Origin of the sequence: Novimethylophilus kurashikiensis (genome assembly GCF_003112435.1) — a bacterium.
Lineage (GTDB): Bacteria > Pseudomonadota > Gammaproteobacteria > Burkholderiales > Methylophilaceae > Novimethylophilus > Novimethylophilus kurashikiensis.
Window position 1 is genome coordinate 1 of record NZ_BDOQ01000013.1, and the last position, 57,123, is coordinate 57,123.

A 57,123-nucleotide genomic window follows, 5' to 3' on the forward strand; every position below is an offset into this window, starting at 1 on the left:
GCTGGGCTCGAACACGCGCGTTTCGGTCAGGACGGATTTCATGGAACTCATCTAACTCAACTCCTCGGTATTTATAAGTTTAATAAACGTCTCAAGCCCCGTTGTCACAACTTACCGGCTTCACATGCCAGATTTTTTCTGCGTATTCTTTAATCGTTCGATCGCTGGAAAACTTGCCCATCCCGGCGACATTCAAAATCGCACGTCGCGCCCACTGCTGCGGGTCGCCGTAGAGCGCATCGACGCGCTCCTGGCACTTCACGTAATCCGCGTAATCCGCCAGCAGTAAATAGCGATCGCCCTGTTGCAGCAGGGCGTCGATGATCGGCTGATAGCGCTGCGGTTCGCCGGGTGAGAAAAACCCTGAGGCTATCATATCCAGCACCACTTTGAGTTCATGATTTTGCTCGTAATAGTCATGCGGGCGATAGCCCTGGCGACGCAAGTCGTCGGCCTCTTGTGCAGTGAGGCCGAAAATGAACATATTGTCCTCGCCGACCTCTTCCATGATCTCGATATTGGCGCCGTCCAGCGTGCCTATGGTGAGCGCGCCGTTGAGCGCGAGCTTCATATTGCCGGTACCCGAAGCTTCCGTTCCTGCGGTCGAAATCTGCTCCGATAAATCTGCTGCAGGGATGATGCGTTCGGCGTTGGAAACATCGTAATTGGGCAGGAATACGACCTTGAGCTTGCCGTCGATCAGCGGGTCGTTGTTGATGATGTCGCCGACGTCGTTGATCAGGCGGATGATGCATTTGGCCAAGGCATAGCCGGGGGCTGCCTTGCCGGCAAAAATCACGGTGCGCGGCGTCAAGTCAGGGTAGGTGCCGCAGCGGATGCGGTTGTAGCGGGTGATGACGTGCAGCACGTTGAGCAACTGCCGCTTGTATTCGTGGATGCGCTTGATATGAATATCGAACAGCGAATCCGGGTCGACCGCGAGACCCAGCCGCTTGTCGATCAACTGGGCCAGCTTGCGCTTGTTTTCGTGTTTGATGGCAATGAACTTGCGGGTGAATGTTTCATCATCGGCAAACTTGCGCAACTCGGTGAGTTTATCCAGTTGCGTCACCCAACTCTTGCCAATGTGCTCGGTAATCAACTCGGCCAGCCCCGGATTGGCCTGGTTAAGCCATCGACGAGGCGTAATGCCGTTGGTCATGTTGATGATTTTGTCCGAATTAAACCGGTGAAAATCCGCGAAGATGGTGCTCTTCATCAACTCCGTATGCAGCTTGGCCACGCCGTTGACGGTATGGCTGCCGACGATGGCAAGGTGCGACATGCGGATGCGTCGGCCGTGTTCCTCGTCGATGATGGACATGCGCCGCAGGATGTCCTGATCGCCGGGAAAATGGTGCATCACATCCTGCAAGAATTCGGCGTTGATCTGGTAGATGATCTGCAAATGCCGCGGTAGGATGGACTCGAACAGACTGACTTTCCAGGTTTCCAGCGCTTCCGGCATCAAGGTGTGGTTGGTGTAGGAGAAAATACGCGTGGTCAGGCTCCAGGCGTGCTCCCAGGTTTGGCGATGCATATCGACTAACAGCCGCATCATTTCGGCGACGGAAATGGCGGGGTGGGTATCGTTGAGCTGGATGGCGACTTTCTCGGGTAACTCGTCCCAGCTGGCGTGATGCTTGCGATAGCGGGTGAGAATATCCTGCAAGGATGCGCTTACGAAGAAGAATTGCTGCTTCAGTCGCAATTCGCGGCCCATCTCGGTGGAATCGTCCGGGTAGAGGACCTTGGAGAGATTCTCCGATTCGTTCTTGTCCGCTACGGCCTCGATGTAGTTGCCCTGGTTGAAGTAGCGCAGATCGAAATCCCGCGTCGATTTGGCCGACCACAAGCGGATGTTGTTTACCGTCTTGCCGCCGTAGCCGGGCACCGGCATATCGTAGGCCATCGCCATCAGGTCTTCGGTATCGATCCAGTGATGGTGCACCGACCCGTCCTCGTGCTTGTAATCCACCACGCGACCGTAAAACTTGATGGGGTAGAGCACTTCAGGCCGCGGAAACTCCCAAGGGTTGCCGTAGCGCAGCCAGTTGTCCGGGTGCTCTACCTGCATGCCGCCGTCGATGCTTTGGCGGAACATGCCGTATTCGTAGCGAATGCCGTAGCCGTAGCCGGGTAAATCGAGGGTTGCCATCGAATCGAGAAAACACGCCGCCAGCCGCCCCAGGCCGCCGTTACCCAATGCGGCATCGTATTCCTGCTGCACCACTTTTTCGAAATCCTGGCCGAGTTCGTACAAGGCCTCTTTGCAAGCATCATCCACCTCGAGATTGAGCATCGCATTGCCCAGCGCGCGGCCGACCAGAAATTCGAGCGAGAGGTAATAAACGCGCTTGGGATCGGCGCAGTAATAGCGCTGCATGGTCTCCATCCAGCGCTCGGCAAGGCGGTCGCGGATGGTCAGCGCCAGGCATTCGTACCAGTCGTGCGAGGTAGCGGTGACCGGGTATTTACTGATGGAATAGGTGAGATGGTCGCTCAGGGATTCCTGGATGTCGCCCGCGCCCATGCCGGCACGCTGGAAATGCAAGATCGGGTCTTTCTGGTTCATGATGATTTCCCCCTGCCAGGCTGCGAATCAACCTATTGCTGACATCACGGAGGGCGCTTAAGCGCATGGCTCTTGTTGTGATCGTCCCTGATAGATCTGACGGTTATTCGGACGCTTACATCCGATCACGCTCTTTTAGCATAACGCATAATTTGACGAAAAAGTGTGAAAAAACTAAGGTGATGCCGAGAACAACCTACGAGTCCGTCATGCCTGCACCCCAGTTCCCTAGCCCTGAGCAAGCCCTGAGCCATACCCGTTTTTGCAGCCCTTTCGCAGCTCGTCAGCTCGATGCCGACCCCAGCCTCGAAGCGCCCCTGCTGGAACATCTGCACCAGCCTTGGAGTGCAGACGAAATGAAGGACATGCTGGCCGCAAGCGAGCTGGCGAACGAGGATACACTGAAGCGATCCCTGCGCCGCTTGCGCAAGCACGTCATGCTGCGGCTGATCGCCCGCGACCTGAACGGCCTGGCCGATCTGGCCGAGGTGGTGGAAACCTGCACGGCGCTGGCCGAGGTGACGGTGGATATTGCCGTACAGCGGCTGCATGCGTGGCAAGGCGAGATTTACGGTGTACCTCGCGACGAATTGGGCAACGCCCAGACCATGATCGTGGTCGGCATGGGCAAGCTGGGCGGTCGGGAGTTGAACGTCTCTTCCGATATCGACCTGATTTTCGCCTACGCCGAAGACGGTGCGACCGACGGCGCAAAATCCATCACCAATCACGAGTATTTCACCCGGCTCGGGCGCAAGCTGATCGCGGCCATCGGCGAGATTACGGCAGACGGTTTCGTGTTTCGCGTGGACATGCGGCTACGCCCCTACGGTGATTCCGGCCCACTGGTTGGCAGTTTTGCGTCGCTTGAGGAGTATTACCAAGCCCAGGGGCGCGAATGGGAGCGCTATGCGTGGATCAAGGGACGTGTCATCAGCCCCGAGGCTAGTCATAATGACGCACGCGAATTGGACGCCTTGCTGCGGCCTTTCGTCTATCGCAAGTACCTTGACTACGGTGCCATCGCCTCCATGCGCGACCTCAAGGCGCAAATCGAGCGAGAGGTTGCTCGGCGCGACATGCATCACAATATCAAGCTTGGTCCGGGCGGCATCCGCGAAATCGAATTCATCGCCCAGGTGTTCCAGCTGATCCGCGGCGGCAAGGACCGCGAGCTGCAAATCCGCCCCACGCTACAGGTGCTGGAACTGCTCACCCGCAAAGGCCTACTGCCGGAACAAACCCATACCGAGTTGGCCGAGGCCTATGTGTTCTTGCGGGACCTGGAACATCGCCTGCAATACCTCAACGATGCGCAGACGCAACTGGTGCCCGAAGACGAGGAAAGCCGCGCACGTCTCGCAGCGGGAATGAACTATGCCGATTGGCCGGCGTTGGAAGCCGAACTGAACCGCCATCGCAGCCATGTCGAACGCCATTTCTCGCAGGTTTTCATCATGTCGGGAAACGGCGGTAAGCATGCCTTGGATGCGTTATGGAAAGGTGAAATTAACGAAGAAAACGCATTGGCCCAGCTCGAGGCGCTAGGCTATCGCCAACCCGGACAAATCTTGCAGCAACTGGTGCAATTCCGCGAAGGGGCGCGCTATCGGCAATTGCCCGAGTTGAGCCGTATGCGGCTCGATGCGTTGATGCCACCTGTGATCCAATTCGCCGCGCAGCAGCCCGATCCTGACGTGACGCTGAGCCGCACCCAAACCTTGCTGGAAGCCATCTGCCGCCGCGCCAATTATCTAGCGTTGCTAGCGGAATATCCGCAGGCGCTGGAGCTTGTGAGCAAGCTGTGCGGTGCCAGCCCCTGGCTCGCGGGGTATCTCACCCAGCATCCCATCCTGTTGGATGAATTGCTGGACACGCGCAATCTTTACGCCGAACCCGATTTCGCGGCGCTCGCGGCCGAGTTGGACAAAACGCTGACGGATTGCGGCGAGGACGTCGAGCGCAAGCTGGATGCGCTACGCCACTTCAAGCACGCGCAAACCTTCCGCTTCGCAGCGCAAGATCTGGTCGGACGGCTAACGCTGGAGCGATTGTCGGATTACCTCAGCGCACTGGCCGATCTTATCCTCGATGCCGTCATTCGCCATGCCTGGCCTGGACTCAACCGCCGTCATCGCGATATCCCCAAGTTCGCCATCATCGGTTACGGCAAGCTGGGGGGAAAAGAACTGGGCTATGCCTCCGACCTCGACCTGGTGTTCCTCTACGACGACGAGGCGGATGATGCCGGTGTGATCTATGCCCGCTTCGGTCAACGGATCAACAATTGGCTCAACAGCCTGACCCCAGCCGGGCAGCTATACGAAACCGATTTGCGCTTGCGTCCGGATGGGGCGAGCGGATTGTTGGTCAGTACGGTCGCGGCGTTCGCCCAATACCAACGGGAAAAAGCTTGGGTGTGGGAGCACCAGGCCCTGACGCGTGCCCGCTTCTGTGCCGGCGATGCGGAAATCGGCCGCGCTTTCGAGCAGATTCGTGAAGACATCCTGCGCAGTCCCCGTGATGCGGCGACGCTGAAACAGGAAATCCTCGCCATGCGCCAAAAAATGCTGGACGGGCATCCCAACGAAACCGAGCTATTCGACCTCAAGCACGACCGTGGCGGTATCGTCGATGTGGAATTTACCGTGCAATACCTGGTGCTGGCCCATGCGCAGCAACATGCCGAGTTTCTCGGCAATGTGGGCAATATTGCCTTGCTCAAACGCTCGGGTGAACTGGGGTTGATTCCTGCCGAGCTTGGAATCCAGGTCGGGGATGCCTATCGCGCGTATCGTACTGAGCAGCACGCACAGCGTTTGCAAGGCGTTGAAAAGGCGCGCACTGCGCCGGAGAAATACGCCGAACAGCGGGCAGCTGTCCGACGTTTATGGGAAGCCGTGTTTAATTCAGCCCCATCTGCCTGAGCTTGCGGTACAGGGTAGTGCGGCTGATGCCGAGCTGGCGCGCGGCGGAGGAAACGTTGCCGGCGTGGGCGAGCAGGGTATTGCGGATGGATTCCGCTTCCAGCTTGTCCAGCGAGCCTTCGGCCTCGACCGGCTGCATGCCGAGTTCGTCCAGGAAGCTTTGCGGCAGATGTTCGCGGCACAATTCGTCGCCTTCGTCCTTGAGTGCGAGCGCTGTACGCAGCACGGTGTGCAATTGACGCAGGTTGCCGGGCCACGGATGGGCTTCGAACAAGGTTTCCACTTCTTCCGAGAAAATGACGTGGCCGGCTTCTTCCTTGTCCAGCAGATGCCGTACGAGTGGCTTCAGGTCGCTGCGCTCGCGGAGCGGCGGTAGCGTCACGGCGAGGCCGTTGAGACGGTAGTAGAGGTCGCTGCGGAATCCGCCCTGGTTCACCAGTTCGCCCAGCTTGCGGTTGGTAGCGCTGACGATGGCGATATCCACCGGCTTGGCTTCGCCGCCGCCCAGCGGCGTCACTCGGCGTTCTTGCAAGACACGCAGCAGGCGGGCTTGCAGGTTGAGCGGCATGTCGCCAATTTCGTCCAGGAACAACGTGCCGCCGTCAGCCTGTAGCAATTTGCCGGGGCTGCCCTTGCGGCGAGCCCCGGTAAAGGCGCCTTCTTCGTAGCCGAACAATTCCGATTCGATCAAGCCTTCCGGCAGGGCTGCGCAGTTGATGGCCACGAAGGCCTTGTTGCGGCGGCGGCTGGATTGGTGGATGGCTTGCGCGAACAGCTCCTTGCCCACCCCGGTTTCACCTTCGATGAGGATGGGGATGTCTCGGTCGATCACGCGCTTGACCTGGTCGATGGCGCGCGCCAGGCGCAAATCGCCGTGGTTGAGCCCCTCCAGCGCAGTCACGACATTGCGGCTGGGCAAGTGGGAAATGATGCGATGTTGTTCCAGCGGTGCTTGCATGCGGGCGTAGACGCGAGCACCGTTTTCCATGCGGAGAGGCAACAGCGGGCTCATGCCGCCGTGCAAACGGCTTAGCAGCGCAGAGAAGGGCTGGTCGAACAGCTGGCTGAAACTGATGCGGTCCAGCGGCTGATGTTCCAGCCCAAGCTGGAAGCGGCCGCTGCGGTTCAATGCCCTGAGTTTTCCATCTTCCGAAAAGACGGCGATGCCTTGCCACAAGGTGCCGACGAATTCTTGTCGGGCATGAAAGTACAGCGTAATGCCGTTGCTGTTACTGGCGTTGAACAAGCGGTTCTCGATCATCTGGGCCGACATGCGGACCAGGGCCAGTGAATGCGGCTGGCGAATGCGGTAGTCGTTGGAAACGTCCAGCGCACCGACGAGCTGGCCTTGCGCATCCAGGATAGGCACGGCGGAACAACTCAGCAGATGGTGATTTTCGACGAAGTGTTCGGCGGCATGAACGGCCACCGGCGCTTGTTCCTCCAGCGCCGTGCCGATGGCGTTGGTCCCGCGCCAGCTTTCGTTCCACGATACGCCTTCCTGCAACGACAGCCTTGTTGCCGTATCCAGGAAGCTGTCGTCGCCCATGGCGTGCAGGATCATGCCGTTGGCATCGGTCAGCAGGATGATGCTGCCGGAGCTGGAAATCTGTTCGTGCAAGGTTTCCATCTCGGGCTTGGCGTGAGCCAGCAGCATGCCGTTTTGCTCGCGCAGCGAACGCAGTTCAGAAGCAGAAAGGCGAGCATCGTCCACAAGGTTGGAATCGAGCCCGTAGCTCACACAGCGCTGCCATGAACGCGCAATAGTGTCCGCGACGACGCCTTTGGGCACGTCTCCCCTGGCCAGCAGTTGAGAGCGGGCATTGATGATCAGGAGGTCTTCAGGCGAGCGGGAATTCATGGTAACTCCAGTGTGGATACAACGCCGATGTGTCCAAATAGTGTAACGGCGATGTCTCGGAATGTAACACCTGTTGCATAAGTGCACAACGCTATCCGATTTATTTTTTCCCTACAAATCAGTCAACTAAGAGCAATCTTAGGCTCAATCGCCAGCATTGGCGCGCTGTTTGGAATTATTGGCCTCCTCAAAAAACAAGTTGGCACACCGCTTGCGATACAGGATGTACCGATCCGGAAATTGCCGGCGGCGACAACGAAAATTTTGAGGAGACGAATATGATTTACGCAAACCCCGGCCAACCCGGTGCCAAAGTAACGTTTCAATCCAGGTATGACAATTTTATCGGTGGCAAATGGGTGCCGCCGGTCGCAGGCGAGTATTTCGATGTTATCACCCCGGTGACCGGACAAATCTTTACCCAGGCAGCCCGGAGTCGCGAGGCCGATATCGAATTGGCGTTGGACGCCGCCCATGCCGCACGCGAAGCCTGGGGCAATACCTCTATCGCCCAACGTTCCTTGCTGTTGCTGCGTATCGCCGACCGCATGGAAGAAAACCTGGAAAAGCTCGCGGTCGCCGAAACCTGGGACAACGGCAAGCCTATCCGTGAGACGCTCAATGCTGACGTACCCTTGGCGATCGACCACTTCCGTTATTTCGCCGGCTGCATCCGTGCACAGGAAGGTGGCATTGGCGAGATCGATCACGACACCGTCGCCTATCATTTCCATGAGCCCCTCGGCGTCGTCGGTCAAATCATTCCCTGGAATTTCCCCTTGTTGATGGCTTCGTGGAAGCTGGCTCCTGCCATTGCTGCCGGCAACTGCGTGGTGCTCAAACCCGCCCAGCAAACGCCGATTTCCATCATGATTCTCGCCGAAATCATCGGCGACCTGCTGCCGCCCGGAGTGCTCAATATCGTCAACGGTTTCGGTCAGGACGTGGGCAAGGCGCTTGCGACCAGCCCCCGGATTGCCAAAGTGGCCTTCACGGGCGGCACTTCGACCGGTCGCCTCATCATGCAATACGCCACCCAGAACATCATCCCGGTCACGCTGGAACTGGGCGGAAAATCTCCCAACATCTTCTTTGAAGACGTCGCAGCCAAGGACGATGCGTTTTTTGAAAAAGCCGTTGAAGGCCTGGTCATGTTTGCCTTCAACCAGGGTGAGGTCTGCACCTGTCCGAGCCGTGCACTGGTGCAGGAATCCGTCTACGACAGAGTTATCGAGCGTGCTATCGACCGCATCAACCGCATGAAGCAGGGCAACCCGCTTGATACCGAGACCCAGGTCGGCGCACAGGCTTCCACACAGCAGATGGATACCATCATGTCGTATATCGAAGTCGGCAAGCAGGAGGGCGCACAGTGCCTGGTCGGCGGCGAACGCGCCGAGGTTTCCGGCGAATTCGGCACCGGGTATTACATCAAGCCCACTATTTTCAAGGGCACCAACGACATGCGCATCTTCCAGGAAGAAATCTTCGGGCCGGTGCTGTCGCTGACCACCTTCAAGGACGAAGCCGAAGCGCTACGCATCGCCAACGACGTGGAGTTCGGTTTAGGTTCAGGCGTGTGGACCCGCGATATCAACATCGCCTACCGCATGGGCCGCGGCATTCAGGCCGGCCGCGTATGGACCAACTGCTACCACCATTACCCGGCGCATGCTGCGTTCGGCGGGTACAAGAAATCCGGCATCGGTCGCGAGACCCACAAGATGATGCTGGACCACTACCAGCAGACCAAGTGCATGCTGGTGAGCTACAGCGACAATCCGAGAGGTTTGTTCTAAGAAGTATCGGCTCCCTTACCAGCAGTATTTTGAAGGGAGCATGCAGTTCGTAGTGTGATGTTCGTAGTTTGTAGTCTGGTTAGTTGAAGTCTCATCCCCGCTCGCCGTCTCTGAACCCTCCGTGAAGAGACGGCTTTTTTTTTGCCGTTAAATCCTTCGCCGATCCTGACATGATTGATAGGTGCGTTCTACCGGGATGTAAATTACCATCGCCTTGTTCCATCTGCGGTCTATGCGGCCGGAATCCTTCCATTAGAGGTGGTAAAAAATCAAGAATGAAGCCTGATCGTTATTCGCAAGAGGCCAGTGCCGGTTTAGTGCGGCATCTGGAGCGCCATCAACGTCAAAAGCGGCGGGAGAGGGCGCTCTGGCATGTGTTGATCTGGATTGCACTGGGCGCGGCGATTTATCACATCGACTGGAGTTCGCTTTCGCTCCCGAAATATCACGAGCCATCATTGTTTTCTGGAAAAACCACCAATGCTTCCCCACCCACGCCTCAATGCGATGCTGAGTTTCCGGCTCACGGCCAGGTGCATGGGCTGGAGCCTTCGACCTTGTGGCGTTCAGACGTGATGTATTCCAGTCTGGCGTTGGAGAATCAGCATCGTTTTCCGGTCGTGGTTGTTATCGAGGATGCCGATCATCAGCATCGGTATGAAGCGGTTACAGTTTATGCGGGTCAAAAAACCGAGGTCAGCCTTCCATTGGGAGAATACGGATTGCTGCTCATGTTGGGCAATGCCTGGTGCAGCTTTGATACCGGCTTCACCGATGGCCGGCAAGCCCTGGTTAATCAGCCTATCGAGATTCTTGAAGGCAGAACCCATCGGCTACAAATTGTGGCTGTCGCCGCGGACGATTTCGCTATTCGGCTGGTATCGACGCAATTGGAACCACCACCGCCACCTGTGCAGCCAATGGAAGCAAATGCTGCGGCGATCAACTTTGGAAATAGCGGAAACCTGGAACTGCATCGCCAGGGTAACGGTGGCTTTTTTGTGGCGGGCGCTGTCAACCGGGTGCCCGTTGTATTCCAGATCGATACCGGTGCCAGCGTTACCTCGATCCCAAAGGAAGTGGCTTTGAGTGCCGGTATTTACGGCTGCGATGGGCGCTTGTTCGAGACTGCCAACGGAAAAGTGTTCGGCTGTTTGTCGCCGGCCAGGGAAATCACCTTCGGCAACCAGCGGCTCGAAGGTTTCCAGATTGCCGCTATGCCTAATCTCAAGGGGGCGTTGTTGGGCATGAACGTCTTGCGCAACTACAGGATCGAAAATGTCGGCGACGTCATGCGCATTTCTCCATTAGCGAGTGTTGCTTCTGTACCTCAAGCCCCGGCTCTGCCAGCTTATCAACCCGCGCCTCCGGTCTATTCTCCACCTGTATATACCCCGCAGCCCGTCGCTCAGGAGCGCCCTGCATCACCATCGCTTGACGAAGAAGTTGAACGCAAGGCCAACCTTCAGAAGTTTTGCGATCAACCCTATCAGCAGCAAAAAGACGCGATCAACGCCAGGATGCGTCAGGCTTACAACTCACAGGAAGGTGAAAATTTCAGGGAGGTCTTGCGACAGAACGAGAAGACCCACAGGGAATGCCTGCAAGCCATTAGGTGAAATATTAGACCGGGCCTTGCAGGTACAGATGTAGCGTCAGGACGATGCCCAGCAGGGCGATGACCGAGTTCATGAAAATGCCCAGGCCGACTCGGTAGCTTTTGGGGATTTCGTTCGGCTTGAAACTGGGTAGGAGGCGCTTATATTGCAGCACCGAGGCTGCGGCAGCCAGTGCGCCCAGCAGGATAAAGGCGAGGCCGACCCAGAACGAGAAGTTGCGTTCCAGTCCGGCGCCTTGGCCGAGCCTCAGCATATGAGTGAAAAGGTTGAAGCGTTCGATCATGAAGCCGAACGCCATCAAGGTCAGGCTGGTGCGATTCCAGGCGAGCAGTGTGCGTTCCGCAGCGAAGAAGACGCGTGGATCGTTGAGCTCAGACATGGCGTCAGGCCTGTTCTAGGAACTCCAGCGCATTTTCGTCCGGATCCCGGCAGAACAGGGCGCGGCGGCCGGATTTGCTTAGGGAGTAGTGAATCCCCGCAGCATCCAAACGCTGCATGAGCGCGTCGAGGTCGTCGATGGCCAGTGCGGTGTGACGATCGCGACCACCGTGCTCCGGACGCGTGACGCCGGCATCCGGGTTGGGCAGCAGCATGAGGTGGATCATTTGGTTGGGGCCGACGTCGTACCAGATGCCGTCATAAGGCAGGTTGGGTCGCGTGGGGTTGACCGGCAGGCCGAGCACGTCGCCGTAGAAGGCACGGGATTTTTCCAGGTCGGCCGAGATGACGGTGGCATGCAAGAGACTGAGTATGCGCATAACTCCTCCGTAATGTTGGGATGTTCCCGCCGAGGCGGGCTGAATTGAAACCGGAGCCGTGAGACTACCTGAACCTGCTCCGGAGTTTATGACAACGAAGGCGCCGCAGGCGTGCGGCGCCGGACTTACAGTTTTTTCTTCTCGATCAGGTCGTGCATGATGGGCGTCAGGATGACTTCCATCGCGTGGCTCATCTTGCCGCCGGGCACCACCAGCGTATTGGCGCGCGACATGAACGAGTTGGGGATCATCTTCAGCATGTAGGGGAAGTCCACACCCTTGGGATAGCGGAAACGTACCACCACGAAGCTCTCGTCCGGCGTGGGAATATCCCGCGCTACGAACGGGTTGGAAGTATCGACCGTGGCTACGCGCTGGAAGTTGATGTGGGTGCGCGAAAACTGCGGCACGATGAATTTAATGTAGTCCGGCATGCGGCGCATGATGGTATCTACCGTCGCCTCGGCCGAATAGCCGCGTTCGATCTTGTCGCGGTGGATTTTCTGAATCCACTCCAGGTTGACCACAGGCACCACGCCGATGCCAAGATCGACGTATTTCGCCATGTCGTAGGTGCCGTCCGTGGCCAGGCCGTGCAGGCCTTCATAGAGAAGTAGGTCGGAATCTGCTTCGATGTCTTCCCACGGCGTAAAGGTGCCGGGCTTGAGGTCGGTACGGCTGAAATGCTGGTTTTGCTCGGCGGCTTCTGCATCGCTGTGGATGTAATAGCGGCGTTTGCAAGTGCCGGTTTCGCCGTACTTGCGGAAGGTTTCCTCGATTTTGTCGAAGTGGTTGGCTTCCGGGCCGAAATGGCTGAACGTGTTATTACCGGCCTTGGCAGCTTCGTCGGCCGCAACACGGAAGGCGGCTCGGTCCAGACTGTGCAGGCTGTCCCCCTCGATCAAGGCCGCCTTAAGGTTCTCGCGGCGGAAAATATTTTCAAAAGCGCGTTTAACAGTCGTCGTGCCGGCACCGGAAGAACCGGTGACTGCAATGACGGGATGCTTGCTGGACATAACGAGGCCTGTGAGCAATTAATGGTTTTATATGCCCATATTCTAACAGAAGCCTATCGACATTCGTTTGATGCAGGTCAAGGAGCGGCAGAGGGCTCGAAACTCAGGCCGATGCGAGCCCAGGTTCACAGCCGCGGTTTCATAGTTGCGCCGATAGTTTTTGCGCGAGGGTGAGCCGTTCTCGGCTGTTTTCAAGACCGTCGATAAAGCGCTGCGGAATGCCTTCCAGCCCGACCTGCGCGCCCACCAGGGCGCCTGTCAGCATGGCGCGCGCCATGTTCTGGCCGCCGCCGTTGATCGCATGCAAAACCGCAGATTCGAAATCGTCGGCGAAGCGCGAAGCGAGGAAATACACCGCCGGCAACTGGTGGTAAATGGCGCACGGCATGCCGTAGACGATGGAGACTTTCCAGGCAGGCTCGATGCGGATTTCCGGGTCGAGCGCGGCAAGCGCCATGAATTGCGGGGTGAGCAGGGCGTCGGGGGAGGAAAACCGGCCGATATTGGACGGATCGGGGTCGCCGGGCTGCGGCGGCGCAAAGCCCTTGCGCACGACGGAATGAAACGGCAGCTCGCCGTTTTGCACCATGCCCATGAGCTTTCCGGAAAGCGCCGGCGTGAGTTTTTCGCCGTCAACCAGTTGCGAGAGTACCAGGCCGTAAGCCGTGGTCATGGCCACGATGGCTTCGTCGGCTTGCGTGAGTAGGCAGTTAGACGAGACGAAACGTGCCACGCGATCCGGCTGCTTGGCATAACGCGCGGCCAGTACGATGATACGCTCGGCGGCCTCGGTGGTATCGGCATGTCCGCCAGTCTCGTGCCACGATTTCTGCTGCTCTACACGACGTCGCCAAGCCTCGCGGATGGATTGACTGGTGTAACCGCCAGGGCCGTGGGCAGGTGTGCCGTCCAGTTGAGGGAACAGTTCCTCGTCCAGCATACGTGTGAAATCCGCCTCCACGTATTGCCCCTGATCGACGATGGAACGCAGCAACATCTCGAGGATGATACCGCTCTGCGAGGATTGCCCTGCCTGCATTCCGGCGTGGTAACGGCCGGGTTTGGGCGTGGTGTAGTCCGAAATCCACGGGCCGTGATCGCGACGCTGTTCGTCCAGGTTGTAATACCAGTGGCATCCCAGTCCTAAAGCATCGCCGATGAACGCGCCCATGATGGCGCCTGCAGCCCGGTCCATAGGATTCTCCTCAAGTTGTACCTGCATATTCTGCCTGATCGCGGTCGCTTGGTGCGGGTCTTGTTGGGACCATGGCGTGCTAGCGCACTGAGCTTGGCTGAGACGGCATTAGCATGATGATTTAAAACTTCCGATCGAACGAGAAGCGCGATGAGGCCGCCCTACGGACGCTTGCATTTATATCCCCGCATCCACTATCGCAACCGTTTCGCTGTCCACGCCAAATCGCTACACAGGCGAATGTGGGAGCCGGCTCCACTCGTTCCGGGGCGTATTCACTACCGTATTTCCAATCCGAACCGCCGTCTCAAGACGTACTCCGTTGGCCGCTTTTATTTGCTTTCGCACTGGCATAAGCACCGGGCATGAAAAAGGACGAGGGAATACTGCTCCTCGTCCTTCCTCCGACATTCAATCGGTCAATGCGCCATGTCGAGGGTAATGCGGTTGTCGACGGAAGTAACGCCTTCAACGGATTTTGCCAATTCAACGGCACGGTCGATCTCGGCCTGGCTCTTGGCCTTGCCGCTTAATTGCACAACGCCGGCGCTGTCGGTATCCACTTTGATGTGCATGGCGCTCACGCCTTTATCCTTGGCGAACTTGGCCTTGATCTTGGTCGTGATGACCGAGTCCTTCACAAACGTCTTGGCGGATTCGTGGTTGTCGGTATCGGCGGAATACCCTGCAACAGGGACTAGCAGGGCGCTAATCGTAAACAAGCATATTGCAAGAGTAGATTTCATGATGAACTCCTTCGGTTATTGGCTTTTCAGCCGTAATGGGTCGAAAACGACACTCGGCTGACTTACGGAAGGGTAAGTACTCAAACTATGCAAAAAAGGGCGGAAAAAGTTCGTTCGGTAACGAACGTTGAATAGCTATGAGGAAATTCGGGAGGAAACCCGCTCAGCATAACGGTTGCGAACATGCTGTGAGATGAAGGTGCTGAGTCCGCGGCCTGCGCGAGCAAGCTTTTTCATGGTCTCCACATGCGCTCGGCCCGTGCTGGCAATGTCGTATCGGTAAGCGTCGCCGTTGGCGAACCGGACGATGATGTAATCGGCGCCGATTTCAAAAGCTGCGACGCCTGACTCGCCGTTCAGGTTGGAATAACGCTGCATGACCATTCACCGTTCTCCGTGCCGTACTTTCAATGAGAGTCGGGCGAAACGGCGGGAGTTCAGTCGGATGTCATACCGTTACAGCGTTTGGATGCACCGCTGAGCAGTCGGTTTTCCGAGACGATGGCGCGCTTGTGCGTGCCCCGGCCGATTTCGCCGCCCTCGTCGCGGGCCACGACATCGAACAAATACAGCTTGCCTTCCATGCCCGTGAATACGGCTTCTGCAGTCACAGTTGCACCGAACGGTGTTGCCGCGCTATGTGTCACATTCACTTCTACACCCACGGATAATTGGTCGTCGACCACCAAGGAATGCAGCACGCGCGAGGCGGCCAGTTCCATCAGCCCAATCATGCGCGCTGTCGCAAGGACGGGCGGAAAACAGTCTTCCGCTTGCTGTGCGAGGATGCTGGCGAGATCGGACTCCTCCACCGTCATGGTCGCAGTGGCATTGGTTCCGGGCGTCAGGTTCATGGCATTCCTTGATTCAGGTTTGGGCTTCGGTCACCCAGCGTCCCAAGGGTGGTGGGTCGAAGCGTTGGAAGCGCTCGATGAGTTGATCCGGCGCCTCTTCGATCATGAGGATTTCACGATGCTTGGGCTTGACGAATTGCTCGGCCACGGCGTGATCGAGGAACGTGCGCAACGGATCGTAATACCCGTCGATGTTGAGCAGGCCGCAAGGCTTATTGTGGATGCCGAGCTGCGCCCAGGTGCAAATCTCGAACATTTCTTCCAGCGTCCCCAGGCCGCCGGGCAGGGCGATAAACCCGTCCGACAGCTCGGCCATTTTCGTCTTTCGCTCGTGCATGGACTGGGTGACATAGAGTTCTGTCAGATGGTCGTGCGCCACTTCCCATCGCACCAACGGCTCGGGAATGACGCCAATGGCGCGGCCGCCCAAGGCCAGCACTTCATCGGCAACCACGCCCATGATGCCCACGCTTGCCCCGCCGTAAACCAGCCCGATCCCGCGCTGTACCAAGGCTTGTGCCAGTTGCCGGGCGGCCTGGGCGTAAATCTCGGTGCGACCCGCGCTGGAACCGCAGTAGACGCAGATGTTACGGATGGACGGCATGGGAGAAATTTAAACGTACCACGCGTCCTGGAGTTCGGAGGCCCGCACCGCCTCGACCTCCGGGCGTGCTTTCAACCACGCAGCCGCTGCGCTGCGGTCTTCTTCGGTGGCAGAACCGCGGCTGAACTTGCACACGTAACCGCCGGTTGCCCAGCCGGCAAATGCGAGATCGCGCGGTTCGATCACTTCTGCCAGGAAAGCGTCGACCAGGGCTTCCACGCCTTCCGGGGTCAAGCCTTGATTGAGCGCTACTTCCAACTCGAAACCGAGTTCCTGGAATTCATCGACACGTAGTTTTTTGCGCAATCTGCGCGAGCGTTGCTTTGCCATGTTCCTGCCTGGGGAATTGTTTCAAGAAGGCGGCAGTATAGGCGTTAGACGGGGAAATGGGGAGTATTGGAGCGGCTTTCGCCTTAGCCAAAGACATCGGTGGTGAGTTGGCTGGATACCACATGAAAACGGCATGGGATTGCCATGCCGTAGAAAGGCTGTTGCTTTATCCCATTGCGCTACCTGCCGCCATGGCGATGCTCGCCGCCTTTACGGCCGATGTCGGACATGTGCTTGCTGTTTTGCACCGGGGATTTGCCGCTGCTACTGCCGCCGTGGCTGTTCTGTCCACCCTTGCGGCCGGCTGCGCTGGCTTCCTGGGAGGTGAATTCGTGCGCTGTGCCTTTTTGATGGGCGGCCTGTCCACCCTTGCGGCCGGCAGCGGCGGCTTCTTCGGAGGTAAATTCATGCGCAGTACCTTTGGCATGGGCAGCTTGTCCGCCCTTGCGGCCGGCGGCTGCGGCTTCTTCCGGCGTAAACTCATGCGCGGTGCCTTTGGCGTGTGCAGCCTGGCCGCCCTTGCTGGCGATTTCCCGTTGCTTCTGTTCGTCCATGGACGCAAACCCGCGATTGCTGGTACCTGATTTCTGTTGACTCATCTCAATCTCCTTAAATGTGTAGAGAAGTGCTGGTGGCCGGATTCAAGAAACGAGTGAGGCTTGGACCTTGGTTGTCACTACGGCCGAGACTGGCCCGTTTCTTGAAACTCAACCAAAGCGTTGTCTTTCGGTAAGAAGAAGTGACAAGGTAAGTCAGGCCGAGCCGCCATTCCGTGCGGTAGCAAACCCGTTGGCAAAAATTTGCTAAGGCCGAATGGCTGTTACGGCGAGGCTTCCCCGCGCTAAACAAGCATGTAAAATCGGGTTATGAGCCTGCGATTTAGATTGAATCTACTGATTACCGTGCTGCTGCTGATCTTCATGGCGGGCGTCGGTTTCGTCATCCTCAAGGACACGCGCACCTCGATCAAGGAGGGCGTGGAAGCGGCAGGACGGGTCACCACGCAGCTCCTGGATACGGTGATCGTAAGCTCCTACCGCAACCCCGAACTGGGACCGACCCATGAGGTGCTGAAAACATTTCTCGAATCCCTGGGCCATGTGCGCAGCCTGGATATCTCGCTTTACGACGGCAGCAGCCACCTGATCTATCTTTCGCCGCCATCGACTTACCGCACCGATGAAGAACCGCCTGCCTGGTTCGTCAAGCTCGTGGCGCCCGAACAGGAAGTTTCGGTCCGTCGCATCCGTTTCGGCCAACTAGTGCTGACTTCTAACCCCGGTGGGGCGATTCGCGAAGCGTGGACCGGGGTGCGCAACCTGTTCATGATCTGGCTGGGCTTTTTCGTGCTGCTGAACAGCGTGGTGTACTGGATGCTGGGACGCGCGTTGACGCCGGTGAATAGCATTCTTCGCGCCATCAACCGTATGGAACATGGCGACCTCGCCGTGCGCCTGCCAGGATTCCCGCTGCCGGAATACAACCGCATCGCGCAGAGCTTTAACAACATGGCGGCCTCATTGGAAGCCAGCACTATGGAAAGCCGGCGCCTGGCGCTGGTGGTCAAGCAGACGGGCGACGCCATCATGATCCACGACCTCAACGGCAATATCTCGCTGTGGAATCCGGCGGCCGAGCGCATGTTCGGCTATGCGGCGGAAGATATCATCGGCAAATCGGCGGAGCTACTGACGCCGCCGGGCCGCGAGAACGAACTTAGGCAAAACCTGGCCGCTATCGCCGAGCGTCGTCCCATCTATAACTACGATACCCAGCGCGTGACCCGTAGCGGTCGCCTGCTGGATGTCGCGCTTTCAGCCGCGCCGCTCATCGATCCGCAGCACAACAAGGTGGTGGGCGAGATCTGCACCTTGCGCGACATCACCGAGCGCAAGCATGCCGAAGAGGCCGAACGCAAGCTGGAAGAAAACCGCCAGCTCACCCAGCTGATCCAAAGCCATATCGAGGAAGAACGGCGCTCGCTGGCGCGTGAACTGCACGACGAGCTGGGGCAATACGTCACCGCCATCAAGACCTTCGCAGTCGCCATCAGCAACAAGGCCAAGGCGCAGATGCCGGAAATCGAGGGTGCGGCGCAGACCATTGCCGCTGCGGCCAATCATATCTACGACGGCATGCACAACATTATTCGCCAACTGCGTCCCGGCGCATTGGATAACCTTGGGTTGACCGAAACCCTGCGCGACGCGGTGACCAACTGGCAGGGCCAGTACCCGGAGATCGAATTCGACCTCGCGTTTTCCGGTAAACTCGGGGAACTCGGCGAGATGTTGAACATCAATCTCTACCGTATCGTGCAGGAATCGGTAACCAACGCGCTGCGTTATTCGCAGGCGACGCAGGTTTCGATTCAACTGGCACGGCTGGCAAGCGGGGAGGTTGAACTGACGGTCTGCGACAACGGCGTAGGCATGAACATCTGCAACGTAGACCAGACCCAGCATTTTGGCCTGCTGGGCATGCGCGAACGCGTGCAGTCGCTGCGGGGGACTTTCGAAGTCGAGTCCGAATTGGGTAAAGGGGTGAAGATCAAGGTGGTGATTCCGGTATGAGCACGATCAATGTCATGTTGGTGGACGACCACGCCGTGGTCCGCATGGGCTTCAAGCTGCTGCTGGAGTCGGCCCCGGACATCAAGGTGGTGGCCGAAGCCGATAGCGGCGAACAGGCGGTGCGCTGCTACAACGACCAGCATCCCGACGTGGTGGTGATGGACATTACCATGCCCGGCATCGGCGGCCTGGAAGCCATCGAACGCATCATGGCCCACGATTCGCAAGCCCGCATCCTGGTGCTGTCGGCGCATGAAGATTCGGTCCACCCCAAGCGGGTGTTGAATGCGGGCGCCCTGGGCTACCTCACCAAGCGCAGCGCCGCGGAAGAACTCATCAAGGCCATCCGCACCGTGGCCGGCCGCAAGATGTACCTGGAAGCCAGCATCGCGCAGCAAATGGCGATCCAGCAGATTTCCGGCGACAAGAATCCGGTAGACGTGCTCTCGGCGCGCGAATTCGAAGTCTTCATCGCGCTCGCCAAAGGCAAGACCACCAACGAAATCGCCGAAACCCTCAACTTAAGCCCGCGCACCGTGGGTACGCATCTTTACAACATCAAGCAGAAGCTAGGCGCGACGACGTCGGCGGATTTGGCACTCACTGCCATGCGCTGCGGCCTGATCGAGCCTTGATTGAACTATTTCATTCCGGAATTTCGAAGCGATTCCGGAATGAAGCTCGTAGCGCAGGCGGCTCCGCCTAATTCAGCAATGTTTCACTGATCTTCACAACCATGGAGTAGTTGCGCCCAGACCTATTAACCGACGTTCAGCCTTGAGAGCACAGGCATGGTCGGTCGGAAGCTCAGCTATGCTGCAACGACACCCTGCATCGATGTCTTGTCGTGCACCCAGGTGTCGTCAAAGAAGGTCACTTCGCCGTTGGCCAGGTTGTGTTTGGCGCCGATGATGCCTATCTTGCCGGCGGCAACCATGTGCTCGAGGATGTAGCTGCGGTTGATGATCGATCGCACTGAGCGGCGCACATTCAGGTCGGCAACATTCTCCACGAACGCAGTGTTCTTCGAATTGCGCCTTGCCAGATCCAGGGTGTGACTCTCTTCGTACACCGCCGGCTGGATCTTCGACAGCAGTTCGGTCAGGTTGCCAAGCTCAACATGGTCGCAGGCCCCCTTGATTGCGCCGCACGAGGTGTGTCCGAGCACGACAATGAGTTTCGACCCGGCCACGTGGCATGCGAACTCGAGACTACCCAGGATGTCGGTGTTGATTACGTTGCCGGCGATGCGTACGGAGAAGATGTCGCCAAGGCCTTGATCGAAGATCAATTCGGCTGACGTGCGGCTGTCGATGCAACTGACGATGGTAGCGAACGGCCATTGGCCGTCGCGCGTCTCGTTCGCCTGTTGCAGCAAATCGCGGCTGGCACGCAGGTTGTTAACGAAGCGGGCGTTGCCTTCCTTAAGGAACTGCAAGGCAAGTGCCGGGGTACAAGTGGCTTGAGTTTCGGAGGTATGCGTTTTCATGGTCTGACGTATTTTGATTTTCGATAATTGAGCTTGGCCGCGATGTTAACCATAAGCAGAAATAATTAATAATCGATATTAATTATCGTATGCATAGTCAAAAATCTATGAATACCAGTTCTCGCAAATTGCGCCTCTTGTCGAGGTGACCGGTCGGGCAGAGTCGCAAGCAGCTGTCAATTATCGGCCATAAGCAGACGGTGATTTCTCCTAATACCCTATCAAGTTTAATAGGTCTAAGCTTGAAGCGTTGCGTCCGGATTTGCTAATTATTATTATTGGACAGAGCTTCAGCTAACTTCACGAAATAAAAAGAAAAGACAGATGCTATCCACAACCCCTTCCTTATTGTTATACGGACGCACCGGTCCGTGTAATAACTGTTATGCCGCTTACATTCACGCCTTGGAGGTTTAGCCAATGAGCTTCTATCTGAGAAAGAGCATCAGTGTCGGGCCGTTGAGATTCAATCTGTCCAAGTCTGGAATCGGCGTGTCGGCTGGTGTAACTGGCCTTCGCTTTGGCGCCGGCCCACGAGGTAACTACGTTCATATGGGGCGAGGCGGCCTTTACTATCGCGCTACGCTTCCTCCATCATCGGCGCCCCGTAACTCGCCATCTCAGCCTCTTCCGCCATCTGCTCCTGAAATACCACCGGGAACTCACGCACCGTTGGAGGAAATCGAATCCGCCGACGTTTCTCAAATCGTCGATTCGTCATCGCGAGAACTCCTAGACGAGCTAAACCGAAAGCGTGCAAAGACTCGCCTGTGGCCTTTCGTTGCGGTTGCCTCAGTTGTAGTGCTTATTCTTGGTGCATCTTCAGGCTGGCCTGTCTGGCTCCTAGGCATGCTCGCAGTCGCCGCTGCCGCTGGAACATATGCAGCCCATACGCGAGATGCCCTACAAAAAACCGTTGTGCTCTTCTATGACCTTGACCCCGACATGGAAGCCGCCTACGCAAAGCTTCACACGGCCGCGAGTCAACTTGCCAATTGCGCGGCGGCTTGGCATATCGAGGCGTCTGGAAAAGTACATGATCGAAAATACCATGCGGGAGCAAGCGATCTTGTCCGCCGGAAGAGCACTTCCATTCGTAAGGCTGAACCACCATACGTCAAGACGAACATCGAAACCGTCGCTGTTGGTGTGGGTCGTCAAACGCTTCACTTTTTCCCTGACCGCGTTCTCGTATATGACCAGAACGGCGTGGGTGCCGTTGGCTATCAAGAACTGCACGTGGACGTAGGCGCAACCCGATTCATCGAGAGCGAGTCAGTTCCCCGAGATGCTGAAGTCGTTGATCGAACGTGGAAGTACGTTAACAAGTCCGGTGGCCCGGATAAACGATTCAAGGACAACAAGGAACTGCCCATCTGCCGATACGAGGAAGTCACTCTGTCGAGCCAGTCTGGGCTAAATGAAGTGCTTCAATTATCTCGGTGCGGTGCCGGAAGTGGTTTCGCTGAAGCTATTTCTTCGCTGGGCAAGAGCATGCCCAAGGAAGGTGCCTGTGTTGCACAAGCGGCATAACCCTGCGGTCCACCAGACGCTGCGCGAAGCCGCTCAGCGTCTGGTGACCTCCACGTTGATCGTCAGCTTTGGGTCGGAAGCGGAAGTTGGTAATCCGATCCCGCCCTCTAGGACACAAATCTAGCTGAGTGCAGCGAAGGCAGTCAGCGCCGACCTCGCTACAAGATCGAGGCAGGCTTCAAGTTCTTTCGCTTAATTAGCTTGCAACCACTCCAGCGCCGCATCTTCATTCTCGAACACCTCGATCACCGCATCCACGAACAGGTTGGAAAGCAGCGCTTCCCATTGCTGGAAGGTGTTTTCGGTGACGATGGCGATTTTCTCGAATGCGTTCGGACGATTGCGGGTGAAGCGTAGTTCTTCCAGCGCGACGTCCAGGGTCATTGAGATCATGTCGCGCAAATCGACGAGCAGGTTGACTTTGCCGTTGCGATGGACGACGACATCGACCTGTTGTTCGAATTCGCGGAAATCGGCGAGTGTGAATTCCCCCAGTACTGCGGCGGAGACGAGGTTGTTTTCGGTTTTGATGGTAATCATAGTGAATCCAGTCTAGGCCAGATTTTTACGGCATGCAACGGATGACCTAGTTGCAAAGGCTTGGGGCGAAGGCAGTAGAATGCTCCCGCTGAAGAACGGGTATCATTGCCCAGAACCAAGTCCCAAGTATAGAAACATGGCGAAAAATTACGACGAGTCATCGATCCGGGTACTGCGCAAGCTCGAGCCTATCCAGCTTCGTCCCGGCATGTACACGCGGACTACCGATCCGACGCACATCATTATCGAAGCGATCGACAACGCGGTGGACGAGGCAATGGCGGGCTACGCATCCGAGATCGAGGTCACCATGCATCGCGACGGCTCGGCCTCGGTGCGCGACAACGGACGCGGCATTCCGGTCGGCATCCATCCTGAGGAAAACGTGCCGACCGTGCAGGTGGTGTTTACCGTGATCCACTCCGGCGGCAAGTTCGCCAAGGATTCGGCGGATAGCTCGTACAAGTTCACCGGCGGTTTGCACGGGGTCGGCGTCTCGGTCACCAATGCGTTGTCGTCCCGGCTGGACGTGCGCGTCAAGCGCGAAGGCAAGGAGCATGCGATCGGCTTCGCCGATGGCGAGGTGGTCGAGCCGCTGAACGTCGTCTCCACCTGCCGTGCCAAGGATACGGGCACCTTCATCCACGCCTGGCCCAACCCCAAGTATTTCGATTCTCCCAACATTTCGCGCAGCGAGCTGGAATACCTGCTGCGCGCCAAGGCTATGCTGCTGCCGGGCGTCAAGGTGACGTTCAACTTCGAAACCGCCAACGGCTACGACACCAAGGAATGGACGTTCGAGCGCGGAATGACGCAGTATTTCGAACAGATGACGGCGGAAGAAGAGCTAGTGGCGCCGCTGTTTGCGGGCGAAAAATACCTCAAGGGCCACGAGGCGTTCTCGGATGGCGAAGGGCTGGCCTGGGCCATCGCCTGGTCGGCAGAATCCGGCGGCGGCGAATCCTACGTCAACCTGATCCCGACCCTGGCCGGTGGCACCCATGAATCGGGCTTGCGCGATGTGGTGTTCAACAGCGTTCGCACATTCGCCGAGCACCACGGCCTGATGCAGCGCAACGTCAAACTCACGGCCGATGATGTCTGGTCGCGGCTGCGCTTCGTGTTGTCGATCAAGATGGTGGACCCGGCCTTCGCAGGCCAGACCAAGGAAAAACTGTCCTCCCGCGAAGCGGTGCGCCTGGTTCAGTCCGCCATGAAGGATGCGCTGGATCTTTGGTTGAATGAGCACGTGCCGCATGCCACCAAGATTGCCGAGCTGGCGATCAAGCTGGCTGCCGCGCGGAGTAAGAACACCAAGGCCGTGGAGCGCAAGAAGTCGTCCGGCGTTGCCGTCATGCCGGGCAAGCTGACCGATTGCGAAATGACCGGCGCGGACGCCGAGTTGTTCCTGGTCGAGGGCGATTCTGCAGGCGGTTCGGCCAAGGGCGGTCGCGACAAGGAAACCCAAGCTATTCTGCCGTTGCGCGGCAAGGGCCTTAACTCGTGGGAAGTGGACCGTTCGCAGATTCTCGCCAACCAGGAAATCCAGAACATCGCCGTATCGCTCGGTATCGATCCGCACGGGTTGGAAGCCGAGATCGATTTGTCGGGCCTGCGCTACGGCCGGGTCATCCTGCTTTCGGACGCTGACGACGACGGCCTGCACATCCAGGCGCTGCTGCTCACCCTGTTTTTCCGTCATTTCCCGGCGCTGGTCAAAAACGGCCACGTCTACATCGCCCATCCGCCGCTTTTCCGCATCGACGTGCCCGCACAGGGCAAGGGCAAGCCGCCGCGCAAGCTGTACGCACTGGATAAAGATGAGCTTGCTTCTGTCGAGACGAGGCTGCGGCAAGAGGGCGTGAGGGAAGGTTCGTGGGATGTCTCCCGCTTCAAGGGTCTGGGCGAAATGGACGCCGACCAGCTGTGGGAAACAACTTTGTGCCCAGATACCCGCCGTCTGGTGCAGGTGCGTATCGGCGATGGTATCGAACAAGCCATCGAGGCATTCGAGACGCTTATGAGCAAGAGCAAGGCGCAGCGCCGCAAGGAGCTTCTCACCGAGTTCGACGCGGTGCTAGAGGAAGAGTAAGAGGAATTTCATGAGCGACAACGAAACTTTGGATCTCTTCGCCGAGGTGCCGGCTGCCGAGGCCGAGCAGCCTGCACCCAAACCGGACGCGACGCCGCCGGCGACTACCCCGGCCGAACAGGACGCCTTGCCGACCGTGATCCCGCCCGCCGGGCAAGACAGTGAGCCACCGGCCGAACCTCCCTTGCCGGAGCCCGAGCAACTGCCCGAGGACGAGTATCACAATCTCCGCGAATATACGCACAACATCTACATGCGGTATGCGCTGTCGGTGGTGAAGGATCGCGCCATTCCATCGGTTTCCGACGGCCAGAAGCCGGTGCAGCGCCGAATCCTCTACGCCATGCACCGCCTGGGACTGGTGTCTAACGCCAAGCCGATCAAGTCGGCACGCGTGGTGGGTGACGTGATCGGTAAATACCATCCGCACGGCGATTCGGCCTCGTATGAAGCCATGGTGCGCATGGCGCAGGATTTCGTATTGCGCTACCCGCTGGTGGATGGCCAGGGCAACTTCGGTTCGCTCGACGGCGATACCCCAGCCGCCATGCGTTATACAGAAGCGCGGCTCACGCGCTACGCCGAATTGCTGCTCTCCGAGGTGGATGCAGGCACGGTCGATTTCGTGCCCAACTACGACGGTTCGGAAGAAGAACCGGCCGACCTGCCTTCGCGTATGCCGTTCTTGTTGCTTAATGGCGCCTCGGGCATTGCGGTGGGCATGGCGACGGAATGCTTGCCCCACAACATGCGCGAAATGGCCGCCGCAGCCGTGGCGCTGATGCAGCGCGACGACCCCGCGAGCTTTACCACCGACGACCTGATGCAGCATGTGCAGGGGCCGGACTTTCCCGGCGGCGGGCAGATCATCTCCAGCCAGGCGGAAATCAAGGCGGCTTACGAAACCGGCCGCGGCAGCTTGCGGGTTCGCGCCCGCTGGGACATCGAAAAACAGGCGCGCGGCCAGTGGCGCATGGTCGTCAACGAACTGCCCTACGGCGTTTCGGTGCGCAAGGTGCTGGAAGAACTGGGCGAGATCACCGATCCCCAGCCCAAGGCCGGCAAGAAGGATCTCTCTGCCGAGCAGAAGGCGCTCAAGCAGGTGTTCCTGGATGCCATCGAAGTGCTGCGCGACGAATCGGGCAAGGATGCTGCTGTACGCATTGTCATCGAGCCGCGTTCCTCGCGCATGGACCAGGAACAGTTCATCGCGCTCCTGCTCACCCATACCAGCCTGGAGACCACCGCGCCCATCAACCTCGTGGCCTTGGGACTCAACGGCAAGCCGGCGCAGAAGAGCGTGGTGCAGATCCTCTCCGAATGGGTGGACTTCCGGTATGTGACCGTGCGTCGCCGGACCGAGACCCGTCTCGACAAGGTGCAAAAGCGCATCCACATCCTGGAAGGCCGCATGGCCGTGCTGCTCAATATCGACGAGGTGATCCGCATCATCCGCGAGTCTGACGAGCCCAAGCCGGCCTTGATGACGGCGTTCAAGCTCACGGACATCCAGGCCGAGGACATCCTGGAAATCCGCCTGCGGCAGTTGGCGCGGCTGGAAGCAATCAAGGTGGAATCCGAGCTCAACGACCTGCGCATCGAAGAGGGCGAGTTGCAGAACATCCTCGCCAACCGCGCCGTGATGCGCGATCTCATCATCAACGAAATCGAAACCGATGCCGCCAAGTACGGCGACGAGCGGCGGACCCTGATCGAGGCGGCGGACCGCGTTAGCCTGGACAAGACGGCCACCATTCCCGACGAGCCGTGCACGATTATCCTGTCGAAGAACGGCTGGGTACGGCAGCGGCAGGGCTACGACGTCGATCTCGCCACCATCAATTTCAAGGACGGCGACAGCCTGCTCGCGTTGGTGAAGACGCGCACCACGTATCCCATCAGCGTCCTGGATTCGACCGGGCGGGCCTACAGCTTGCCCATTGCGAGCATTCCCGGCGGACGCAGCGATGGCGCTCCGGTGACTTCCATGGTCGAACTGGCGCCCAAGGCCAAGGTGGTCGCGCTGCTATCGGGCAAGGAGGAACAGAAATTCCTGTTCGCGAATTCCGGCGGCTACGGCTACATCGCTGCCGCCAAGGACACGGCGACGCGTCAACGCGCCGGCAAGACCTTCATGACGGTGCAGGAGGGCGAAAACGTGCTGCCGCCGGTGGCGCTGCCTGCCGATGCTGCGTTCGTAGCCGGCCTTAGCAGCGACGGGCGGTTGCTGGTGTTCCCCATCGGCGAAATGAAAGAGCTTGCGGCCGGGCGCGGCGTGATCCTTATGGGGTTGGGCGATGCCGATCAACTCACGGCAGTTGCGCCGCTCAAGGAAGGCGCGAATCTAGTGTTGTCCGGCACCGGTCGCGGCGGCAAGGCGCAGGAAACCGTCGTCAAATGGGGCGAACTTTCCGCCCAAATTTCGCGCCGTGCTCGCAAGGGCCAGAAGCTGCCGGTGAAATTCAAGGTGGAAAGCCTGCGTCAGGCAGACGAGTGAGAAGCTTGATGAGTTGCTTGACGGCCCGTTTCGACGGGCCGTTTTTCATGGCGGGAATGGTTTAGATGATCAAGGCGGCGGCTACGTTACGGCCTTCTGCCATCAGGATGTTATACGTGCGGCAGGCTGCGGCAGTGTCCATTACTTCATAGCCGATGCCGGCATGGATCAGCAGCTTGAGGCAGGCTGCAGGCGGAAAGCTGATGCGGGCGCCGGTGCCGAGCAGCAGGACTTCCGGCTTCAACGCGATGGCCTCTTCGAAATGTTCTGCCGCCAATTGGGCGAAATCCGGTACCGGCCATTCGGGCACCAGTTGCCCCGGCATTATGATCAAACTGTCGGTATGGCGGGTTTCGTTGATCTGCACCCAGCCAGGGCCATAACCTGTGATGAGATTGTTGCCGTCGGGGCGTGTGAGGTGAAGCTTCATGGAATACCGGTAACTCAGCGTTTCGAGTAAAATATCACATTTTATTCAGACAGTTTGTCCGACGTCCGTCGCTATGCAGCCCATACTCAAATCGTCCAAGCTCAATAACGTCTGCTACGACATCCGCGGCCCGGTGCTCGCCCATGCCCGTCAAATGGAAGACGAAGGGCATCGCATCATCAAGCTCAACATCGGCAATCCTGCGCCGTTCGGCTTCGGTGCGCCTGAGGAAATCGTCCAGGACGTGATCCACAACCTGCCGGATGCCTCCGGCTACAGCGAGTCCAAGGGTCTGTTCGCGGCGCGCAAAGCGATCATGCACTACACGCAGGGCAAGAATATTCCTGGCGTGCAGATCGACGATATCTTCATCGGTAACGGCGTGTCCGAGCTCATCGTCATGGCGATGAACGCGCTGCTCAACAACGGCGACCAGGTTCTGGTCCCAGCGCCCGACTATCCGCTCTGGACGGCGGCCGTAAGCCTGTCTGGCGGTACGCCGCGCCACTACCTGTGCGACGAGCAATCCGGCTGGCTGCCCGATCTCAAGGATATCGAGAACAAGATCACCGCCAACACGCGCGGCATCGTCGTCATCAACCCGAACAACCCCACGGGGGCGTTGTACCCTAGGGAAATCCTTGAAGGCATCATCGAGATCGCCCGCCACCATGGGCTTATTATTTTCGCCGACGAAATCTACGACAAGGTGCTGTACGACGGCAACGAGCACACCTCCATCGCTTCGCTCGCGGACGACGTGCTGTTCGTCACCTTCAACGGTTTGTCCAAGAACTACCGCTCCTGCGGCTACCGCGCCGGCTGGATGGTGGTGTCGGGGCAGAAGAAGCATGCTGGCGACTACATCGAAGGCCTCAATATGCTGGCCTCGATGCGCCTCTGCGCAAACGTGCCGGGCCAGTTTGCCATTCAGACCGCGTTGGGCGGCTACCAGAGCATCAACGATCTCGTCGCACCTACCGGCCGTTTGTGCCGCCAGCGCGACCTCGCCTGGGAACTGCTCACCGATATCCCCGGCGTCACCTGCTACAAGCCCAAGGGCGCGATGTACCTGTTCCCGCGGCTCGACCCGGCCATGTACCCGATCCAGGACGACCAGCAGTTCATCCTCGAACTCCTGATCGAGGAAAAGGTGCTGCTGGTGCAGGGTACGGGCTTCAACTGGCCGCACCCCGACCACCTGCGCGTGGTGTTCCTGCCCAACGCCGACGACCTTACCGAATCCATTGGTCGCATCGCGCGCTTCCTGGACGGCTATCGCAAGAAACACGCAGTAGCTGCTTGAATTTTTGAAAAGTAACGAGAATTTATGAAACCCATCAACGTAGGCTTGCTTGGCATCGGCACCGTCGGCGGCGGCACGTACACCGTGCTCACCCGTAACCAGGAAGAAATCACCCGCCGTGCGGGCCGCCCCATCCGCATCGTCAAGGTAGCCGACCGCAACCTGGCGCTGGCGAAAGAGGTGACCAAGGGCGAAGTAGAGGTTACCGACGACGCCTTTGCCGTGGTCACCGACCCCAATGTCGATATCGTGGTCGAACTGATAGGCGGCTACACCGTCGCCAAGGAGTTGGTGCTCAAGGCCATCGAAAACGGCAAGCACGTCGTGACCGCCAACAAGGCCTTGCTGGCCGTGCATGGCAACGAGATTTTTGCCGCGGCGCAAAAGAAGGGCGTGATTGTCGCGTTCGAAGCGGCAGTCGCCGGCGGCATCCCCATCATCAAGGCACTACGTGAAGGCCTCACCGCCAACCGCATCGAATGGATCGCCGGCATCATCAACGGCACCACCAATTTCATCCTCACCGAGATGCGCGAGAAGGGCCTGGATTTCGCCGACGTGCTCAAGGAAGCGCAACGATTGGGTTATGCGGAAGCTGACCCCACGTTCGACGTGGAAGGTATCGACGCCGCCCATAAGCTCACCATCATGTCCGCGATCGGCTTCGGTATCCCGATGCAGTTCGACAAGGCTTATACCGAGGGCATCACCAAGCTGACCGGCGACGATATCCGTTACGCCGAGGAACTGGGGTATCGCGTCAAATTGCTGGGGATCACCCGCAAGACCGAGAAGGGCGTCGAATTGCGCGTGCACCCCACGCTGATTCCGGAAAAGCGCCTTATCGCCAACGTCAACGGCGCCATGAACGCCGTGCTGGTGATGGGCGACGCAGTCGGCCCGACCATGTACTACGGCGCCGGTGCCGGTGCTGAGCCGACGGCTTCTTCCGTGGTTGCAGACCTGGTCGATGTCACTCGCATGCACACCGCCGATCCGCACCATCGCGTACCGCACCTGGCCTTCCAGCCGGATCAATTGTCCGATCTGCCCATCCTGCCGATGGAAGACGTGCGTACGTCGTACTATCTGCGTCTTCGTGCCCAGGACAAGCCCGGCGTGCTGGCCGACATCACGCGCATCCTGGCCGACCAGGAGATTTCCATCGACGCCATGCTGCAAAAGGAACCCGACGAGGGCGAAGACCAGGCCGATATCATCATCCTCACCCACATCACGGTGGAGAGGAACATCAACCAGGCCATCGCCAAGATCGAAGCTCTGCCGACCATCAACGGCAAGGTGATCCGTATCCGCATGGAATCGTTATCGAGATAACAACCCAACCCCGTCATTCCGGGGCCGCTAAGCGGAACCCAGCAGCGTAAAAACTGGATTCCTGGGCAAGCCAGGAATGACGGCAGTGAAGGTCCAGACATGAAATACATCAGCACCCGCGGTAATTCCCCCGCACAAAGCTTCTCGCAAATCCTGCTCGGCGGCCTCGCCCCCGACGGCGGTCTGTACTTGCCGGAAAGCTATCCGCATTTCAGCGACGCCGACCTCACCGCCATGCGCGGCATGAGCTACGCCGATCTTGCGTTCACCATCCTGTCGCGTTTCATCGATGACATTCCGGCTACTGACCTGCGCACCATCGTCGATAAAACCTATCGCCCCGAAGTCTATTGCCATGTGCGCGCCGGACAGAATGCGGCCGATATCACGCCTACGCTGACGTTGGAACCGCACTTGAGCCTCTTGTCGCTCTCCAACGGCCCGACCCTGGCCTTCAAGGACATGGCCATGCAGTTGCTGGGCAACCTGTTTGAGTACGTGCTGGATAAGGTCGGCCAGGAGATCAACATCCTGGGCGCGACCTCCGGCGATACCGGCTCTGCGGCCGAATATGCCATGCGCGGCAAGAAGGGCATCAAGGTGTTCATGCTCTCGCCGCACCAGAAGATGAGCCGCTTCCAGACCGCGCAGATGTTCAGCCTGCAAGATCCCAACATCTTCAACATCGCCGTCAAGGGCGTGTTCGACGATGCCCAGGATATCGTCAAGGCCGTCTCCAACGATCACGCCTTCAAGGCCAAGCACAAGATCGGGGCCGTCAACTCGATCAACTGGGCGCGCGTCGCGGCGCAGATCGTGTACTACTTCAAGGGCTATTTCGCGGTTACCCAAAGCAACAGCGAAAAGGTCAGCTTCTCGGTACCGTCCGGCAACTTCGGTAACATCTGCGCCGGGCACATCGCCAGAATGATGGGCCTGCCCATCGACAAGCTCATCGTTGCCACCAACGAAAACGACGTGCTGGACGAATTCTTCCGCACCGGTGTTTATCGTCCGCGCGACTCCGCCCACACCTACCACACCAGCAGCCCGTCCATGGACATCAGCAAGGCTTCCAACTTTGAACGCTTTGTGTTCGACTTGGTGGGCCGCGATAGCGCCAAGATGCGCGAGCTATGGAGCGAGGTGGACCAGGGTGGGGCCTTCGACCTCAACGAAGGCGGTTATTTCGCCAAGGTGGGCGACTACGGCTTCGTCTCTGGCGCCAGCAACCACGAGATGCGCATGAAGATGATCCGCTGGGTCCACGACGAATACGGCGTCACCATCGATACGCACACCGCTGACGGCCTCAAAGTGGGGCTGGAATGCCGCGAACGCGGAGACAACCTGGTCGTGCTCGAAACTGCATTGCCGGCCAAGTTCGAAGATGCCATTCAGGAAGCCTTGGGTCACACGCCGGAGCGTCCTGCCGACCTGGTCGGGCTGGAAGATTTGCCGCAGCGTTTCGAAGTGATGGCAGCGGATGCGAATGCGATAAAAAGCTTTATCGCAGAACGTACCTGAGAGATTTCTGCTGGTAGCAAACAAAAAGCCGAGTTCAATCTCGGCTTTTTGCTTTTAGGGCGTTCTATTTCAATGCTTTCGACAGCCTGGCGCTCCTGCGAACATTTGCATTTCCTAATGAAATGCGACACGATTCCCTGCACATAAAACAGATAAGGCTGCACCTTGAAGGCCAACATCCAAAGCATGGAACCATCCACAGCACAGCGTACGATACGCAAGGAAGATCTCGGCATTATCTATGGCGAGTACACGCTTGGTCGGGTGATGAGCATGATCGATGTCGACATGGTTTTCGACGTGGGCGCCAATATCGGCCAGTACGGGCTCCTGATGCGTCACCATATGGGATATCGTGGACCGCTCATAAGCTTCGAGCCTATTCCGCGCGCGGTGGCTCAACTTAAAACGCTAAGCTCGCAAGACCCGTCCTGGCAGGTAAAAGAATGTGCCTTGGACGACCGCCGAGGCCGGGCTGCTTTCAACGTCATGGCAGGCGACCAGTTCAGCTCGCTGCTCGCACCCAGCAAGCAGTTCGAAGGCCGCTTTTTCGGCCAGCACACGATACGCGAGGTGATTGAGGTTGACGTCATCGCGCTCGATGATGCCGTCAGTGAGGTCCCGCCATTTTCCCGAGGGTTGTTGAAGCTCGATACGCAAGGGAACGAACTGCGTATTCTTCGAGGCGCCGCCCAGGCACTACGCCATTTTCCCGCCATCCAGCTCGAGGTCGGATTCCAGCCGCTTTATGAAGGCGCGGCCGGCTTTGATGAGGCAGTGCAAACTCTGAATGACTTGGGCTACGCGTTGTGTGCTTTATTTCCCAACAACTACGGCCATTTTCCATATCTGTTGGAAATGGATGCCATCTTCCTGCGCCGCGAGCTTTATCCTGCATTCCCATGACCTCGTCTTCTGGCCCCATTTTGAACGATCCTTTGATTTCCTGTTTGTGCGTGACTCGCAACCGCGTGCCGATGCTGAAGCGGGCGGTGTCGTGTTTCCAGAACCAAACTTATCCGAATCGGGAGCTCGTCGTTATTTACGAAGCAGACGACCCGGAGACACGGGAGTATCTTGCGAGCATCGATTCACCGATAATTCGCCCGCTGGAAGTCAGAACCTCTCCCAAGCTTGCTCTAGGTGCCCTACGTAATATTTCAATTGAGTTCAGTCGGGGCCATTATCTGGCGCAGTGGGACGACGACGATTGGCACGGCCCCGAGCGCTTGGCGGAGCAGATGACCGCCATTCAACAAAGCGAGCGGCCGGTGTGTGTGTTGATGCGTTGGATCATCTTCGATGAATTGACCAAAATGGCGTATCTGTCTGCAACGCGAGCATGGGAGGGCAGCATTCTGGCTGCGCGCGAGGCATTACCTAAATATCCGGAGCTCTCCAAGGGAGAGGACACGGTTGTCATCGAACGATTGCTCTCGGAAAGAAAGCTCACCGGCCTGGACAAATCCCATCTGTATATCTACACCTATCATGGATCGAATACCTGGGAGCGGTCGCACTGGGAACAAAAAATCCTTCCTTATTCTCAACCCTTGAGTATCGAGAGCCAGATGCAGGTCCAGCGCGTGCTCGAAATCGAAGGCGGACAGGGTGAGTCCGCCCCTTGAGTTTAGCCAGTAAGCAAGCCGAGCAGCTGCTTACGCCGAAAACAACTCATCCCTCAACGCCGGTGCCTTGAACGGCTTATACACATCCAGCACCGAGGTCCTGGTGGTTTCAATCACGGTCGTGGCCTTGATCATTTCTTCAACCGCGCCGTGCGCCAGCAGTAAAAATTCGTCTTTCTTCAGCGCAAGCTCGTAATGCAGCACGCTGTTCTTGGGGATGCCCAGACTATAGAGCGCGGCGCCCAAGGTAGATAGACCGCCCACTACAATGGCGCCCTCGATGGAGGCGATCAGCATGGCGGCGAGCTTGCCCAAGACCACGACTGGGCCGGTCGGCGGCAGCGTGACGACGGCGCCGCCCAGGAACAAGCCCCAAAGCCCGCCCCAGAATGCGCCGGCCTTGCCCCAGAATTTCATCCTTGCGCCGGTATTGTAGAAGCCGACGACTTTTTCCTCGCTGTTATAGCCTTTACCGATAATGCTGAAATTTTCCATGTCGCAGCCGGCGTCGATGAGTTTGCCGACCGCGCTGTCGACGTCGTCATGGTCGTTGAAGACGGCAATGACGGTGTATTGCGCGTGCTTGGTGGTCATGGTGGATGTCCGAAAAGTGAGCAATAAAGCTGAGTAGACTGAACCTCTGAAACTCCCTGTTCTGTACGCCAGCGCACTTATTGAGCGGTTTGCGCTTCGTGCGACTGCCAATGCCATACGTCCGAACACATCTGGTCGATGCCGCGCGTGGCCTGCCAGCCGAGCAGCTGTTGCGCCAGAGAGGGGTCGGCATAGCATTGCGCAATATCGCCGGGACGGCGAGGCGCGATTCGATAAGGAATTTCGTGCCCGCTGGCCCGGCTGAAGGCCTGCACCATTTCCAGCACGCTATAACCGTGGCCGGTGCCCAGGTTGACGGTGAACAACCCGTGCCTGTTGTCCAGCACGTCGAGCGCCGCCACATGGCCCTGCGCCAGATCCACCACGTGGATGTAATCGCGCACGCCGGTGCCGTCGGGCGTGGGGTAGTCGTCGCCGAACACGGCGAGCTGTTGCAGCTTGCCCACTGCAACCTGGGCGATGTAGGGCATGAGGTTGTTGGGAATGCCGTTGGGATCTTCGCCTATAAGCCCCGACTCGTGCGCACCGACGGGATTGAAATAGCGCAGGATGCCGATGCGCCAATCCTGATCCGAGACAGAGGCATCGCGCAGAATATCCTCGATCATCAGCTTGGAACGCCCGTAGGGGTTGGTTGCCGAGAGCGGAAAATCCTCCCGGATGGGAACGCTGTGCGGGTCGCCGTAGACCGTGGCAGACGAGGAGAAAACCAGTTTCTTGATCCCGGCCTCGGCCATGGCGTTGAACAGAATGACGCTGCCGGCCACATTATTGTCGTAATACTTGAGGGATTGGCTGACCGATTCTCCCACCGCCTTGAGCCCGGAAAAATGCACGACGGCGTCGAAAGGCTGGGCGGAGAAAAGCGCTTGTAAACCGGCACGGTCGCGCAAGTCCAGCTGCAAGAACCCGGGACGTCGTCCGGCGATCTGTTCGATGCGGTCGAGGACACTGGGTTTGCTGTTGCAATAGTTGTCGATGATAAAGACATCGCGTCCCGCGGCCATGAGTTCGACCACGGTATGCGAACCGATATAGCCCGTGCCGCCGGTAACGAGGATGGGCGCGCGTACGGAAGCCATCAAACCCCTAGTTGTTCCAGCTTGAATTTGGGCGCCCGCACATCGGGGATGCGCGGGTTTTCTCGGGCCAGTTCGATCATCTTGCCGCACAGGATGTCGCCTGCCCGATCCCAGGTGTAGCGCTTGGCACGTTGATACGAGGCTTCCCCCATTTGCAGGGCCAGCTTGTCGTCATCGAGCAAGCGATCCAGCGCGCGTGCCAGCGCCTCTGCATTGCCGGGCTTGACCAGGTAGCCGTTGACGCCGATTTCCACCAGTTCCGGCACTGCGCCGATGGCCGTGCCCAGGATGGGCAAGCCGAAATGCATGGCCTCGACAAACGCAATGCCGAAGGCTTCCAATTCGGTCGGCAGGGCGAACACGCGGGCGCCGGTGAAATACAAATGCAAGTCTTCCCGAGCGACGCGGCCGATGACATGGACGTTGTGTTCCTGGATATCCGGGGTGCAGCCGACGATGAAAAGTTCGGCATCCGGGTGATATTGGCGAATCATGCGGAAGGCGTCGAGCAGCACGGGGCCGCCCTTGCGCTTCCAGTCGGTGCCGACGAACAGGACTTTTTTCGAGCCGACCAGCTTGGCTCGCTCGCCCATCTCGATGTTCGGTCCGGACCCGATGGCGAACACGCGGCGCGGCGGCATGCGGTAATCCCAGATCAGCGAATGCCGCACGTATTGCCCCATGGCGAAGATCGCCGTAGACCGCTGGAACACACGGTGCTGGAAGGCGTGCAAATGGTCCAGCGCGCGTTCGGTGGATTGGTAAAGGTCGATGTAGCGCTGCCGTACCGAAGCTAAGGTGACGTCGATGATGGTGAAGTGCGGCACATCGTCCGACGAAGCGTCGAAGCGGGTGGTGGTCTGTACCGTAAAATCGGGCTGAAACTCGCGCGTGATGCGGCGCGCCAGGTGGTTGATGAAGCGAGACGTGGCTGGCGCGTAGAGCAAGTTGCTCTTGTCGAATCCGCGATCCAGCAACGCCTGCCAGGCCATGACCGGGAGATCGAGCAGGTAAGCGAGCCATGCGCGTTTGTCGCGTTTCAACTGCTCCAGCAAATCCACTACCCGGATGCGCGCGCGAGGAAGTTTGCTTTCGAGTTGCTGGATGATGGCCTCGTTGCTGTGAGACCAGCCGCCCATCGTGAACAACAACACGCGCTTCTGGTTCATGTTTTTTCTCCCTGGTGTGCAAAGCTAGACGTCTAGGCGAGCGACGGATATCGGCCTACGAATGCCCGTCTCATGACTCTTCCTGTAAACACAGGCGTTTGGCATGCAGGTAGGCCGATGGCGCATTATTTGCGCCTTGCAGATGGGCTTCTGTTCGCTAGCGCTCTTTGGGATGCGTTCAGGTTTTGAGGCGATAACCGACGAGTTGACGCAGTGCACCGGCCACGAACAAGGTATTGGTGACGAGATAGCGTTTCCACAAGCGACGCGGCTCGCAACACAAGCGGTACAGCCACTCCAGGCCGGTCCGCTGCATCCACAAAGGTGCGCGCTTCAATGTGCCGGCGTGGTAGTCGAAAGCCGCGCCTACGCCTACCATCACCGCGTGGATTCGGTCGCGATGCGCCGCCATCCATTGTTCCTGCTTGGGGCATCCCAGTCCGACAAACAGCACGCCGGCGCCGGAAGCATTGATATGCCGGATCACGGTTTCGTCCTCTTCCGGCGTGAGATCGCGGAAAGGCGGAGAAATGCTCCCGGCGATCTTGAGATCGGGAAACTCCAGCGCTGCCCAGCATTTGAGAGCGGCAAGTGTGTTGGAAGTACTGCCGTAGAAATAAATCGATTTGCCGTGCTTTTCGGCATATTCGCAATACTTGTGCATGAAGTCCGGCCCGTTGATGCGCTCCTGCCGGGAGAACCCCAGCCGCCGTAGCATCCACGCCACCGGCATGCCGTCGGGCAGAACCATGTCGGCTTCCGAAAGCGCCTGCTCCAACCCGCGATTGCGCTGCATCTCGACCACCGCATGCACATTGCAAAAGCATAAATAACGCGATTGCCGGGCATCTGCCCAACGCCCAACGGTCTCGATGCAAGATTCAAAAGTAGCAGCGTCGATGAATGCGCCCAATACCTGGGCGCCATGACGCACGGTCAATGTCGTGGTATCCATGCGCCACAGGGTAGGGGGAGATGATTAGGGCTACGGTACGGTAGCGCACATAGCGCTGGGGCTGAGTAAAAGACTGAGGGGAACTCCCCGGCCTATGCGTCGGCCGGGTACATCTGATGCCTAGTTTGCGATTTCTTTATCAAACGTAGTTACAGTGTTAGGCGAGAATGCGGTTTGAATAGCAGCAACATCCGGAATTGCCTTCGCTTGCCAACGAATGACTCGAATATCGGCTGATGCCAACGCTTTGTCTTTTTTTGCGTCAGCCGCCTGTCGATCCTCTTTTTGATGGGTAGCATCGTCTAGCTCGATGACCGCAACAATGCTCGAATCTTTTTTGCACACGACAAAATCCGCACTCATACGATTGATGCGGTTAAACCAAGCCTGGTAGTTATTGCCTTTTTTAACGCCAAGCAAACGCGAAAGCTGGACTTGAGCCAGGACAATATGCTCAGGCAGGGCTTGTACAAGCCGGAAATAGAGAACTTGCTCAGGTTGGGAAAGCGGCTTTTTCGCATAAAACGGCCAAACCTCATCGCTTATGCTGCCTTGACCTTTGTTTTTGAGCGCGGCCAAAAAGGCTATTACAACGGTGAAAACAACCAGCAGTAGAATAGTGGACCCCATTTTTATTATTTTCCTTTGGAGAGATTGTTTAACGTTTGACATAAGGGGCGGTGCGCGTCGGCGCAGCGTCCCGCTTGATGGATGAGTTAGCCGATTTGTTTGACATGATTAATGACGCGTACCTTTATGGAACACAAATAAATCCAAAACCAAAGCCAAAATGAACAGGCCCCAACCTAGAAACTGGGTGACCTTGGCAAAACGTTTGTAATTGATTTCATTGTTTCTTATGTCGTAATGGTCAACCACGACAGAAAGCATATTTAGAGAAGCGCAAATCATCGCTGCATATAGAAGCCAAGCTGGTTCTCCATGAAAGTGGGTTCCTGGAGTTCGCTTGCCTGGGATATAAATATCATCGACGTAGACACCGACTGTTCCATAAAGCAAAAGGCAGGTGGATAGAAAAATATTCCATGTGCGCGTCGAAGGATCAATTTTATTTGGCACGTACATTTGTTGAGGGCTAACGTTGTATATACACCTGCACAGGCGCATAACTTGGAAAAACGAGGTTTATAATCGGAGGCATTGTTTTTCTAATTATTTGGTTTTTCAATAACTATAAGAAAAAATCATGAATAGCCATCTGCAAAACACACCTCATTCGCCAAAACTGCTTGATCAGGTGCGCGAGCGGCTTAGAACCAAACATTACAGTATCCGCACCGAAACGCAATATCTGCACTGGATAAAGCGGTTTATTCTTTACCACAACAAACGGCACCCTCGCGAAATGGGCGAGGACGAGGTTGGGTAGTTCCTGACGCATTTGGCGACGGTGGGCGGCGTTTCGGCCTCCACGCAGAATCAGGCTTTGTCCGCCTTGTTGTTTCTTTATCGCGAGATATTGAAAACCGAGCTTCCCTGGCTCGATAAGGTCATCAGGGCTAAAAAGCCGCAACGTTTGCCAACTGTGCTTACAAAGGCCGAAGTGGGGAAAATTCTGGATCGCATGGAAGGCACCTATGGCCTGATGGCCCGGTTGCTTTATGGCACCGGGATGCGGTTGATGGAGTGTTGCCGGTTACGCGTGAAGGATATTGATTTCGACCGTGGCGAAATTTTGATCCGCGACGGCAAGGGTGCCAAGGATAGGGTGACGATGCTGCCACAATTGGCGGTGACTCCGCTTCGCGAGCATTTGGCCAGGCGGAGAAAACTCTACGAAGACGATGTTGCCTATGGGATGGCCGAGGTTTATTTGCCCGATGCGTTGGCGCGTAAATATCCTAATCCCGCTACAGAATGGGCTTGGCAGTATGTATTTTGCTCCGGGAGCTATTCTGTTGATCCGCGTAGTGGCCGGGAGCGGCGGCACCATATCAACGAAAAATTGTTGCAACGCTCAGTGAAAAAAGCCGTCACGGCAAGCGGAATTGCTAAGCTCGCCACACCCCATACTTTCCGTCATTCCTTCGCTACTCATTTACTCGAAGGCGGCTACGATATCCGCACTGTGCAAGAGCTGCTCGGCCATTCCGACCTTTCGACCACGATGATTTACACGCATGTGCTGAACAAGGGCGGCCGTGGTGTAGCGAGTCCTCTTGATGGGTTGGTATGAATTACGGCAAAAAGTGGCGCTTAGTCGGTCGAGTTGCAAAGGGTAAACGTTCCAATAGCGCTTAGATTCCCCATCGTGCCTGTAACCGTCGGGTATTTCCTGTGATGTGTTGATTCAGCCGCTCCAGCAGCGATCTTTCTGTTCCGGGACTTGCAATAGGGCTGAGGTCGGTAGTCACGGCATCAATACAGGCCAATAAGCTCGCGGCAATTGTATTCACAATCTTCAGCACGTATTTCGGCTTGAACCCTAGTTCGCGGGCCATGGTTTCGATATGGCTTATTTCGATTTTGCCGGGGATATTCTCACCGCCGATCTTGAATGCAAAAGTTCGCGATAATCCCGGATAAAGCGATGTAGAGAGCAAATCGTAGAAAGGCGCCAAGCGCGCGCCGCCTTGAGGGGGATAGTAGATGGAAAGGTTTTTTGCATGGCTATCATGATTGCCGATGAACAAATTAAAAAACACCCACTCGATCAGCCGTTTGATATCCATGGCTGGCACCCCATGCGTCTGTAGCAAGTGACGGCATCTGGCGAGCGAGGGGCCACCATCGGATTCGTATTTGATGGTCGATGGTTTCCCATCCAGTTGGCATAAATCCAACTGATGCAGTCTTAAAAGTGCTCCCTTTTCGTTGAACATCCGGTCATAGCGCTTGATCAAGGCGGACTTGGCGACTAGTTGATACTCGATTTCTGCTGTTTCAAGACCAATTGCCCGAGCCAGTTTCATCATAAAGACTTCATTCAGTGCCGAAGCCCATACCCCTTCCAGATTGCCGATATTGGGCTTAAGAATATGAGAAGAAGGCGCATTGCCCAGCGGCAGAGCAGGCGTCCCATCCGGCATCAATAGCAGGCTTTTTTTGAATTGGGCTCCTGCAAGCGAGATACGTGTTCCCTCGTTTTGCGATTCAGGCGCTAGTGATACTTCAGTTGGACGCAACGATTGGGCGATTGCTTCCCATGTGGTTGCTTGATACTTAGGCGGCTGCGGTGATTCTCCTGCGGGGAGCAGGGTATAGGCGCTGGCAGTATCGCCCCCTACTGCAGCGAGCAAACCGAATAAGGTGCTCACCTGGTATTTGATTTTGAGCAAATCGCGCAAATTCGCTTCCGGCAGAAGGTTTTCAAAATAGGCTTCCACCGCTTCGCCAGCATGTTCCTGACGGTCCAAACTGAGGGCAGGGGCTATGGGCTTGGCAAATGGCTGAGTTAACCAATCGGCGGCATAAACGAATTTGAGCGGGTGGAGATCGAACAGACTCCCGACCAGCTGAGTGTCGTGGTAGAGATTGAGTGACCGAGCCTCGCTCATGGCCTAGTGCCTTTTTTCTGTATTACAAGTTCCAGGCCCAGCAAGTCGATCACATCCAGCACCTTTTGCAGTTGGACGGTTGGCTTGCCTTTTTCCAGTTCGACGATAAATCGATTGCCTGTGTTGGCGAGACCGATGACATCGGCTTGCGACAGATTTTGCGATTGCCGGAATTGACGCAAGAATCGACCCAACTCTTCGGCGGTTTGTATTCTTGCTTGGAGAGTTAGGGAATGAGAGTTTTTAGGGCCTGAGTGTGCCATGAACTTGTCCCTTAAAAAAGTTACCGTTGAGTAACATAGTAAGGGGTTTTAACAAATAGGACAACAAATATTACCGATGGGTAATTATAAGAATAATTCTATTCTGTCTTAAATGATTTATTACCTCACGGTAATATTTTGAGGGATGAATGCCATTTATTCTTGCGGACGTTAACCGCACGAAATGATAGACATTGGAAAAAAGGCCATCGTGGATGGCATGCGGACTTACTCTCGCTCTCCCATGCGATCCCGAATCGCCTCCCCATAAATCCCCATCAACTGGCTGAAGTTCGTCTCCGGCGTGAATTTCTGTTCGTATTCCTGTCGCGCGGCCCAGCCCATTCTTTGGATGGCTTCGGGTTGGCTGTCGGCCCAGCGCATTTTTTTCACTAGGTCGTTGGCGTCGCCCGGGTCGAACAATAATCCGGTCACGCCGTCTTTCACCAACTCGGCCATGGCGCCCAGACGGCTGGCGATGACGGGGAGGCCGCAGGCGTAGGCTTCCACCAGTGTGCGGGGAAAGTTTTCGTACCACAGGCTGGGCATGACGAGGTAGGCGGCTTGCTGCATGTGCTGGGTAATGGCGGGCGGTTGCTGCCAGCCCATGAGGCGGATGTTGCGGCGGCCCTGGATTAAGGGCTGTTCCGGTCCGGTGCCGATGACGGTGAGTTGGGCTTCCGGGTAGAGCATGGCGGCTTCGCCCAGCGTGCTGATGCCTTTTTCCTGCGAGAGCCGGCCGACGAACAGTGCGCCGTGCCGTTGTTGCCATGATGGCGGCGGTAGATCGACGAAGTTTGGCTTGATGCTGATGCGCTCGCCAGGGAGACCGGCCTGGATGAATTTATCACGACAGAACTGGTTGAGGGCGATATAGCGAGTGACTTCGCGCCGATACGAACCCAGGGCGCGATGGATGCCTTGCATACCTACCACTACGGCCGATTGCACCGCCGAATTGCGATAGCACCGGTGCAGCACGCCTCGCCAGGGCACAGTGCCGATGCAATCTTCGCAAATCTTGCCGTCGCGCAGAAACATGGCCTGGGCGCAAAACAGGCGGAAGTTATGCAGCGTCTGCACCACCGGTACGTGGTGTTCGCGGGCGGCGAAGTAGAGCGATGGCGAGATCAGCGGGAAGGTATTGTGGGCGTGGATGACGTCGGGCCGAAAGCGCTCGCACAGGTCGCCGATTTCCGCCACCGTGCGCTGCGACCAGATGGTGTCCAACGCCACCTGTAAGCGCGGCATGTCCTCGATCTGCCGGTTGTGCTGTCGGTACAGCTTGACCGAAACGCCGTTTTTTTCCAGCAGCGCGCATTCGTCCTTGACCACCGCGTCTTCACCGCCCGCCTGCTGGTACTGGTTGTGCACCACCAGCACTCGCAGCGGTTTGGTGCGTGGCTTGGGTGTGGTTGAGACTATTCCGTGCGTCTCGGCCTGAAAAGCGCTTTTCACAAGGTGGGGCCAGGACGGGTATCGGTAACACCGGGCACCAGTTTCATCAGCGCCGGGTCGATCTGCATCGGCTTGCTGCGGGCGCGGAGCGTCTGGTACCAGGTTAAGTCCGGGTTCTGGCGGCGCTCATCGATAGAGCGTTTGAAAGCCGGGTCGATCGGTTGCTCGATGCGCTGTGAGCCCAAATCTAGCTGGGTTTGCTGCGCCCAATCCTTGAGCTTGGCCTGGAATACGTGGCCCCGGCCCTTGGCGGGATTGGTCTGAGATTCGTCACCGATGTAGAGGTTGTCGTCCGACAGATTGTCGGCGAGATTATCCGGCAGCAGCAGCGGTCCGGCATTCCACGCCATCACGTTACCGAAAATCTTGTCGCTGCGTCCGCTGAAGTCGAAATCGCCGTTGGGATCGCGGCGACCTTCGTCTGCGACGGTAATGCCCTGCATGCGATTGCCGGCGACCAGGTTGAACGCCACGACGGAATTGGACGAATGCGGCAAATAGATGCCGCGCTGGTCGTTGCCGATCACGACATTATTGACGATGGTCGCCTGGTCGCTGGCCTCGTATTGCAGGCCGAACCCCTGGTTGTAGGCGAAGAATCCGCGTTCGATCACGTTGTTGCGGTTTTTCCAGTCGAACCACATGCCGTCGCCCAGGTTGTTGATCGCACGGTGGCCGATCACCTGCGAATCCTGCAAGCCGCCGTCGCCGACGAACTTCGCGCCGCCAGCCTCCCACCATTTGTAGAAGCCGCGCGTGTTGTTGCCGTTGGTTTCGTTGCCGATTAGCTTGTTGCGGCGGCCGCGGACTTTCATGCCCACTTGACCGCAGTTGTCGGCGCTCGAGTTGCGGATCACGATATCGTCGCCGTTAATGTCCATGCCCGCGCTGTCGGCCCAATCGGCGTGAATGTTGTCCAGCGTAATGTGCTGTCCCAGCAGCGTGACCATGCCTGCACGCATGGCCGTTGAGGTGTTGGAGTGCTGGAACGAGATATTGCGTATCGTGACGTTGTTGAGCTTATTGCCGTACAGCAGCTGCGGGCGTGTGCTGACTTCGATCATGTGATTGGCCAGGTCGGTCAATGCCAGTTGCAGCAGCAGGGTGCCCTGGGCGCTGTCGTAGTAAAAACTGTTGGCCGTCATGCTGTCCTGATTGCCTTCGCGGCGGCCGGGCCAGATGCCGCCTTTCTTGTTGTTGAACAAGGGGGCGAGGGGGTGATTGGGCTTCAATGGGTAGCCGCCGAACACGGTCCCGCCGATTTGCGACAAGGCTTGGCCGTCCAGAAATACTTGTTGCGGTTCGGTGTTCCAGGGCTTGGAAAAGCGGCCTTCGCCCAGCGATTTCCAGCCCTCGACCACATCCGATCCTTTCACTAACACCTTGCCTCGCCCTTCGATGACCGTCTCTGCACCGCTCCAGTTGCGCTGCGGAAAAATCAGCGCGTCGCGGTAGGTGCCGGCGGTAATGACGAGATGATCTCCCGGTTGCAACTGCGCCATGGCAGCAGAAAGCGAGGCAAAGTTAGTGCCTGGGCCGCCGCCGTTGGGCGCGACGGAGAGTTCGGCGCTCCAGGCAGGCAGCGCGGCGAATATCAGTGCCAACGCGGTGAGGGCATGTACCCTAGGCTGAGGCATAAGCGATTTCCTCCTGCACGTTTTGAATCGCCGCTCGATAGCCGTCGCCCTGTTCGCCCCATACGCCGCTCACCACCCGACGCCAGGAGTACTCATAGGAGCGTGCCAGGGCCCCGTCGCGCAGTTCGCGTACCAGGGTCGGGTTGGCTGCCAGCTCCGCGAGCGCATCGGCCAGTTCGTGAACGACTTCTTCTGAGGATTTATCCTTCACCGGCACCACGCGTCCGCATTGGCCGTCCACCATCTCGGCCGGCCCGCCCAGCCCCAGGCATACCACGGGCAAGCCGCCCGCCATGGACTCCAGCACTACGTTGCCGCTGGAATCGTGCAGGCTGGGGAAAAGCAAGGCATCGAAGTTGCGATAGGCTTGCATCAGCTCGTGTTGTGGCATCCAGGGCACCCAGGTCACACAATAGGCGAGCTTGAGATGTGCCGTGAGTATTTGCCAGCGCTGCCGCTCCGGCCCCTGGCCGATCATGGTGAGCCGCACGGGAATGCCGCGGCGCGTTACTTCGGCAATCGCACGCAGGCCGATATCCATGCCTTTCCAATGCAAAAATCGTCCGACATACAGGATGTGCAACGCCTGGTGGCTCTTGAACGGCACCACGCGTTGGGCGTCTTCCACCTGGCGCTCTACGCCGATTTCTAGCTGGCAACGCGCTTTCACCCGGTACGGCGCCGGCAGCCAAGCCATCGATTGCGGAGTCTTGAGCAGGATGACCGAGGCTCGCGCATAGGTTTGCCGGACGAACGGGTCGAACCGCGCGAGCCAGTTCATCGCGTCGCGCAAGATTTCCTTGGCTTGCCCACCCAGCGACATCCATTTGCGAAGTTCCATCGGTGCGCGTTCGCCGCCGCCCACGGGGCCGACGACGAAGGGAATGCCGAGCCGCCACATAAAGCTGGGATGCCGCACCACGCCAAAGGTGATGTGATGAACGGTGTCGAAGTTTTCCGTTTGGTGCCACTTGCGCGCCTGTAAATAAGCGCCCCATTGCCATAGCAAGTAGTACAAGTGCACGCCGAACGGGCCCTTCTTCCACCAGCGCGCCCAGGCCGGCAGGTCGTAATAGATAAAATTGAGGTTGCGCGGCGCATGCGTCAGGCCTCGCAAGGCTTTCTCGATCCCTGGACGGTTATTGGCCCGCGTGATCACCCACACCTCGTGCCCCAGCGCTGCCGTTTCCAGCGCCCAGCGCCAACCCACGCCAGGCTCGGAGCCCTTGTCCGGTTCGCACGCATAAGCGGACATCAGTACCTTAAGTGTTTGCATGGCTCGCTCCCTTTCTATGAATAAAAACGGCGGCAAAGGGCGTCTGCGGCGTTGCGCGGTGCTCGAAATCCTCATGTACTAAAGTACATTCCGGTTTCTGCGCGCCGTGCGCCTTGCATCCATCCCTTTGCAGCCGTTTTTGCGACATTGCTCTACTTCCGCGGCGAAAGACCCAAGCGGCGCGCGGTCCTGCGCTGCATGTGGTCGACGATATGCCCGAGCACCGTGGCCACGACCTGCTCGAGCGGTTGGGAGGCGTCGATGACGCTGGCGTGGCGGAATTCGCAGGCGAGCTTGAGATAGGCGCCGCGTTGGCGTGCGCTCTCGGCAAAAGGGACTTCCTGCTTGCGCGCTTGCAGGGCTTCGGGCGGCGCATCGAGGATGAACACGAGATCGGGACCGGGCAGCCAGCGGCCCAGCCATTGCGCAGGCTTGAGCGAGCCGGAATAGCGGTAGCGCCTGGGATCGGCCAGCAAGTCCTGGAAGTAGCGGTCGAACAAGACCAGCGTGGAGCAAATCTTGGCCGGGTACAGCCAGCTCACCGTACCTTTCCAGTAGCTCGCCCAGAAATGCACGAGCTTGGCGAGCGAGCCCAGTGTGCCGCGCGGCGGTTGCGCGTGGGGATCGGTCACGGGCTGGTGCTGCACCTGTTTGCCTGCCGCGCGCGGTTTCAAATGGCGGTATTCCACCTGCCTGAAAGCCGGTGCCATCTGTTTGGCGACTTCGGTGATCACGGCGCTCTTGCCGCTGCCGTCTGGCCCCATGAAGGCGATGCTGAGCCCTGTGGGGTGGATAAAGCGGTTGATCACGCGATAGACGTTACGCGCTGTTTGCCTGAACCTGGAGCGCAAGGATTCGCGCGGGGTGTGACGGTGCAACGCCTCGCGCAGCCGGTCGATCCCCGCCACCACGGTCTGCCATGGGGCAGAGCCGAAGGGCATGGCGGTGCGCACGGCTGCTTCCACGACGTTGGCTTCAGCGGCCGGCAGCAGGGCATGCAAAGCCTTGCTGCAACCCTTGGCGTCTTCCGAAAAGCGCAGGGAGAGTTCCAGCGCCTGCATCTCATTGAGGTTGCCCTTGTCGATTTTCTTGACGAGGTAGTAGATGAAGGCATCGGCGGCCGAAGGTATCCAGAAACCCTGCGGGTGACGACGGCGGTTTTCCAGCACATTTTCGGCGCGCAGCCAACGTCGGCCACGGCGGCGGTAATCGCTGCTCGAATCCGGGTGCAGGTAGATGAGACTGGCGCCGCGCCGCCGCGCCAGCACGAAATAGGTCGCGGTCGTCTCATGGCGGATGGATTGGATGAGATGCGAGCCGCTGCCTGCGGCCAGTGCGGCGATGATCGTCGGCAGCCGGTGCATCCAGTCCGGGTGGACCATGAAATCGATGTCGGACGGGATGACTTCGGGGTAGGTGTCGTAGCCCGCCAGGATGCAGTAGGGCAGGCCCGCGCTTTCGAAAGTGCGGATCATCTGTTCGAACAGGTCCCGGTTGTCGGCCATGCGGTCATCGGCGAGATTCATCGCTCGGCTCTCCCAAAGTATTGCGCGGCAGCCATTCCTCGCGGCATTCCAGCAGGCGCACGTAATCGCGTACCACGGGGTGGCGTGGGTCGAGATGACGCGAAGCCTCGGTGTAGAAAGTCACGGTGTCCAAGAGGTAATGCAGGACCAATGGACCGCAGGCCTCGGCAACGCCGCTATCAGCCCCGAACAGTTCCTTGCCGTGCGAAGCCGCATCGGCCACCAGCAAGGGCATCAGCGCCGAACGCATCGGCCAGCGCTGCAAGGCGCGCGGCATGAGGTGGAAATGTAAAAAGTCGTGCAGCGGATTGCCGTTGGCCTCGGCGTATTCCCAATCGAAGACGAATAGTCGACCATCGGCGATGCCCAGGTTCCAAGGCGTGAAATCGCTGTGCACCATGCAAGTGGGCAAGGGGAGACCGCCAATTCCCTGCTCGATTTCCATGAACACGTTCTGGATCAGCTCGCAGTACTGCGGCTCGACCAGAGGAAGTACGGCCAGCATGCGCCGCTGCAAGCGCAGAAACGGATCGGACTCGCGCCAGGGTTTTATGGTGACGTGCTGTCGTGCCAATACCGAGAGAAATTGATGGTGCATCTCGGTAAAGCGCTGCACGCGGCGACCTTGCGGCAAGGCCAGCATGGCGAGGTAGCGGCGGCCGCAAGGCAACTTGCCATGGCCCAACAACCGGGGCAGGTAATCTGCGGTTTCCGGCACGTGGCCCAGGGTACTCAGCCAATGGGCTTCCTGCTCGATGGCAGGGTCGGCGCTGGCTTGCAGGGCGATCTTCACCACACGCGGCGGCTCGTCCTTGTCGCCGGGATAGTACATGGTGAGCTTTTGCAGCGGTCCGGGGTAGCCGCAATAGAGGGCCGTGGCTTCCAGGTTGCGTGTGCCGAACAGCACGCCGGAGGGGAACTGGCTCAGCTTGACGGTGGAAAGCAAGCCCGAGCCTGGCATCCATTGGTCTAGCGCCAGCAAGGTCTTGCCCCAGAACCTGAGTAATGGATTACGGATGAAAAAACCGACGGCCTGCCGTGCCCGTAGCGGGTCGGTCGGGACCAGCAGGGGTTGGCTGCGTCGCGCGTACAGCACCTTCCAGGCCACTTCACTCCTGGCTTCGGCCTGCTCGTCGCGCAAGGTCGCGAGACGCGGCATCAGTTGCGCCAGGCTCATGCGGCGCCTCCTGAAATGCGATAACGGTCGAGGGCGTGAATGAGCGCTTGCGGCGGGTTGGCGAGATAGCCGCCAGCGAGGCCTTTGCGCACGATGCGCTCAACCCTTGCCAGCTTGTGCAAGGCTGGCCACAGTGTCTGGTCCAGCGCCGAACGGCGACGGATTTCATCGTATTCCACCATGCCCTTGGGACGCAGCGCGCGGGTTTTCTGCTCCGGATACCAGCGCATGCAGGAGAGATAAGCCGGGATATGGGCGATCTGGGTGTGCCGCGAGAAACGCTCCCACAGGTCGGCGTCCATGGCGAGGTTGAAGCGGGGATCGAGGCCGCCGACTTTCTCGTACAAATCCCGCCGCCAGAACATGGACGGCTGCGAAATGTAGTTGTGGTCGAACAGCAGCGCGAAGCGGCTGAAACCCATTTCCTTCTTGGGCCGCAGATAGTTGCCTTCGCCATCGATCCACAAGGAATCGCCATAAGCGGCGTCGACCTCGGGATGCTCGTCGAAAAAGCGCGTCACCGTTTCCAGTGCGCCCGGCAGCAGCAAATCGTCCGAGCACAGCCAGCCCTGGATATCGCCGGTGGCGTGGTCGAAGCCTTTGATCAGCGCCTCGGTCTGCCCGTTGTCGGGCTCGGATACCCAGTAATGCAGGGCTGATGCGTGCTGCTTGATGATATCGACGCTGCCGTCGGTAGAACCGCCGTCGATGACGATGTATTGCACGCCTGCGGGTTGCTGCTCCAGTACGGAGCGCATGGTGGCGTCGAGGTAGCGTCCCTGCTGGTAGGAGCAGGTGACGATGCTGATGGAGGGGCGTCGAATATTCATGTTCTGCTATGTTTCAAACGATACAAACGATTTTTGCGAGGTGCGGCTGGCTCATCAGTGCGGTCGGCCTCAGAAGCGGCATCGCCATCGAGTTCTTGCCGCTGCCGATGCAGCCCGATACCCAGCAACATGCCGAAAATGCCCCACAGCAACAGCGATTTCGCAGGCTGCAGCAGGATGGGGTTGAATGCGTACACGGCAATGCTCATCAAGCTCATGCAGGCGAAGGTATGCCCGGCAATGCTCATCTGGTCGCGGCGACGCTTGCTTAGTACATGGCGATACGAGAATCGGCCCACACGGACATACGCCCACAACCAGAGGAATATTGCGAGCACGCCGCCTTGGGCCAGGAAATCCAGCACGTCGCTGTGGGTGGGCAGGTTGCCGCGGGCGACCAGGATCTGGAATCCGGTGAATTTTTCGGTGCCGGCGCCGGTAAAGCTGGTGCCGTAAAACGGCGATTCCAGGAAGCGCTCCCAGGCTTGTTCGTAGGTGTGCATGCGATAGCCGGGATTGCCGCTCGGCATGATCTCGCCGCGTTGGTAAGCGAGGTAGCCCGCCAGCGCCAAGCCTGCGATGATCACGATCACCATCCAGAACAAGGTCCAGAAGCGGAAGGTCACGCTTTCACGGAAGCGGAAGCGCCATTCGGCAAGCCACAGGTAAATCAGCGTCAGCGCCAGCACGATAAAACCGGTGTTCTTGCGGAACAGCAGCCCGGCGATGACGAAGAACAGCGTCATCAGCGTCGGCCACACCTTGCCCGGTTGCAGCGCGAAAAACACCATAAGCGGGATGATGAGGAACTCCAGTTCGTGATAGGGCGAGGAATGATCGTCGTGCATGATCGCCATCTTGAGCGTCATGAACAGGCTGGCGAGGATGGCGAAATAGATGAACGATTTCACCATGGTTTCGCGCGCGGCCGATAGCATCACCACCCGCGCCGTCACCAGCGCGAACAGCATGTACAGCCCCACGGTAATGAAGCTGTTGCCGATGCCTTCGTGCTTGCGGGCGTACAAGCTGCCGAGCACGATCCATCCTCCCATTAACGCAAGCGGCAGCGCGGCCTTGAGCACCTCCCAGTAGCGCCGCTTGTAGCGGTCATAAAGCCGGGAGAGGTCGGATACGAAAATCTTGGTGCCGATGTTGATCATGATCGCGCCCGAGAGCGAAATCATGAGCGGCAGGTGCTTGGTGAGGCCGATTTTCTCCAGCCGCAGCGAAAACGGGTCGGCCACGTAGAACAGCGCCAGCCAGAAGCCGAGCATGAACCAGTAGTCGGCCAGCGACATGCGGGCCCGTGCCTCGTCGACGTACTTGCGGGTACGCCAGACCTGGGCCTGGAACGGGGTGCGGATGAGCCGGGTATTCATGAGATTGGTATTCATGAGGTTGGTATTCATGAGGTTGGTATTCATGACGACACCTTGGCGAGTTGCATGGCGGCGAGTTGACGCAAGTCGGCGGCATCCAGCTCGTTGATGGCCTCCAGGATGGCTTCGGGCGACCACTCGCGCGTCATGAATCGATGCGCGATAACGTCGAGCTGATGCATGTTGAGATCCCACCAGCGCCAGGACAGCAACGCCTCGATGGTGCGTTCGTCGAAGCGGTCTCGAATGGGCCTGGCGGGTACGCCGCCCACAATGGAGTACGGCGCCACGTCCTTCACTACTACCGCGCCTGCAGCCACGATGGCGCCGTGGCCGACGGTGAGCCCGTCCAGCACGATGGCGCCCGCGCCTATCCACACGTCGCTGCCCACGGTTGATCGTGGCAGTTCGTCCTCGCTATCGCTGCGGGCGAAGCTCATGCCGGCTTGCAACCGGGTGGAATAGAACGCCGGATGGGTGGATAGCCGATCGACCGGATGCTTGCCCAACCCGCCCAGCAACACATTCGGCCCGATGCTGGAAAACGCGCCAATATCGGTAAAACCGACGCGCGAGCCTTCCGAAACGTAGCTCATGCGGCCCAGCGACACGGCGCGCAGCGTGCTGCCCTGATAGATGCGGTTGTAGCCTGCAAAACGGCAATCGGGACTGGCATAGCTGCGGATGCTGGCCCAGAAGCGCGGCAACTCCTTGGACAAACGGCGGCGGCGCCACAACATCCACTCGAACCGATCGAAAGCCTCGCTCATGGCCGGTCTCCCCGCAGGGCGGTCATTTTCATGTTGCAGTCCATCAAATCGATAGGCTGGCTATCACCGCCTTTGTTTTCGGGTGCCTTGCCTTCAGGGGCATGCTTGGGCGCTTCTTCCTCGGCGATTCGCTGCCGGACCTTGATCGCGCCGGCAATCGAATATGCCAGCCCCATCAGCGTGCCGCTCAGCAGGGCCAGCATGACGCCGGTTTCCTGCAGGCGGTTGACCACGGCGACGCCGACGAGGATGGAGACCACCGACATCACTACACCCGAGCGAATAATCACGCCAGTCGCCTTCACCGTGCGCAGGAAGAACGTCACTTGTCGCAGGTAGAACTGCACGAAGATAAGCGCCGCCTGCCATGCCACCAGCACCGCCGTATCGGCGTAGGAGTCGCCATAGAGCAGATGGGTAAGCGGTGTGGCGAGGAGGGTGAGCACGATCAGCACCGGTAGTAGCAGGGCCGTGCCGATGGCAGTGATGCGCCACATGTAGTGCATCAGCCCGCCCAATCCTTCATGGCCGAAGTGCCGTGCCGCGATGACCGGCACCACGTTTTCCATGGCCTGGAACAGGATATTGATCGGCCCCACGATGTTCTGTGCTGCGCGCACCCCGCCGGCTGCTTGGGCGCCAACCGCACTGGCGCCTATCATCAGCACACCTTGCGTACCCATCCATTGCAGTTGCCAGGCCATGAGGTAGTCGCGCCCGGTGCGCCAGCCTTCCTTGAGTACCGCCTTGGCGTGGGCGAATACCGGTTCCACGCGGTCGTGCATGAAGCCGAAAATGAAGGCTGCAAGCGAGGTCGCGGCGATCACCCAGAAGGCGCTCGCGACCGAGAGCGTGCCTTGCAGCATCATCAGCGTGAGAAATACCACCTGTCCGCCGTAGCTGATGCAGTCGTTGATGAACGCGCCCTTGGGGTATTCCTGCACGAAGTAATAGCGGCGCTGCCAGTCCTGCAACTGGAAGCACAACAGCGCGGCGTTGAGCGCGACGATGACGCCGGGCCCGAGACCAACCAGTTTTTCCAGTCCGAAAGCGTGGGCGAACAGGGCAATGATGGCCACAGCTACGGCCAGCACGCACGACAGTGTCAACTGCAAGGCGAACACCCCCTGCAAATAGCGGCTGCGGACATCGTTATCCATTTGCGGCGCGGCGCTCATCATGGGCTGGAAAATCAGCGCGTTCTGGAACGAATTGACGTAGATCATCAGCGCCTGCAACAGCACGAACACGCCGAAGGCTTCCGGCCCCAGCACACGCGCCAGCAAGACCCCGGTGACGAAGTTGCTGCCGCTGACGACGGTTTGATCGGTGAGCGCCCAGTTGGCGTGGCGATAACGGTTGATGAGGCGTTGGACTTGGTAGGGCAATAGCATAAAGAGGCTTCAAGCCTGGAAGGCGTGCGTGCGTTGGTAAAGTTGCTTTTGTTCTTCCACGTAGGTGCGGTAGGTCATGGCGAGACCCTCCTTGAGCGGAATCCGCGCCTGCCAGCCCAGCTCCCGCATGCGCGAGACATCCAGCAGCTTGCGCGGCGTGCCGTCGGGCTTGGTGGTGTCGAACACTAGCGAACCCCGAAAACCCACCACCTCCATGATGTTCTCCGCCAGTTCGCGGATGGAAACGTCGGTGCCGGTGCCAAGGTTGTAAAGGCCATCGCCCACGCCGCGCTCCATGAGAAATACGCAGGCGTCGGCGAGGTCGTCTACGTGCAGGAACTCGCGCATGGGCTTGCCGGTGCCCCACACCATCAGCGTCTTGTCGCCGCGCAGCATGGCCTCGTGCGTCTTGCGCAAGAGGGCGGGCAGCACATGGCTATTCAACAGGTCGTAGTTGTCGTTGGGGCCGTAGAGGTTGGTCGGCATGACGCTGAAATACTGCGTGCCGTATTGCCGGTTGTAGTTTTCGCACAGCTTGATGCCGGCGATCTTGGCCACGGCATAGGGTTCGTTCGTCTGTTCCAGCGGCCCGGAGAGCAGGTATTCCTCCTTGATCGGCTGCGGACAGTCACGCGGGTAGATGCAGCTCGATCCCAGAAACTGCATGCGTTTCACCCCGGCACGATAGGCGCCTTCGATCAGGTTGGCCTCGATCATGAGGTTCTGGTAGATGAAATCGGCACGGTAATTGTTGTTGGCGTGGATGCCGCCTACTCTCGCCGCGGCGCAGAACACGTATTCGGGTTTTTCGCGGGCCAGAAAATCGAACACGGCTTGTTGGTTGGTAAGGTCCAGTTCGCGGTGCGTGCGCAGGATCAGGCTGCGATAGCCCGCCGCTTCCAACCGCCGTACGATGGCCGAGCCCACCATGCCGCGATGGCCGGAAACGTAGATCCTGGACTTGGTGGAAATAGTGTTGATGAGGGCCATGGCTGTTTTCTCCGCTACGTTTATTCGTGATAGGCCAAGGTGCGGTAGCCGTGGCTCTTGACCAGGTGATCGCGCTCGGCGGTGTGCAGGTCTTCCTGCACCATCTCCCGCACCATGTCCTCGAACGGGGTCTTGGGTTCCCAGCCCAGCTTGCGCTTGGCCTTGCTGGGGTCGCCCAGCAACGTTTCCACCTCCGTGGGGCGGAAGTAGCGCGGATCGACGGCGACGATGCAGTTGCCGTTCTCGTCATAGCCTTTCTCGTCCACGCCGTTGCCGCGCCAGGTAATCTCCATGTCCAGCTCGGCGGCGGCGATGTTGACGAAATCGCGCACGCTGTATTGGCGGCCGGTGGCGATGACGAAATCCTCGGGCTGGCTCTGTTGCAGCATCAGCCACTGCATCTCGACGTAGTCCCGCGCATGACCCCAGTCGCGCAGGGCGTTGAGGTTGCCGAGGTAGAGGTGCTCCTGTAGTCCCAGTTTGATACGGGCCAGGGCGCGGGTGATCTTGCGTGTGACGAAGGTTTCGCCGCGACGCGGGGATTCGTGGTTGAACAGGATGCCGTTGCAGGCGTACATGCCGTAGGCCTCGCGGTAGTTCACCGTGATCCAGTAGGCGTAGAGCTTGGCGGCGGCGTAGGGGCTGCGCGGATAGAAGGGTGTGGTTTCCTTTTGCGGAGTTTCCTGTACCAGGCCGTAGAGTTCGGAGGTGGAAGCCTGGTAGAAGCGCGTCTTGTTCTGCAGGCCCAGAATCCGCATGGCTTCGAGGATGCGCAGCGTGCCGATGCCGTCGGCGTTAGCGGTGTATTCCGGTTCTTCGAACGACACGGCCACGTGCGATTGCGCGGCCAGGTTGTAGATCTCGTCCGGCTGCACTTGCTGGATAACCCGAATCAGCGCAGTCGAATCGGTCAGGTCGCCGTAATGCAGGAAAAAGCGCTGGTCGTCGTGGTGCGGGTCTTCGTAGATGTGGTCGATACGGTCGGTGTTGAAGCTGGAGGCGCGGCGCTTGATGCCGTGTACCTCGTAGCCTTTTGCCAGCAGAAATTCTGCAAGGTAGGAGCCGTCCTGGCCCGTAATGCCGGTGATGAGTGCAACCTTGAACATAATCTCTTTCCTGTCGTTGAAATGAAGGACTACTGCCCCGGTTTACTGTCCGAGGCGCCCTGCCACGCGAACACGGGTGCTGGGGTCCATGCTTGCGAGCATGTCGGCGATGAAACGCTCCTGCACGCGGTAGGCCTCTTCCGTGTTGTTGTCGATGGAGGACACCCGCACCAGCATGCCGTCGGGCACTTTGCCGGTGAGGCCGTAAGCGATTTGCTGGATCTTGCGGCTGAGGCCGGGCAAGGTGGCCTTGTCGCCGATGGTGATCCAGTAGGTGATGGGTTCGTTACGCGGACCTTGCACGGCGAGCAGCCGGCGCACGGGCAGCTGCCCGAACGGCGTCAGCAGGTCGCCGATGCGGTTGCGCAATATCTGAAAGCCCTGGGCGGTGTAGCAGAACTCGGGACGGTGCACCTGGCTGCCGTCGCCGCTCTGGTCGGCGCCGTAGGCGATGGAAAGCATGATGCGATGCCCTGCACCGTCGGCATAAGACCGCGCCAAGGTCTGGCTGTAGATGGCGTCCAGCCGAGACTTGACGTCCGGGCTGGGGTTGACCGGCACGATGCTGGTATCGAGATGCCAGGCACCGAACTGCTTGGGGATGACCTCTTCCAGCTTTACGGCCGGTTCCTGATCTGCCAATCGCTGCTCAGGCTTCAACTTGATGGCAAGCCCGGAGGACGCCACCATCAAGAGCCCGATGATGATGGGGGCGATGAGGGCAGGGCCTCGCGAGGGCATCGGGTGAAGATGTTGGCTCATGCGGCGCTCCTGCGGCGGAACAATGTCGATCTCAACAATTTGTCGAATCCGAGCAGCAGCAACAGTGCGACAGCGAACAAAAGCATGCCCGCCGCGCTATGGGCGAACCCCTGGCCCGCCTCGTCGCCGAATTGGTAGGTGATGAGCACCAGCACCATGACGCGGATGACGTTGGCGATGAACGCAATCGGGAGAATCGCCGCTAGCATGAGGCCGATATGCAGCCAGTTGCGGTAGCGCATGAGATAGAGGTAGAGCAGGCCCAGCGCCGACAGGCTGAACATGGAATTGAGTCCCGAGCAGGCATCCGCCACCAGCAACTGATACGGCCCGATGCTCAGCACCACCCCATTGCGGGCAATGGGTAGCCCTCCGTAATACAGCAGGTTTTCTGCGACGGACGAAACCTGGGTCTTGAGTGCGCCGGTAATCACCGTGATCAGCAGCCCCGGCAGCGGGATCATGAATAGCAAAAACAGCAGCGGAAACCACAGCATGCGCAACGTCTGCCAACCTCGCATCAGCAGCACGATACCCACCAGCATGGGGATGAGGCCGGCGACTTCCAGCGTATCGATGGATTGCGAGCGGCCGATGACGAATGCGGCGAGGCCGAACAATAGCGACAGCCAGCCCATGATGGAGCCGGGCCGCGGCACACCGGAGGCGAGCACGCTGCGCTGCTGCCACACCAGCCAGATGAAGACCATCAGTATGATCGGCCCGTGGCCGTTTTCTTCCGAATCCCAGGTGGTCTGCGCCAGATGGATGAATGAAGGAATGCAGATGGCGGCCAGCCCGATGACGACCGGGAGCCACAACAGCCATGGGCGCGGCAGCGTGTTGCGGACTAGCAATGGGAGCGTGGATTCTTGCTGCGACATGGGTTTCGACTTGTCCCGCAATTAAAACGTGCTCAATACCGAGCCGACCATCATGACGCCGAGATCGGTGAGGCCGCCCGCGAGGAGTTGCGAATCGCGCAGGCTGGTACGGTTTTGCCGCGCTGCAATGAGGGCGCCGCCGGTACGCATGGAGACGATGTTGGCGTCGGCATAACGTGCAGCGGGTGGGGTATCGACGATGATCACGTCGAACTCGTCCACCATGTTGGCCATGAAAGTGTTGAACATGGGCCGGCCCAATAGCTCCTGCGGGTTCGGCGGCGTAGGGCCGGAGGGAAGGATGGACAAATCCATGAACGCCGGGATGCGCTGGATGGTGCTGGAATCGCCGCGGTTGGAGAGGATGGACGACAGGCCGCTGCGGTTTTCGATGCCGAACATCTTGTGCTGGCGCGGACGGCGCATGTCGGCATCGATCAGCAGGGTGCGTTCACCCAATTGCGAGAACACCACGGCCATGTTGGCAGCGAGATAGCTACGGCCTTCGCGGCTGCCCGGGCTGATGATGGACAAGGCCTTGCGTTCCGGCTCGCCGGTAAACCAGCGCATCACCAGTTGGCTGCGCAGCGCCCGCAACGCTTCGGCCTGAGGGCTGAACGGCTGCAAGGCTGCGACCAGCTCATCGGAGACGCTGGTCTCGCCCTTGCGCAGATAGGGATAGCGATACTGCCGGGCGAGGGCGAACTTGATGTCGTCCTCGCTCAAGATACCGAGCTGAATGGCTGCTTCGCCAAAGCGCAGGTTGCGTTCCTTTTGCAGCCGCAGGATGGGCTCGGCTTCGTCCAGCGTGAGCTTGCCGGCATCGACCAGGATCGCCCCGATGGAGTAATCCCCGGAGACGCGCTGCACAGGTTGCAATGACACTTGCATGATGGGTTCCTTTTGCGGTTAGGCGAGATACTTAAGCCGGCCCGGCGGGGCCGGCTTCAATACAATTCAGCGATTCGATGAGCCTCAGGCGAACTCGATGGTGCGCGGCCGCCGCAGTCGCAGTTTCTTCACGAACAGGCGAGCGCTGCCCTGCTGGCGGGTAATGCGGGCCAGCACCGGCAGGCCAACGCCTAGTTCCAC

At 58.5% G+C, this 57,123-nt stretch carries 52 protein-coding genes and 2 pseudogenes (1 of these 54 only partly in view); 15 read left to right on the top strand and 39 right to left on the bottom strand.

All coding sequences use genetic code 11. The annotated features are described in order from the left end of the window. Positions 1-91: 91 nt before the first annotated feature. Positions 92-2,575, bottom strand: coding sequence for a glycogen/starch/alpha-glucan phosphorylase (locus NMK_RS12605; RefSeq protein ID WP_109016118.1), 2,484 nt, complete (start codon positions 2,573-2,575; stop codon positions 92-94). Between the two features lie 209 nt (positions 2,576-2,784). On the opposite strand from NMK_RS12605, the gene glnE reads away from it, so the two are divergent. Next, positions 2,785-5,502 (top strand): bifunctional [glutamate--ammonia ligase]-adenylyl-L-tyrosine phosphorylase/[glutamate--ammonia-ligase] adenylyltransferase, encoded by a 2,718-nt coding sequence (glnE, locus tag NMK_RS12610; protein WP_109016119.1) that lies wholly within the window; start codon positions 2,785-2,787, stop codon positions 5,500-5,502. On the opposite strand, the gene NMK_RS12615 is transcribed toward glnE, so the two are convergent. Beyond that, positions 5,480-7,363 carry a sigma-54-dependent Fis family transcriptional regulator gene (locus tag NMK_RS12615; protein ID WP_109016120.1) on the bottom strand — a complete coding sequence of 628 codons (1,884 nt, stop codon included), beginning with the start codon at positions 7,361-7,363 and terminating at the stop codon, positions 5,480-5,482. The genes glnE and NMK_RS12615 overlap by 23 nt on opposite strands. 278 nt (positions 7,364-7,641) lie before the next feature. Between NMK_RS12615 and exaC the strand changes: the two genes are divergently transcribed. Together exaC and NMK_RS12625 are read left to right on the top strand one after the other, a co-directional pair. Next, on the top strand, positions 7,642-9,162 hold the full coding sequence (exaC, locus tag NMK_RS12620; protein ID WP_109016121.1) for an acetaldehyde dehydrogenase ExaC: 1,521 nt from the start codon (positions 7,642-7,644) through the stop codon (positions 9,160-9,162). A 275-nt stretch (positions 9,163-9,437) separates the two neighbouring features. Next, a complete protein-coding gene (locus NMK_RS12625) occupies positions 9,438-10,781 on the top strand; it encodes a retropepsin-like aspartic protease family protein (RefSeq protein ID WP_181376277.1) in 1,344 nt (447 codons plus the stop codon). A 4-nt stretch (positions 10,782-10,785) separates the two neighbouring features. Here NMK_RS12625 and NMK_RS12630 read toward each other — a convergent pair whose 3' ends face one another. From NMK_RS12630 to NMK_RS19090, 10 genes are all read right to left on the bottom strand, one after another. Next, positions 10,786-11,160: a YidH family protein gene (locus NMK_RS12630; protein WP_109016123.1), complete on the bottom strand. Its 375-nt coding sequence runs from the start codon at positions 11,158-11,160 to the stop codon at positions 10,786-10,788. 4 nt (positions 11,161-11,164) lie between these two features. Next, positions 11,165-11,539, bottom strand: coding sequence for a VOC family protein (locus NMK_RS12635; protein ID WP_109016124.1), 375 nt, complete (start codon positions 11,537-11,539; stop codon positions 11,165-11,167). A 125-nt stretch (positions 11,540-11,664) separates the two neighbouring features. Continuing rightward, entirely contained in the window at positions 11,665-12,555 is an 891-nt protein-coding gene (locus NMK_RS12640) for a phosphoribulokinase (protein WP_109016125.1), read from the bottom strand. A 139-nt stretch (positions 12,556-12,694) separates the two neighbouring features. After that, positions 12,695-13,750, bottom strand: a complete 1,056-nt coding sequence (locus NMK_RS12645; RefSeq protein WP_227871475.1) for an ADP-ribosylglycohydrolase family protein — start codon at positions 13,748-13,750, stop codon at positions 12,695-12,697. 419 nt (positions 13,751-14,169) lie between these two features. Further along, positions 14,170-14,496, bottom strand: a complete 327-nt coding sequence (locus NMK_RS12650; RefSeq protein ID WP_109016127.1) for a BON domain-containing protein — start codon at positions 14,494-14,496, stop codon at positions 14,170-14,172. Between the two features lie 135 nt (positions 14,497-14,631). Further along, positions 14,632-14,880 carry a hypothetical protein gene (locus tag NMK_RS12655; protein ID WP_227871476.1) on the bottom strand — a complete coding sequence of 83 codons (249 nt, stop codon included), beginning with the start codon at positions 14,878-14,880 and terminating at the stop codon, positions 14,632-14,634. A 53-nt stretch (positions 14,881-14,933) separates the two neighbouring features. Then, positions 14,934-15,350, bottom strand: a complete 417-nt coding sequence (locus NMK_RS12660) for a thioesterase family protein (RefSeq protein WP_109016128.1) — start codon at positions 15,348-15,350, stop codon at positions 14,934-14,936. Positions 15,351-15,363: 13 nt separating this feature from the next. Continuing rightward, positions 15,364-15,954, bottom strand: a complete 591-nt coding sequence (locus NMK_RS12665) for an LOG family protein (RefSeq protein ID WP_109016129.1) — start codon at positions 15,952-15,954, stop codon at positions 15,364-15,366. A gap of 9 nt (positions 15,955-15,963) precedes the next feature. Next, positions 15,964-16,284 carry a YggL 50S ribosome-binding family protein gene (locus NMK_RS12670; RefSeq protein ID WP_109016130.1) on the bottom strand — a complete coding sequence of 107 codons (321 nt, stop codon included), beginning with the start codon at positions 16,282-16,284 and terminating at the stop codon, positions 15,964-15,966. A gap of 179 nt (positions 16,285-16,463) precedes the next feature. Then, a complete protein-coding gene (locus tag NMK_RS19090; protein WP_109016131.1) occupies positions 16,464-16,883 on the bottom strand; it encodes a KGG domain-containing protein in 420 nt (139 codons plus the stop codon). A gap of 267 nt (positions 16,884-17,150) precedes the next feature. Between NMK_RS19090 and NMK_RS12680 the strand changes: the two genes are divergently transcribed. Both NMK_RS12680 and NMK_RS12685 read left to right on the top strand, forming a co-directional pair. Beyond that, positions 17,151-18,857: a PAS domain S-box protein gene (locus NMK_RS12680; RefSeq protein WP_109016132.1), complete on the top strand. Its 1,707-nt coding sequence runs from the start codon at positions 17,151-17,153 to the stop codon at positions 18,855-18,857. After that, positions 18,854-19,492, top strand: coding sequence for a response regulator (locus NMK_RS12685; protein ID WP_109016133.1), 639 nt, complete (start codon positions 18,854-18,856; stop codon positions 19,490-19,492). Before NMK_RS12680 ends, NMK_RS12685 begins: the two co-directional genes overlap by 4 nt. Before the next feature lie 176 nt (positions 19,493-19,668). On the opposite strand, the gene NMK_RS12690 is transcribed toward NMK_RS12685, so the two are convergent. After that, a complete protein-coding gene (locus NMK_RS12690; RefSeq protein WP_109016134.1) occupies positions 19,669-20,346 on the bottom strand; it encodes a carbonic anhydrase family protein in 678 nt (225 codons plus the stop codon). Positions 20,347-20,766: 420 nt separating this feature from the next. Between NMK_RS12690 and NMK_RS18780 the strand changes: the two are divergent. After that, positions 20,767-20,913: pseudogene (locus NMK_RS18780) on the top strand (DUF4236 domain-containing protein); the annotation flags it as partial. Between the two features lie 13 nt (positions 20,914-20,926). Here NMK_RS18780 and NMK_RS18785 read toward each other — a convergent pair. Next, positions 20,927-21,067 carry a hypothetical protein gene (locus NMK_RS18785; protein WP_227871502.1) on the bottom strand — a complete coding sequence of 47 codons (141 nt, stop codon included), beginning with the start codon at positions 21,065-21,067 and terminating at the stop codon, positions 20,927-20,929. A gap of 128 nt (positions 21,068-21,195) precedes the next feature. On the opposite strand from NMK_RS18785, the gene NMK_RS18790 reads away from it, so the two are divergent. Further along, positions 21,196-21,879 (top strand): hypothetical protein, encoded by a 684-nt coding sequence (locus tag NMK_RS18790; RefSeq protein WP_227871503.1) that lies wholly within the window; start codon positions 21,196-21,198, stop codon positions 21,877-21,879. 192 nt (positions 21,880-22,071) lie between these two features. On the opposite strand, the gene NMK_RS12700 is transcribed toward NMK_RS18790, so the two are convergent. Next, positions 22,072-22,419 carry a SpoIIAA family protein gene (locus NMK_RS12700; RefSeq protein ID WP_109016136.1) on the bottom strand — a complete coding sequence of 116 codons (348 nt, stop codon included), beginning with the start codon at positions 22,417-22,419 and terminating at the stop codon, positions 22,072-22,074. Between the two features lie 136 nt (positions 22,420-22,555). Between NMK_RS12700 and NMK_RS12705 the strand changes: the two genes are divergently transcribed. Beyond that, the gene (locus tag NMK_RS12705) at positions 22,556-24,511 is read left to right on the top strand and encodes a DNA topoisomerase IV subunit B (protein WP_109016137.1); all 1,956 of its coding nucleotides are present in this window, start codon (positions 22,556-22,558) and stop codon (positions 24,509-24,511) included. Between the two features lie 10 nt (positions 24,512-24,521). Continuing rightward, entirely contained in the window at positions 24,522-27,008 is a 2,487-nt protein-coding gene (gene parC, locus NMK_RS12710) for a DNA topoisomerase IV subunit A (protein ID WP_109016138.1), read from the top strand. Between the two features lie 61 nt (positions 27,009-27,069). Here the strand turns inward: parC and NMK_RS12715 are convergent, their stop codons facing one another. After that, positions 27,070-27,438 (bottom strand): Mth938-like domain-containing protein, encoded by a 369-nt coding sequence (locus tag NMK_RS12715; protein WP_109016139.1) that lies wholly within the window; start codon positions 27,436-27,438, stop codon positions 27,070-27,072. A 73-nt stretch (positions 27,439-27,511) separates the two neighbouring features. Between NMK_RS12715 and NMK_RS12720 the strand changes: the two genes are divergently transcribed. The 5 genes from NMK_RS12720 (at position 27,512) to NMK_RS12740 (ending at position 33,237) form a co-directional block, all read left to right on the top strand. Beyond that, positions 27,512-28,744, top strand: coding sequence for a pyridoxal phosphate-dependent aminotransferase (locus NMK_RS12720; RefSeq protein WP_109016140.1), 1,233 nt, complete (start codon positions 27,512-27,514; stop codon positions 28,742-28,744). Between the two features lie 24 nt (positions 28,745-28,768). Continuing rightward, complete coding sequence (locus tag NMK_RS12725) at positions 28,769-30,082, top strand: homoserine dehydrogenase (protein ID WP_109016141.1); 1,314 nt, start codon at positions 28,769-28,771, stop codon at positions 30,080-30,082. A gap of 99 nt (positions 30,083-30,181) precedes the next feature. Next, the gene (thrC, locus tag NMK_RS12730) at positions 30,182-31,609 is read left to right on the top strand and encodes a threonine synthase (protein ID WP_109016142.1); all 1,428 of its coding nucleotides are present in this window, start codon (positions 30,182-30,184) and stop codon (positions 31,607-31,609) included. A 165-nt stretch (positions 31,610-31,774) separates the two neighbouring features. Further along, complete coding sequence (locus NMK_RS12735) at positions 31,775-32,515, top strand: FkbM family methyltransferase (RefSeq protein WP_109016143.1); 741 nt, start codon at positions 31,775-31,777, stop codon at positions 32,513-32,515. Continuing rightward, positions 32,512-33,237: a glycosyltransferase family 2 protein gene (locus NMK_RS12740; RefSeq protein ID WP_109016144.1), complete on the top strand. Its 726-nt coding sequence runs from the start codon at positions 32,512-32,514 to the stop codon at positions 33,235-33,237. Before NMK_RS12735 ends, NMK_RS12740 begins: the two co-directional genes overlap by 4 nt. A gap of 30 nt (positions 33,238-33,267) precedes the next feature. On the opposite strand, the gene NMK_RS12745 is transcribed toward NMK_RS12740, so the two are convergent. The 6 genes from NMK_RS12745 to NMK_RS12770 all read right to left on the bottom strand — a co-directional run bounded on the left by NMK_RS12745 (position 33,268) and on the right by NMK_RS12770 (position 38,144). Further along, complete coding sequence (locus NMK_RS12745; protein WP_109016145.1) at positions 33,268-33,831, bottom strand: DUF1269 domain-containing family protein; 564 nt, start codon at positions 33,829-33,831, stop codon at positions 33,268-33,270. 77 nt (positions 33,832-33,908) lie between these two features. After that, a complete protein-coding gene (gene galE / locus NMK_RS12750; protein ID WP_109016146.1) occupies positions 33,909-34,934 on the bottom strand; it encodes a UDP-glucose 4-epimerase GalE in 1,026 nt (341 codons plus the stop codon). Further along, entirely contained in the window at positions 34,934-36,103 is a 1,170-nt protein-coding gene (locus tag NMK_RS12755; RefSeq protein WP_109016147.1) for a glycosyltransferase family 4 protein, read from the bottom strand. Before NMK_RS12755 ends, galE begins: the two co-directional genes overlap by 1 nt. Positions 36,104-36,281: 178 nt before the next feature. Further along, the gene (locus NMK_RS12760; RefSeq protein ID WP_109016148.1) at positions 36,282-37,058 is read right to left on the bottom strand and encodes a WecB/TagA/CpsF family glycosyltransferase; all 777 of its coding nucleotides are present in this window, start codon (positions 37,056-37,058) and stop codon (positions 36,282-36,284) included. Between the two features lie 120 nt (positions 37,059-37,178). Further along, the gene (locus tag NMK_RS12765) at positions 37,179-37,688 is read right to left on the bottom strand and encodes a DUF2726 domain-containing protein (protein ID WP_181376278.1); all 510 of its coding nucleotides are present in this window, start codon (positions 37,686-37,688) and stop codon (positions 37,179-37,181) included. 108 nt (positions 37,689-37,796) lie between these two features. Beyond that, positions 37,797-38,144, bottom strand: coding sequence for a hypothetical protein (locus tag NMK_RS12770; protein ID WP_370848775.1), 348 nt, complete (start codon positions 38,142-38,144; stop codon positions 37,797-37,799). Positions 38,145-38,265: 121 nt separating this feature from the next. On the opposite strand from NMK_RS12770, the pseudogene NMK_RS12780 reads away from it, so the two are divergent. Further along, positions 38,266-39,255: pseudogene (locus NMK_RS12780) on the top strand (integron integrase). A gap of 61 nt (positions 39,256-39,316) precedes the next feature. On the opposite strand, the gene NMK_RS12785 reads toward NMK_RS12780, so the two are convergent. From NMK_RS12785 to epsF, 17 genes are all read right to left on the bottom strand, one after another. Then, positions 39,317-40,576, bottom strand: coding sequence for a type II toxin-antitoxin system HipA family toxin (locus NMK_RS12785; protein ID WP_109016153.1), 1,260 nt, complete (start codon positions 40,574-40,576; stop codon positions 39,317-39,319). Continuing rightward, positions 40,573-40,839 carry a helix-turn-helix domain-containing protein gene (locus tag NMK_RS12790; RefSeq protein ID WP_109016154.1) on the bottom strand — a complete coding sequence of 89 codons (267 nt, stop codon included), beginning with the start codon at positions 40,837-40,839 and terminating at the stop codon, positions 40,573-40,575. The genes NMK_RS12785 and NMK_RS12790 overlap by 4 nt, the downstream gene beginning before the upstream one ends. A 228-nt stretch (positions 40,840-41,067) precedes the next feature. Beyond that, positions 41,068-42,297 (bottom strand): glycosyltransferase family 4 protein, encoded by a 1,230-nt coding sequence (locus NMK_RS12795; RefSeq protein WP_227871479.1) that lies wholly within the window; start codon positions 42,295-42,297, stop codon positions 41,068-41,070. After that, positions 42,294-43,934: a right-handed parallel beta-helix repeat-containing protein gene (locus NMK_RS12800; RefSeq protein WP_109016155.1), complete on the bottom strand. Its 1,641-nt coding sequence runs from the start codon at positions 43,932-43,934 to the stop codon at positions 42,294-42,296. Before NMK_RS12800 ends, NMK_RS12795 begins: the two co-directional genes overlap by 4 nt. Beyond that, on the bottom strand, positions 43,921-45,210 hold the full coding sequence (locus NMK_RS12805; RefSeq protein WP_181376279.1) for a glycosyltransferase family 4 protein: 1,290 nt from the start codon (positions 45,208-45,210) through the stop codon (positions 43,921-43,923). Before NMK_RS12805 ends, NMK_RS12800 begins: the two co-directional genes overlap by 14 nt. 152 nt (positions 45,211-45,362) lie before the next feature. Further along, positions 45,363-46,685, bottom strand: a complete 1,323-nt coding sequence (locus tag NMK_RS12810) for a nucleoside/nucleotide kinase family protein (RefSeq protein ID WP_146187205.1) — start codon at positions 46,683-46,685, stop codon at positions 45,363-45,365. Positions 46,686-46,719: 34 nt separating this feature from the next. Next, positions 46,720-47,913 carry a phosphotransferase gene (locus NMK_RS12815; protein WP_109016158.1) on the bottom strand — a complete coding sequence of 398 codons (1,194 nt, stop codon included), beginning with the start codon at positions 47,911-47,913 and terminating at the stop codon, positions 46,720-46,722. After that, positions 47,910-48,743: a glycosyltransferase family 2 protein gene (locus tag NMK_RS12820; protein WP_109016159.1), complete on the bottom strand. Its 834-nt coding sequence runs from the start codon at positions 48,741-48,743 to the stop codon at positions 47,910-47,912. The genes NMK_RS12815 and NMK_RS12820 overlap by 4 nt, the downstream gene beginning before the upstream one ends. Then, positions 48,740-50,170 carry an O-antigen ligase family protein gene (locus tag NMK_RS12825; RefSeq protein WP_109016160.1) on the bottom strand — a complete coding sequence of 477 codons (1,431 nt, stop codon included), beginning with the start codon at positions 50,168-50,170 and terminating at the stop codon, positions 48,740-48,742. The genes NMK_RS12820 and NMK_RS12825 overlap by 4 nt, the downstream gene beginning before the upstream one ends. Next, on the bottom strand, positions 50,167-50,895 hold the full coding sequence (locus NMK_RS12830; RefSeq protein ID WP_227871480.1) for a CatB-related O-acetyltransferase: 729 nt from the start codon (positions 50,893-50,895) through the stop codon (positions 50,167-50,169). The genes NMK_RS12825 and NMK_RS12830 overlap by 4 nt, the downstream gene beginning before the upstream one ends. Next, entirely contained in the window at positions 50,892-52,289 is a 1,398-nt protein-coding gene (locus NMK_RS12835) for a lipopolysaccharide biosynthesis protein (protein ID WP_109016161.1), read from the bottom strand. The genes NMK_RS12830 and NMK_RS12835 overlap by 4 nt, the downstream gene beginning before the upstream one ends. A 9-nt stretch (positions 52,290-52,298) precedes the next feature. Next, positions 52,299-53,279: a GDP-L-fucose synthase family protein gene (locus tag NMK_RS12840; RefSeq protein ID WP_109016162.1), complete on the bottom strand. Its 981-nt coding sequence runs from the start codon at positions 53,277-53,279 to the stop codon at positions 52,299-52,301. Between the two features lie 20 nt (positions 53,280-53,299). Further along, positions 53,300-54,385: a GDP-mannose 4,6-dehydratase gene (gmd, locus tag NMK_RS12845; protein WP_109016163.1), complete on the bottom strand. Its 1,086-nt coding sequence runs from the start codon at positions 54,383-54,385 to the stop codon at positions 53,300-53,302. A gap of 42 nt (positions 54,386-54,427) precedes the next feature. Next, positions 54,428-55,147 carry an exosortase-associated protein EpsI, B-type gene (gene epsI, locus NMK_RS12850; protein ID WP_227871481.1) on the bottom strand — a complete coding sequence of 240 codons (720 nt, stop codon included), beginning with the start codon at positions 55,145-55,147 and terminating at the stop codon, positions 54,428-54,430. After that, positions 55,144-56,031 carry an exosortase B gene (xrtB, locus tag NMK_RS12855; RefSeq protein ID WP_109016164.1) on the bottom strand — a complete coding sequence of 296 codons (888 nt, stop codon included), beginning with the start codon at positions 56,029-56,031 and terminating at the stop codon, positions 55,144-55,146. The genes epsI and xrtB overlap by 4 nt, the downstream gene beginning before the upstream one ends. Before the next feature lie 21 nt (positions 56,032-56,052). Further along, positions 56,053-56,922 carry a chain length determinant protein tyrosine kinase EpsG gene (epsG, locus tag NMK_RS12860; protein WP_109016165.1) on the bottom strand — a complete coding sequence of 290 codons (870 nt, stop codon included), beginning with the start codon at positions 56,920-56,922 and terminating at the stop codon, positions 56,053-56,055. A gap of 84 nt (positions 56,923-57,006) precedes the next feature. Further along, positions 57,007-57,123: the final stretch of a chain length determinant protein EpsF gene (gene epsF, locus NMK_RS12865; protein WP_109016166.1), read on the bottom strand. Its footprint extends 1,287 nt past the window's final position; 117 of the gene's 1,404 nt are visible here — the last part of the coding sequence; the start codon falls outside the window, past its right edge; the stop codon is at positions 57,007-57,009.

Excerpts from the sequence above, each read along its gene's own strand:
- NMK_RS12605 (WP_109016118.1), bottom strand. The coding sequence starts at position 2,575 with ATGAACCAGAAAGACCCGATCTTGCATTTCCAGCGTGCCGGCATGGGC.
- glnE (WP_109016119.1), top strand. The coding sequence starts at position 2,785 with ATGCCTGCACCCCAGTTCCCTAGCCCTGAGCAAGCCCTGAGCCATACC.
- NMK_RS12615 (WP_109016120.1), bottom strand. The coding sequence starts at position 7,363 with ATGAATTCCCGCTCGCCTGAAGACCTCCTGATCATCAATGCCCGCTCT.
- exaC (WP_109016121.1), top strand. The coding sequence starts at position 7,642 with ATGATTTACGCAAACCCCGGCCAACCCGGTGCCAAAGTAACGTTTCAA.
- NMK_RS12625 (WP_181376277.1), top strand. The coding sequence starts at position 9,438 with ATGAAGCCTGATCGTTATTCGCAAGAGGCCAGTGCCGGTTTAGTGCGG.
- NMK_RS12630 (WP_109016123.1), bottom strand. The coding sequence starts at position 11,160 with ATGTCTGAGCTCAACGATCCACGCGTCTTCTTCGCTGCGGAACGCACA.
- NMK_RS12635 (WP_109016124.1), bottom strand. The coding sequence starts at position 11,539 with ATGCGCATACTCAGTCTCTTGCATGCCACCGTCATCTCGGCCGACCTG.
- NMK_RS12640 (WP_109016125.1), bottom strand. The coding sequence starts at position 12,555 with ATGTCCAGCAAGCATCCCGTCATTGCAGTCACCGGTTCTTCCGGTGCC.
- NMK_RS12645 (WP_227871475.1), bottom strand. The coding sequence starts at position 13,750 with ATGGACCGGGCTGCAGGCGCCATCATGGGCGCGTTCATCGGCGATGCT.
- NMK_RS12650 (WP_109016127.1), bottom strand. The coding sequence starts at position 14,496 with ATGAAATCTACTCTTGCAATATGCTTGTTTACGATTAGCGCCCTGCTA.
- NMK_RS12655 (WP_227871476.1), bottom strand. The coding sequence starts at position 14,880 with ATGGTCATGCAGCGTTATTCCAACCTGAACGGCGAGTCAGGCGTCGCA.
- NMK_RS12660 (WP_109016128.1), bottom strand. The coding sequence starts at position 15,350 with ATGAACCTGACGCCCGGAACCAATGCCACTGCGACCATGACGGTGGAG.
- NMK_RS12665 (WP_109016129.1), bottom strand. The coding sequence starts at position 15,954 with ATGCCGTCCATCCGTAACATCTGCGTCTACTGCGGTTCCAGCGCGGGT.
- NMK_RS12670 (WP_109016130.1), bottom strand. The coding sequence starts at position 16,284 with ATGGCAAAGCAACGCTCGCGCAGATTGCGCAAAAAACTACGTGTCGAT.
- NMK_RS19090 (WP_109016131.1), bottom strand. The coding sequence starts at position 16,883 with ATGAGTCAACAGAAATCAGGTACCAGCAATCGCGGGTTTGCGTCCATG.
- NMK_RS12680 (WP_109016132.1), top strand. The coding sequence starts at position 17,151 with ATGAGCCTGCGATTTAGATTGAATCTACTGATTACCGTGCTGCTGCTG.
- NMK_RS12685 (WP_109016133.1), top strand. The coding sequence starts at position 18,854 with ATGAGCACGATCAATGTCATGTTGGTGGACGACCACGCCGTGGTCCGC.
- NMK_RS12690 (WP_109016134.1), bottom strand. The coding sequence starts at position 20,346 with ATGAAAACGCATACCTCCGAAACTCAAGCCACTTGTACCCCGGCACTT.
- NMK_RS18785 (WP_227871502.1), bottom strand. The coding sequence starts at position 21,067 with ATGACGAATCGACGATTTGAGAAACGTCGGCGGATTCGATTTCCTCCA.
- NMK_RS18790 (WP_227871503.1), top strand. The coding sequence starts at position 21,196 with ATGCTCGCAGTCGCCGCTGCCGCTGGAACATATGCAGCCCATACGCGA.
- NMK_RS12700 (WP_109016136.1), bottom strand. The coding sequence starts at position 22,419 with ATGATTACCATCAAAACCGAAAACAACCTCGTCTCCGCCGCAGTACTG.
- NMK_RS12705 (WP_109016137.1), top strand. The coding sequence starts at position 22,556 with ATGGCGAAAAATTACGACGAGTCATCGATCCGGGTACTGCGCAAGCTC.
- parC (WP_109016138.1), top strand. The coding sequence starts at position 24,522 with ATGAGCGACAACGAAACTTTGGATCTCTTCGCCGAGGTGCCGGCTGCC.
- NMK_RS12715 (WP_109016139.1), bottom strand. The coding sequence starts at position 27,438 with ATGAAGCTTCACCTCACACGCCCCGACGGCAACAATCTCATCACAGGT.
- NMK_RS12720 (WP_109016140.1), top strand. The coding sequence starts at position 27,512 with ATGCAGCCCATACTCAAATCGTCCAAGCTCAATAACGTCTGCTACGAC.
- NMK_RS12725 (WP_109016141.1), top strand. The coding sequence starts at position 28,769 with ATGAAACCCATCAACGTAGGCTTGCTTGGCATCGGCACCGTCGGCGGC.
- thrC (WP_109016142.1), top strand. The coding sequence starts at position 30,182 with ATGAAATACATCAGCACCCGCGGTAATTCCCCCGCACAAAGCTTCTCG.
- NMK_RS12740 (WP_109016144.1), top strand. The coding sequence starts at position 32,512 with ATGACCTCGTCTTCTGGCCCCATTTTGAACGATCCTTTGATTTCCTGT.
- NMK_RS12745 (WP_109016145.1), bottom strand. The coding sequence starts at position 33,831 with ATGACCACCAAGCACGCGCAATACACCGTCATTGCCGTCTTCAACGAC.
- galE (WP_109016146.1), bottom strand. The coding sequence starts at position 34,934 with ATGGCTTCCGTACGCGCGCCCATCCTCGTTACCGGCGGCACGGGCTAT.
- NMK_RS12755 (WP_109016147.1), bottom strand. The coding sequence starts at position 36,103 with ATGAACCAGAAGCGCGTGTTGTTGTTCACGATGGGCGGCTGGTCTCAC.
- NMK_RS12760 (WP_109016148.1), bottom strand. The coding sequence starts at position 37,058 with ATGGATACCACGACATTGACCGTGCGTCATGGCGCCCAGGTATTGGGC.
- NMK_RS12765 (WP_181376278.1), bottom strand. The coding sequence starts at position 37,688 with ATGGGGTCCACTATTCTACTGCTGGTTGTTTTCACCGTTGTAATAGCC.
- NMK_RS12770 (WP_370848775.1), bottom strand. The coding sequence starts at position 38,144 with ATGTACGTGCCAAATAAAATTGATCCTTCGACGCGCACATGGAATATT.
- NMK_RS12785 (WP_109016153.1), bottom strand. The coding sequence starts at position 40,576 with ATGAGCGAGGCTCGGTCACTCAATCTCTACCACGACACTCAGCTGGTC.
- NMK_RS12790 (WP_109016154.1), bottom strand. The coding sequence starts at position 40,839 with ATGGCACACTCAGGCCCTAAAAACTCTCATTCCCTAACTCTCCAAGCA.
- NMK_RS12800 (WP_109016155.1), bottom strand. The coding sequence starts at position 43,934 with ATGCCTCAGCCTAGGGTACATGCCCTCACCGCGTTGGCACTGATATTC.
- NMK_RS12805 (WP_181376279.1), bottom strand. The coding sequence starts at position 45,210 with ATGCAAACACTTAAGGTACTGATGTCCGCTTATGCGTGCGAACCGGAC.
- NMK_RS12810 (WP_146187205.1), bottom strand. The coding sequence starts at position 46,685 with ATGATCCGCACTTTCGAAAGCGCGGGCCTGCCCTACTGCATCCTGGCG.
- NMK_RS12815 (WP_109016158.1), bottom strand. The coding sequence starts at position 47,913 with ATGAGCCTGGCGCAACTGATGCCGCGTCTCGCGACCTTGCGCGACGAG.
- NMK_RS12820 (WP_109016159.1), bottom strand. The coding sequence starts at position 48,743 with ATGAATATTCGACGCCCCTCCATCAGCATCGTCACCTGCTCCTACCAG.
- NMK_RS12825 (WP_109016160.1), bottom strand. The coding sequence starts at position 50,170 with ATGAATACCAACCTCATGAATACCAACCTCATGAATACCAATCTCATG.
- NMK_RS12830 (WP_227871480.1), bottom strand. The coding sequence starts at position 50,895 with ATGAGCGAGGCTTTCGATCGGTTCGAGTGGATGTTGTGGCGCCGCCGC.
- NMK_RS12835 (WP_109016161.1), bottom strand. The coding sequence starts at position 52,289 with ATGCTATTGCCCTACCAAGTCCAACGCCTCATCAACCGTTATCGCCAC.
- NMK_RS12840 (WP_109016162.1), bottom strand. The coding sequence starts at position 53,279 with ATGGCCCTCATCAACACTATTTCCACCAAGTCCAGGATCTACGTTTCC.
- gmd (WP_109016163.1), bottom strand. The coding sequence starts at position 54,385 with ATGTTCAAGGTTGCACTCATCACCGGCATTACGGGCCAGGACGGCTCC.
- epsI (WP_227871481.1), bottom strand. The coding sequence starts at position 55,147 with ATGAGCCAACATCTTCACCCGATGCCCTCGCGAGGCCCTGCCCTCATC.
- xrtB (WP_109016164.1), bottom strand. The coding sequence starts at position 56,031 with ATGTCGCAGCAAGAATCCACGCTCCCATTGCTAGTCCGCAACACGCTG.
- epsG (WP_109016165.1), bottom strand. The coding sequence starts at position 56,922 with ATGCAAGTGTCATTGCAACCTGTGCAGCGCGTCTCCGGGGATTACTCC.